This is a genomic window from Sphingobium sp. MI1205 (assembly GCF_001563285.1).
Taxonomy (GTDB): domain Bacteria; phylum Pseudomonadota; class Alphaproteobacteria; order Sphingomonadales; family Sphingomonadaceae; genus Sphingobium.
The window spans coordinates 1-53052 of sequence record NZ_CP005191.1; the positions used below are offsets into that span (position 1 = coordinate 1).

Genomic DNA, 53052 nt, shown 5'->3' on the forward strand with positions numbered 1-53052 from the left:
ATGAAACCCCGAATCGAGCCTGACCGTCAACGAAACCCCGAACTTCCGCTTGCCGTCAACGAAACCCCGAACGGCGCGGAGGGTCGCCCTCCCCTGTTGCCGGTTCGCTATCCCGATCCCGATCTGTTCATTTGCGATGTTCTCGACGCCATCCCCAAGGATGACATGGCCTCGATGGAGCATCCGATTTTCTCGCTCGCGACCAAGCCCGATCGGCGCGTGTTCCGCTACGAGCATAACGGCAACAAGCTCGAAATCGTCCCCAGCGTCAAAGGGCTGGCGACGATCCACGACAAGGATATTCTGATCTACTGCATCTCCCAGCTCATCGGGAAGATGAACCAGGGCGAGCGGCCGAGCCGCACCTTGCACCTCACGGCGCGCGATCTGCTAGTGTGGACCAACCGGCAAACCGATGGCGACGGCTATGACCGACTGCGGAGCGCGTTCGAGCGCCTGTCGGGGACGCGGATCACCACGAACATCAAGGCCGATGGCGAGGAAATCACCGAAGGGTTCGGCCTCATCAACGAATGGCGGATCGTGCGGCAAACCCGCTCCGGCCAAATGTCGGAAATCAAGGTCACGCTCTCCGATTGGCTGTTCAAGATGGTCGAGGGGCGCAGTGTCCTGACGCTGCACCGCGACTATTTCCGTCTCCGCAAGCCGCTCGAACGGCGCATCTACGAGCTGGCGCGCAAGCATTGCGGCGCGCAGGAAAAATGGTCGATCTCGGTCGAAACGCTACAGAAAAAGACTGGCGCGAGTAGCCATCTGCGCGTGTTCCGCTCGATGCTGCGCGATCTCGTCGCGCACGATCATCTGCCCGACTATGCCGTGGAAATGAACGGCGATACGGTCACGTTCCGCAATCGCGAGGCGCTGGATACGGTCGAGGCGATCGAGGCGGAACCCGAACGGCCCTATATCGACCCCGAAGGCTTCCACGACGCCAAGAGCGTTGCGCCTGGCTATGACGTGTATGCGCTCTATGACCAATGGGTGTCATGGTGGATCGACAGCGGACGGCCGGAACTGAAAAGCCCCCGCGCCGCCTTCATCGGCTTCTGCCGCAACAAGCACAAGACCGCCCCCTTGCGCTAGTATAGGCGTATACAGCTATACACCTATACTAGCTGGTGATGCGCCCCCTCCCCTTCTTCACGAACAGGTCGTCCAGCGCCTCGCCTAGCAGGCTTTGAACGGTCGTCCCTTCCTCGGCCGCGATAATACGAAGCTGTGTGCTGACCTCCGGGGGGAAATGCCCGCCAATCAACTTGGTCCCCTGTCGGCCGCTCGGCGGGGCCTTGCGGGACACGTCTACCGGCTCGATCGCCGGCGCTGGTGCCGGGGCCGCGTCTCCGTCCGCCTTGGCGCGGTTCAGCACCGCTTGCAGACTGTTTCCGCCCTTCGCCATCACGCCGCCTCCGCTTCATTGTATAGGCGTATAGTTGTATACTCGTATAGCCGGTGGATTTCGTCGGCCGCTGGTCCGTGCGGCTCGAACTCCTGCACGGCCTGGCCTGCGGCTTGGGCGCGGAAAAAGGCTTTGCGGTTGCCGATCGTCACCGGGCAAACCGTCGCGCCCAGCTCCGCCACGGCCTGAATCGCATCGCCGGTTTCCTGACCTTGTGGGGGCACGAAGGTAAGGACCACGGCAAAGGCGCGGTCGAGCTGGCGCACAACGTCGAGCGTGTGCGTCATGCTCATGGTGTCGAATACGGCCGTCTTGGTCGGGATCAGGATGAAATCGGCTTGGCGCGCTGCCTCATAGGCCACGTCGCGCGCGACCGCCGCCCCGTCGATCACGACAAGATCGGTGCCGGCATCCTCGCAGGCTTTGAGCATGGCGGGCAGGCGCACCGGCTGAATCGACGCCACGGCGGGCGTGTCGAGCTGGCGCACGTCTTTCCAGAACGAGGCCGTCGCCTGCGGGTCCAGGTCGATGATCGCAGCGACCTTGCCGGCCTGCTCGGCCGCGACCGCCAGACAGGTGGCGAGCGTCGTTTTCCCGACGCCCCCTTTCTGTGAGAGAATGGCGAGAACCTTCATGCTACACTCCTACACGTATAGTCCTATACTTGTATACGCGGTGAACCGAGAGGGAAAGCCCTATCGTCGCTGAAATGACGATAGGGCGGCGCTGAATCTGAACTGACGAAAGCGCGGCGCATCATTCCTCCGGCTCGGCCTCGTCATCGTCCAGCGGCTCATGCTGCATCTGGCCGTGATCCTCGATCGGGCAAAGCGGCGCTCCGGCCAGCTCCAACCATTTGCGCGCGGTCCTGACGGTATAGCCGCACGTCGCGCACTCGCATTTGAGCATCCGGGTTTTCTGCTTCTTGGGCGCGGTCGACTCTCCATCCGTATCAAGGCGGGCATGGGGGAGGGGGCCGACGCTCTCCAAGATCGGCGCGATGGCCGCAAGGAACGCCTCGCCGGGGGTGGTGGCGCGCATCGGCCCGACTAGGCCCAGCCCAAGGGCGGCCCGTTTAAACGCCTTCCCATGCCCTGCCGGGATGCCGACTGCGGCATGGACCAGCTCATGCGCGAGGATGGCCGCGATCTGCGCCGGCATGGCGTCGGGCGCGTGCGCCAGGTCGGGCCGGATGAAGATTTCAAAATGGCCGTCCGCGCTCAAGCGATTATCCCAGCACTCGCCGATCGCCTTGGCCTTCGCGCCTCTGCTGGTGAAGCCGATCGCCACGCGCACGCGGTCGGGCAGGGGGGCGTCCAGCGCCTCGAACAGCGGAGCCATGCCCTGCGCCACCGCATTGAGCCAGCTTTCACGGGTTTGGTGGGTCATCGTCCTTACTCCCTTCAAATCGCCTGTCCGGCGATGGCCATGCCATCGGCCGGAACACGGACGCCCAAGAACGCCGGCGGGAGAGGGGGGCAGCGGGATTCGATGGGGGTGGAGCGGCCGCAGCGCAGCGAGGCACGGCCCCGTCTAATCCCGTTGCGGGGGAGAGAAGGCCGGGACCGGCTTTCCCCCACAAGGCAGACGACGCGCCGGCGAACGCCGGCACCTTGGCTAGCGAGATCCGCTTGCGATCTCGCCCCCGCCATGTGGGTCGTCACCTTGGGCCAAGACCGCTTGCGGGCTTGGGGAGCGCAGCGAGTAGGGCCACGGTGCCGCGCAGCGGCAGGCGCAAATCCCAGCCTCCGAACGCCCAAGGCGAAGGAGCTTGAATTAATGTCTCCGTTTTGATACACCCAGCCTCATGAAGCCGGTAGAGTGGTTGGGAAGTAGCAAGGCCGATGTTCGCGCCTTCCCCGAAGATGCGCGAACAGATGCCGGTTGGCAGCTTGAGCTTGTCCAACGCGGCGACGATCCCGACGACTGGAAGCCCATGAAAACCGTGGGGCAAGGCGTTCGGGAAATTCGCATCCGGGAAGCGTCGGGCGCGTTCCGGGTGATCTATCTGGCGACGTTGGAAGACCGGGTTCTGGTGCTTCATGCGTTCCAGAAAAAGACGCAGGCAACGGCAAAGAAAGACCTCGAACTCGCGGCGCAAAGGTTGAAACGATGGAAGGCGGAGCAATGACATCGGAAATCTATGAGAACGTGTGGGACGCGCTCGCTGATACCGAGCAGGAGGCCGCGAACCTGAAACTGCGCTCGTCCTTGCTGTATGAAATCCGCAAGGTGGTGCAGGGCTGGAATGTCTCACAGGACGAAGCGGGCAAGCGGCTTGGGCTGACACGGCCCCGGACCAATGATCTGCTGCGCGGCAAGCTGGCCAAGTTCTCCCTGGATGCGCTCGTCAACATTGCAGCGTCGGCCCATCTGCACGTCGAGTTGACGCTGAAAGAAGCGGCCTGAGCGACGGGCAAAATGGCAGGCCATCGCCCGTTTCGCGATCTTGTGGCTGATCGCATGAAGGATTGGAGTCCAGAGCGCCGCGCCCAGTATGAGGCGCGCAAGGCGCAGTTCGAGGCCGAAATGGCGGCGACGGCCGAGCTGACCGGCCAAGCCGCGACGCGCGCGGCGATCGAGGAACTGGAAGCGGGGAAGGGGGCACGCTTCCCCAGCGTCGATGCGCTTATGACGGATTTGCATGATGGCGATTGATCGGCCGCGCAAAGGGGAAACGGCTGCGGAGTTTTTCAGGCGGCGTTCCAAAGGCTCCACATTGGATGGTCTTGACCGCATCTTGGCCAAGGTGCCCGATCGGCCTCCCGAACCCGGCGACGAATTGCCCGAAGGCTGGACGCCCGATCGGCTCCGGGACAACCGGCTATGAGGGCGATTTTCATCCGCCACGGCCAAAGCACCGGCAACGCCGGCGTGCCCTGCGATGATCTCGGCGCGATCGAGCTGACGGAGCTGGGCCAGGAACAGGCGCGCGAAGTCGCGGCGAGCTGGACGCAAGCGCCCGCGCTCATCGTCACGTCGCCCTATACGCGCACCCGGCAGACGGCCGCGCCGACGATCGCGCGCTTTCCCGGCGTGCCGGTCGAAGTGTGGCCGATCGAAGAGTTCACCTATCTGCAACCGGCGCGCTGGAACGGCACGCGCAGCGCGGAGCGGATGCCGCACCTCGAACGCTATTGGAGCGCGGCCGATCCTGATTATTGCGACGGGGAAGGGGCGGAGAGCTTCGCCACCCTGCTACGGCGCTGCGAGGCCGCGCTGGCGCGGCTCGCCGCCATGCCGGCTGCATCGCTGGTCTATGTGTTCGGGCATGGGCAGTTCATCCAGGCCGCGCGCGCGATCGTCGCTGACGCCCATCTGGACGAACGGGCCAAGATGCGGGCGTTCTGGCGCAAGGGCGAGCCGCCCGCGATCGCCAACGCGCAGCGGGTAGGATTTCATTGGGAAGGTGGCCGCTGGTCCTGTGCGCCGGCGCTGGCCGGCACGGCCTAAAACTGCGCGGAAAGCCGGGGCCACAAAGCCTGAAAATCTGCTTGCAGCGTCGCCCAGCTCGCGGAGTCCAGAAACTCGCCCTGGTCGTTATCTTCAAGCCGGTGATATTGCATGACGGCCGCCTCGGCTTCGGCCTGGTGCGCCGCAAGCCATGCCTCCATCTCGCGCACGATCTCATGCTGTTCCGGCCTCAACAGCTTCGGATTGACGTAGGTTCGCACAACGAAATTCGTCGGGGTGGGGTAAAAGACGGTGTGATTCCGCATACAATATTTGTTGAAGGTCACATGGCCGCCTGAATTGTCGATCTTTGGTTCGGCCTGGAAGCGACCGAGTAGCAGGCCGCCGGCGAACGGTATGGCGAGCGGCGATCCGTTCGCCGGCTCTGTTGCAAAAATCGTGAAGCTTGAGCATGCTTGGCGGAGATTGGACGGACGGAACGATGACGGATTTCAAGTGGCGCCATTTCCAGGGTGATGTGATCCTGTGGGCGGTGCGCTGGTATTGTCGCTATCCGATCAGCTATCGCGACCTTGAGGAAATGCTGGCGGAACGCGGCATTTCGGTCGACCATACGACGATCTATCGCTGGGTCCAGTGCTACGCCCCGGAGATGGAGAAGCGGCTGCGCTGGTTCTGGCGGCGTGGCTTTGATCCGAGCTGGCGCCTGGATGAAACCTACGTCAAGGTGCGGGGCAAGTGGACCTACCTGTACCGGGCAGTCGACAAGCGGGGCGACACGATCGATTTCTACCTGTCGCCGACCCGCAGCGCCAAGGCAGCGAAGCGGTTCCTGGGCAAGGCCCTGCGAGGCCTGAAGCACTGGGAAAAGCCTGCCACGCTCAATACCGACAAAGCGCCGAGCTATGGTGCAGCGATCACCGAATTGAAGCGCGAAGGAAAGCTGGACCGGGAGACGGCCCACCGGCAGGTGAAGTATCTCAATAACGTGATCGAGGCCGATCACGGAAAGCTCAAGATACTGATCAAGCCGGTGCGCGGTTTCAAATCGATCCCCACGGCCTATGCCACGATCAAGGGATTCGAAGTCATGCGAGCCCTGCGCAAAGGACAGGCTCGCCCCTGGTGCCTGCAGCCCGGCATCAGGGGCGAGGTGCGCCTTGTGGAGAGAGCTTTTGGCATTGGGCCCTCGGCGCTGACGGAGGCCATGGGCATGCTCAACCACCATTTCGCAGCAGCCGCCTGATCGGCGCAGAGCGACAGCCTACCTCTGACTGCCGCCAATCTTTGCAACAGAGCCCCCTGCCGGGATGCCGACAGCGGCATGGACCAGTTCATGCGCGAGGATGGCCGCGATCTGTGCCGGCATGGCGTCGGGCGCATGGGCAAGGTCCGGACGGATGAAGATTTCAAAATGGCCGTCCGCGCTCAGCCGGTTATCCCAGCACTCGCCGATCGCCTTGCCCTTGGCTCCCGCGCTGGTGAAGCCGATCGCCACGCGCACCCGGTCGGGCAGGGGAGCTTCCAGCGCCTCAAAGAGCGGGGCCATGCCCGCCGCCACCCGATTGAGCCAGCTTTCCCGGTTGTCGTGGGTCATCGTCTCTATTCCCTTCAGATCGCCTGTCCGGCGATGGCCATGCCATCGGCCGGAACACGGACGCCCAAGAACGCCGGCGAGAGAGGGGGGCAGCGGGAATCGACGGGGTGGAGCGGGCGCAGCGAGGCCCAGCCGAGCGAGCCACGGCCCGTCTATTCCCGTTGCTGGGGAGAGGGGGGGCGGAACGTCCTCTCCCCACTGAACAAACGACATGCCGGCCAGCGCCGGCACCTTGTCCCCGAGATCCGCGCACGCGATCTCGCCCGCCATGTGGATCGTCACCGAATGGCCAAGACCGCGTGCGGGCTTGGGGAGCGCAGCGACTAGAGCCACGGTGCCGCGCAAGCGGCAGGCGCACAATGGTTGTAATTGTAGCTCAGTTGAGCTACATCGAACACGGATCACAGGAGGTTCTTATGGCCGCTACCGCTTTCGTGCGTGCGCGCATCGACGAAACATTGAAGGATGAAGCCGCCGCCGTCCTGGCCGAACTGGGGCTGACCGTATCCGATGTGGTCCGCATGACGCTCACCCGGGTCGCGAAGGATCATGCCTTGCCGTTCGAGCTGAAAGTGCCGAACGCCGAAACACGGGCAGCCATCGAAGCCTCTCGCGCCACGATGAAGGCCCGCCGCGCCCGTTTCACCGATCCTCAGGAAGTCTTTGATGCCCTCGACCAAGAAGCCCGCCAGCAGTAAGCGCGCCTCGCTCCCCCGAGAGGCGTCTTATGAAAAGCGGTTCGCGAAGGATTGGGAGCGGTTGTCGCGCAGCGGGCGCTACAACATGAAGCAGCTCAAGGAAGCGATGATGCTCCTCATCGCCAACGACGCGCCGCTTGGCCCGGAATGGCTGGACCACGCCCTCAAAGGCGATTGGAGCGATCATCGCGAGTGCCATATCGGCGGCGACTTCCTGCTCATCTACACGATCGAGGGAAATCTGGTGAACTTCGTGCGCGCCGGCACGCATTCGGAACTGTTCGAATAGCCTGCCGCTTCCTGGCGAACACAAGAAAAGCAAGCGAAGCGCTACTGTTTGGCTATCTTTTGTATATCGCTTGGATAGCGCTCGCCAGCAATGAAGGGGAAGCCATGAAGGCCATATTCATCCGCCACGGCGAAAGCACCGGCAATGCCGGCATGCCCTGTCACGATCTGGCGACGATCGAGGCCACGAACAGACGCGCCAGGTTACCGCGAGCTTGCCCGAAGCCGACCCCGCAGTATCACGTCACCTATACCCGCACCCGGCAGAGCGCCGCGCTGCTGATCGCGTTTCCCCGCCGTGCGGGTCGAGACGTGGCCCATAGGAGAGAGCTTTAAAACAATCCTGCGATGCAGCGATGGACGCCTCAGTTCACCTGACGCCGGTGCTTGCCACCATACTTCTTGCCGCAATAGTCATCCAGTTCCCGCATCTCGTTCACGGCGGCGGCGACCAGCGCGGTGGCGCAGGACAGACCGCTGTCCGGTGTAGCCATCCGGGCCTCCACGCGATTTCGCAGTTCCTCGATGTCGGCGCGCGACAGGACGTTCTTTTCTCGCAAATAGCAGATCAGGCTTTGCAACAGGATCATTGCCTTGTCGCCGGGGGCCACATTATCGTTGTTCATCATCTTTCCGGTATCCTCTGGAGCGACCGTATTCCTCGGCCTGTAATGAGAAGATGATATGATGCTGAACAATTGTCCAGTGCCCGGGGACCTTCAGCTCACCAAAATGCCAATCGAGCTGCGCCAGCCTTGGTCCGCGCGCACTGAGCAGGTCCTCAATTGCACATTGCGGCGAGTTCCCGGCGGAACAGCGACGCCATGTAGTGGCGCAAGATTTTGTGGTCTCGGTAAGGAAACAGCTCGGCCCCCGCTACCATTCCCCAGGACATGGTGATGATGAAGTCCACCACCGTTGATCTGTCCTGTGGAGATGCGCCCGGCGCCAAAGAGGCCAGCGCCGCTCCCAGGCTGGTGCGCAGCCGGACATCCGCCTTGCGATTGATCTCGGCGATGATCGGGTTACACCCCACTGTGGCCACGAATTCGCACATCATGCGGCGATTTTCATGCGATGGCTCATCGATGGCGATTCGCTCGATCCAGGCGAGGATACCTTCGCGATCCCCCACCGCGACCGCCGTCTCCAGCGTCTCTTCCTCGAGCCATTCAGCAAGGTCGGCTTCGCAGATGGCGGCAATGATCGCCTCCTTGTTGGCAAAGTCCCGATAGATCTGCCCCACCGCGATGCCGGATGAACTGGCGATTTGGGCCATCCCGGTCTGATGGAATCCGCGTTTGACGAAGAGATCGCGGGTCGTGGCCAATATATGCTGCCGCCGCGCCGCAGAGCGGGGTCCCCGCACTCTTGCGACCGAATTGTTTTTTGCCACCATACCTCCCTAGTGGATTGATCGGAACGAATGGGTAGTGTGCGTGAAGTTCTGCAAAATCGCTTGAGGAGCGAGGCGGTCATGGCAGGCTGGTGATGTTCAACGTCACCGAGGAGACCCGCCATGACCAGGACCGAGATTAAGCCTGCTGTATCCGCTGTCAAAGAGTTGCTGGCGCAGGAGCCGGATGCGCTTCGCGAGATTGTGCGCAGCGTGATGCAGGCGATGCTGGAAGCCGAGATGGACGAGGCGCTGGGCGCGGGCAAGAGCGAGCGCAGCGATGCGCGGCTCGGCTACCGTTCGGGGCATTACCCGCGCACGCTGGTGACGCGGGTCGGCAAGCTGGAGCTGCGGGTGCCGCAGGACCGTGCCGGGCGCTTCTCGACCGAGCTGTTCGAGCGCTACCAGCGGTCGGAGCAGGCGCTGGTGGCGACGCTGGCCGAGATGTATGTCCAGGGCGTTTCGACGCGCAAGGTCAAGGCGATCACCGAAGAGCTGTGCGGCCATGCCTTCTCGGCCTCGACGATCTCGGCGATCAACAAGAAGCTCGATGGCAGCCTGGCGGCCTTTGCCCAGCGCCGCCTCGACGAGCCGTTCCCTTATCTGATCCTTGATGCCCGCTACGAGAAAGTGCGCGAAGGCGGCGTGGTTGGAAGCCAGGCGGTGCTGATCGCGATCGGCATCGACTGGGACGGCAGGCGGCAGATACTGGCCGTGGAGATGGCCAATCGCGAGAGCGCCACGTCATGGAAGGACTTCCTGCTGCGCCTGCGTGACCGGGGCCTGCATGGCACCGAGTTCGTCGTCGCCGACGATCATGCCGGCCTGCGCGCGGCGATCCGCGAGGTGCTGACCGGCGCCGCATACCAGCGCTGCTACGTGCACTTCCTGAGGAACGCGCTCGATCACTTGCCAAGGAAGGCCGACGACGACTGCCTGCAGGAACTGCGCTGGCTCTACGACCGGCGCAACCTCGCCGAGGCCCGCGCCGATCTCGCCCAGTGGCTCGCCCGATGGAGCGCCAAATATCCCAGGCTCACCGACTGGGCCGAGGAGACGATCGAGGAGACCTTCTCCTTCTACCGGCTGCCACGCAGGCATCACAAGCACATGAAAAGCACCAACATGCTCGAACGCTTCAATGAGGAAATCCGGCGGCGAACCTATGTCGTGCGGATATTCCCCAACGCCCCCAGCTGCCTGCGCCTGGTCCGCGCACTCGCCGTCGAAACCCACGAAAACTGGCTCGAAGCCAACCGCTACCTCAATATGGACGAACTGCGCGAGCAGAAGAAAACCGAACTACGCAAAGCCGCATGACCAGCACCATGACCGCCAATTTGCAGAACTTGACGCACACAACCAACGAAGGTGCCGTCACGGTTGATCGGGCATCGACTGCGTGTGCGCCTCTACGATGATCGGCTCGATCTGTTCCTGGGCGGCAGTTATCTCATGACCCGGCCACGCGGTCGCCCGAAAAGCGCTACCGAACATGGCTATGTGGTGGATTACCGTCACGTGATCCATAGCCTCAGGCGTAAGCCGATGGCCCTGCTGCAGCTGACCTATCGCGACCAGTTGTTCCCGCGCGAGGCGTACAGGCTCATGTTCGAACGGCTGCTCGAAGCCATGTCCGAGCGTGACGCTTGCCGCAAGATGGTCGAGTTGCTGTCCATGGCCCATGAACGGGCCTGCGAGGCCGAGCTTGCCGATCTTCTCGCCCAGGACCTTGACGAAGGCCGGCTGCCTGACATCGCCGCGTTGCGAACGCGCTTCTCGCCCGATCCGGCCGCGCTGCCCGAGGTGGTGGTCGAGCTTGGCCCCCTGACCGACTACGATGCCCTGCTGCTGGGAGAGGCCGCATGACCAAGGCCCATAACGTCGATGCCCAGCGCCTGAGCTTCATCCTCAACGAGTTGAGGCTTCCTGCCATCAAGGTGATCTGGCCCGAGTTTACCGAACGTGCCGACAAGGAGGGCTGGCCCGCCACCCGACTGCTCGCTGCACTTACCGAGCATGAAATGGCCGAACGTGACCGGCGTAGGATCGAACGTCATCTGAGCGACGCACGATTACCACCGGGCAAAACGCTCGACAGCTTCGCCTTCGACGCCGTGCCGATGGTCTCGCGGGCGCAGGTCACGGCCATGACCTCGGGCGACGGATGGCTGGAAAAGGGCGCCAATCTCATCCTGTTCGGCCCGCCGGGCGGAGGAAAGAGCCACTTGGCGGCAGCCATCGGCCTGCAACTTGTCCAGAATGGTTGGCGCGTGCTGTTCACCCGCACGTCCGAGCTGGTCCAGAAGCTTCAGCTCGCGCGCCGCGAACTGGCGCTCGAATCCGCCATCGCCAAGCTCGACAAATACCACCTGCTCATCCTGGACGACCTCGCCTATGTCGCCAAGGATCAGGCTGAAACCTCCGTGCTCTTCGAGTTGATCAGCGCACGCTATGAGCGCCGATCCATGCTCATCACGGCCAACCAGCCCTTCGGCGAATGGAACCGGGTCTTCCCGGATCCCGCCATGACGCTCGCGGCCGTCGACCGTCTCGTTCATCACGCCACCATCTTCGAGATGAATGTCGAGAGCTATCGTCGCAGGGCCGCCCTCCAGCGACAGACAGGGGCTGGAAGGACCCCAAAATACGCGACAATCAAATCCATCGAGAAAATGTCGATCAGCGACAATCAGAGCGAAGAATCGCCCTTGCCAGCGACAATCTAACCCGGCACCATGAACCCGCCGCGACAATCTGTTCTCATCCTGATAGTCGCTGACCTCTCACCCAGATCGTCGCGCTATAACTACGTCTCAAATTTACCTGCCGACGCCACCCTCAAAATGCTCGCCGCGACGATCAAGGCGAGATGGATCTGCGAGCAAGCACATCAGCAGCTCAAGGAAGAACTGGGCCTCGATCATTTCGAAGGCCGCTCCTGGGTTGGATTACATCGACATGCATTGATGACAATGATCGCATACGCTTTCCTTCAAGCCCGCCGTCTCAAAGCAGCGGGGCGGAAAAAAAAGAGTCGGGGGGCCGCCGCCACAACCGAGCATGCCAGCTATCCGACAGGCGATCTTGAACATCTTCATAAGGCCTCCGCCACTTCGGTGCCCCCATTGTGAAAAGCTCCTCGTAGACAGGCCTGAACAAAAACTGCCAAAGTAGTGCTAGTCACCTGAATCTGAAGTTCGGCTCATTGTTTTTTGGCAGAATCGTTTGACGGCGGCGAGGATTTCGTCGGCGGATTTGACCCATTTGTAGGGCTTGGGGTTTTCGTTGTGCGCCGCGATGAATGCGGTGATGTCGGTCTCAAGTTCAGCGGTTGATCGGTGGACACCGCGCTGCAACTGCTTGCGGGTCAGTTCTGCAAACCATCGTTCGACCTGATTGATCCAGGACGCCGAAGTCGGTGTGAAGTGAGCATGCCAATGCGGGCGGCGTGCGAGCCAGGCCTTGATCTTTGGCGTCTTGTGGGTCGCATAGTTGTCCATCACGAGGTGGACGTCTGGCCCCTTGGGGATCGCGGCGTCGATCCGCTTGAGGAAGTCGAGGAACTCGGTTGCCCGATGGCGCTTGTAGCATTTCCCGATCACGGCGCCGGTGGCAATGTCGAGCGCGGCGAACAGGGATGTCGTGCCATTGCGGACGTAGGTATGGGTGCGCCGCTCAGGAACCCCCGGCGCCATGGGCAAGACCGGCTGCTCGCGATCCAGCGCCTGGATTTGCGATTTTTCATCCACGCACAGCACGATCGCCCGGTTCGGCGGCGACATGTAGAGCCCGACTATGTCCTGCACCTTGTCGACAAATAGCGGATCGGTGGACAGCTTGAATGTCTCGGACCGGTGCGGCTGCAGGCCGAACGCGCCCCAGATCCGGCGGATGGTGGTGTGTGACAGCCCGGACTTGGCGGCCATGGAACGGATCGACCAATGCGTGGCGTCCTTGGGGGTCGTGTTCAGCGTACGCTCGATCACCTGAGCTACTTGCGTGTCAGATACTGTTCGTGGCCGACCCGCACGATATTCGTCAGTCAGTCCTTCAATGCCAGCCTGCACGAACCGGCGGCGCCATTTGCCAACCGTGTGCTCGTGAACGCCCAGGCGTTCGGCGACTTCCTTGCTCTGCAGCCCTTCTGCACAAAGCAGGACCATCCGGCATCGATCAGAGAGTGAACGCGGCGCTTTGTGGCGGCGGACCTGAGCTTCGAGAAAACGCCGGTCATCTCCGCTCAAGACAACCAAATCCGCCCGTCTGCCCGCCATCACATTAACCTCCGTCTGATCTACAAGGGCTTATACAATGAAGCTTACTTCAGTTCCAGGTGACTAGATCAACACCCGTTCCACCTCATCGAGCGTCACGTCATCGGGCCTCCGATCGTAGAGCTGGGTCGTGCGCGTGGAGCTATGGTTCGCCATCGTCGCGGCCGTCTCCAGCGTGCCGCCGTTCTTCAGGTAAGTGGTAATCCCGGTCGCGCGGAACGAATGGTTGCCGATCGCCGTGCCGATCTCGGCCGCCACCGCGCGTCGGCGCACCATCGCGAACGCATTGGCCTGGGGCAGGGGAGTGTCGCTTAGCCGCTTGGTCCCGCGCGCGATCGTGCGGAACAACGGCCCCTTGGCTTGCGCGCGCAGCTCACACCCGTCGATATAGGCGGTCAGATAGTCCTCAAGATTATGGTGGCAGGGCATTTCGTGCTGCTTGCCGCCCTTTTCGTGCAGCCGCACCCAGAGACGGCGGTTCTGCATGAAAACGTCCTCGACACGCATGGAGAGCGCCGCGCCGATCCGCGCGAACGAATAGACCATCAGCCCGATTAGCGCGCGGTCGCGCAGACCCGCCGGCCCACCCACGTCGATCGTATCAAGCAGCCGCCGCGCCTCGTCGGGGGCCAGCACCGGCGTCTTGCCGCGCCGCTGACTATGCGCCGGCCCGCGCACCGATGCGGCGGGGTTCACCGGCATGACCTGGCCTATCACCAGCCAGTCGAACAGCCGACGCACGCCGGCGAGCTGCTGCTTGACGCTGGGCGCGCTCATCTCGCCTCCCAGCGCCTCGATCCACGCGCCGACGTGGAGCGGCTGCACGGCCCCAAGGGACGTGACCCCGCGCGCCGCTACCCAGGTCAGGAAGTCGCCAGCCGCGCGCGCATAGGCGCGGCGCGTATGCGCGTTGCGGATGGTGACGGCGAAAAACTCCAGGAACCGCAACCGCGCGCGGTCGTCGGCCGACGCGATCAGCGCCGGCAAGGCCAGCGTGGGCGAGGGAAGGGGGGCGAGCTGAGCCATTACCCCTCTCTCCGCCAGCGTGCGGGCGCGGCGCGCGGTTCGACGCGACGGCGCGCCATCTCCGCTTGCACCTGTTCATGGGGAGTGCCCGGCCTCGGATCATCGACCGCCGCCTGCAACAACCGGCGCAGCAACGCGTCGCGCAGATCACGATGCGGCTCCAGATCGCGGAAGTTGCCGACGATCGCGAACACCGCCTCCGAAGGATCGGCGAACATGCCGCGCTCGATCGGTTCCAACAGCCAGTCGGCCAGCGCCGGGGGCAGATAGGCCTCAAACCGCAACCCGCCCGCGCGGGCCTGCTCCCGCAAGCTCTCGGCCTGGGCGCGGGACACGGGATTGTCATACGGGTAATCATCCTCGTCGTGCATGTCGGGGACACCGCCGATCTGGGTCATGGCCGGCCCCGGACATGGGCGGCGGGATCGATGATCGTGATGGCGTCGCGCGAGCCGTTGGCGACGGCATCGGCGATCCCGAAGATCTCGACGCGACCGCCTTCGTTGTAGATGCGTCCCGCCACCGTGCCATGGATGATTGCGCGCGCGCCGGTCTCGATCGTCAGGTTGCCCGTAATTGTGCCGTGGAGGATGAAACGGATGCCCCGATGCAGCGTCGCATCGCCAGCGACCATGCCATAGAGGGCGATATTCTCCTCGATGGCGAAGGGGCCTTCGATCTTGTCGTGCACCGCGCGCATTATGCCGCCGCCTCTATGTCCGTCAGGGCAAAATCATTGCCCTTGAACAACAGCGGCTCGTCGGTCGCCTTGGCCAGCGCATAGGAAAAGCAGTCGCCAAAGTTCAGGCCCGCTTTGTGGCGGCCCTTGCCGAAATCGAGAAACGCCTGTCGCGCCAGTTCGCCATGATCGAGCGTCACCGGTTCGATCGTGATGCCGGCGCGGCGAAAGAAGGCTTCGGTCTGGCGCATCCCTTCGGGACCGAGCTGGCGTTCGATGACCATCGACAGCTCGACATAGCTGGCGACGCTGATGCGGCAGGCATCGGCATCATGGATGGCTTGTGCGAAGGTCGCCGCTTCGGGTTCGCGATAGAGGATCGCGACCAGGGCCGAGGTGTCGAGGATCATTTCGGCAGGCCATTATCGTCATAAAACAGTTCGGCATGATCGACATAGGGGCGCTTCACATGCGTGGCGGCGCGATCGGCGATCGTTAGCAGTTCCGCGACGCTCGCCTTGCTTTTCTGACGCTCGATCCTGGCGAAGCGCTCGCGCAGCGCCTCCGTCACCACGCGGGTCATGCTCTGGCCGGTCGCTTGGGCGATGGCCTGCGCAAGCCGATGGGCTTCAGGGTCTTTAACATTGAGGCTCATGGTCCGCCTTTCTAGAAAATTAGCCACCTTTCTACCATGCAGCGCGCCTAAGGGGAAGAGTGTATGATAAAGGACATTATCATATATAGGTCAGGGAATTTATCGGCGGACCGATCTGTAGGTTGTCATGATCAATAGCCAAGGCCCGTCGGTGGAACATTACCACCATTACCCTTGCTGGCCGCCGCCCAGAGCGACATACAGAGAGACGAGAGCATCCAGCTCGGCGCGACGCAGCTGTATCAGTGTCTGTTCCGCGATGAACAGATTCCGTTCGGCATCGAGCACTTCAAGGTAATTTGCGACGCCCTCGCGGTAGCGAGTGCGGGCAAGATCGGCGATCGCTCGCTGTGCCGCAGTGGCACGAACCTGCGCGGCGACCTGTTCAGCAAGCCAGCGGCGCCCGGCAAGGGCGTCCGCAACTTCGCGGAAAGCTCCCTGAATGGTGCGTTCGTATTCGGCGATGGCAATATCCTCACGTGCCTCAGCCACGCTCAGATTGCCCTTCCTCGCACCCCAATCGAAGATGGGTAGGCTGATCGAAGGTCCAAAGCTCCAGCTCAGTCCTTCGTTTCCGATCAAATTCCCAAGATCAGTTGAAGCGAAACCGATACTACCGGTTAGTGAGATGGATGGAAAGAAGGCTGCCCGAGCAGCACCGATATTGGCACGCGCTGCCCGCAGTTTCTCTTCTGCCGCCAATATGTCCGGTCGAGTCACCATCAGCTCGGAGGGTAATCCGGCGGCAATCACCGTTCCGTTTTTCTGGTCAGCCAGCGTCAGCGGCACCGTGAGCCCGACAGGAACGGGTCCGCCCAAGAGTACGGCCAGGAAGTTCTCACTCTGCGCCTCGGCCAAGCGCAGGCTGGCCAACTCCGTTTCGGCTTGAGTCAGTAGCGACTCCGCCTGTCGAAAATCAAGAGCTGAAGTCACCCCGGCTTCAAGGCGACGCTCGGCTATGCGGAGGCCTTCCTGCCGGCTGCGTACCGTAGCTTCGGCAAGGGCGATCCGCTCGTCGGCTTCCCGGGAAGCAAAATAGGTCGAGGCCACATCCCGGATCAACGCGAGGCGGAACGCCCGTTCAGCCTGCACGGTTGCTAGATATTGCGAGCGCGCTGCGTCAGAAAGGTTGCGCACCCGGCCCCAGAAATCGAGCTCGAATCCTGTGACGCCAACGCCGATCGAGTAGCGGGTATCGGTGATCGCACCCACTTCGGGAATGCCAATCGCCGAACCTGGCGTGCGGCTGCGAGTCACATCGCCGTTGGCGCCGAGCGCAGGCAGCCGTTCGGCACCCTGGATTCGATAAAGACCACGCGCCTCCTGTATCTGCGCTACGGCAACGGCGAGATCGCGGTTCCGCTCGAGAGCGGTGGCAATGAGGGTCTCCAGTTGAGGATCAGCGAAGAACTCCCGCCAGCTGATTTCCACCGCCCGCCGACCGAGCACCCCGTCGCCCGCGTAGGAGGTGGGGTAATCCCGAGTGGTCGGCAGCGCTGGCCGCGCGTGAGGCGGGGCTAACTGGCACGCGCCCAGAAACGATGTCAGAGTGAGCACAAAGACTCTACGCATGATTGGGCTCCGGTTGCGCCTGACCGGGAGCAGCAGGCCGCTTCTTACTGAGCCAGCGGCGTATCGACAGATAGAAGAGCGGAATGAAGAAAATTCCGAGCACAGTGGCAGCCAGCATTCCGCCGACAACACCGGTCCCAACCGCGATTCGGCTCGCCGCACCGGCACCGGAAGCAATGAAGAGCGGTATCATGCCACCGATGAAGGCGAGCGACGTCATGATAATGGGGCGCAGGCGCAGTTTCACAGCTTCGAGTGTCGCCTCAAGCGGGGTCTTGCCCTCCGCTTCTTGCTCGATCGCAAACTCGACGATCAGGATCGCGTTCTTGGCGGCCAAGCCGATGATCGTGATGATGCCAACGTTGAAATAGACGTCGGCGGACAGTCCCCTCATCACCGTAAAGAGGACGGAGCCAAGTACGCCGAGCGGTACAACCAAAAGCACGGAAACAGGGATGGACCAGCTCTCGTAGAGAGCGGCCAGCAGCAAGAATACAACAAGTATAGACAAGCCTAGCAGCATACCGACCTGTCCGCCGGCCTGCTGCTCCTCATAGGACATTCCCGTCCATTCATATGCGAAGCCCTCCGGCAGTGCATTGGCGAGCCGTTCCATCTCCGCCATGGCCTCGCCAGTCGACTGGCCCGGGGCAGCGTTCCCGGAAATGGTCATCGAAGGATAGCCGTTATAGCGCTGGAGCTGCTGCGCGCCCGATGTCCATTCAACCTGTGTAAACGAGCCGAAGGGCACCATTTCGCCGGCTGCATTTCGAACCTTGAGGTCGAGCACGTCCTGTGGCGTCATTCGGTGAGATGCTTCGGCTTGCAGGAGCACCCGCAGGATCCGCCCTTCACGGTTGAAGTCATTGGCATATGCGCTGCCGAAAGCGATCGCGAGCGTTCCGTTAACGTCGCCAATCGAGAGGCCGAGGGCGCGAGCCTGTATCCTGTCGATCATGACCCGCAGCTGAGGTGCATCTTCCTGGCCCTCCGGTCGAACACCGGCAAGGATCGGGCTCTGGCTCGCGGCGGCAAGCAGCTGATTGCGCGCGTTGAAGAGCGCTTCAGCACCGTTGCCGCCGACATCCTCCAATTTGAAGGTAAAGCCGCCGGCGATGCCAAGTTCGGCGATCGCGGGGGGATTGAGGGCAAAGACCATGGCTTCCTTGATCGATGTGAAGAAGCCCATCGCCTTTCCGACCAAGGCTAGCGAGCTATTCTCCTCGCCGGAGCGCTCCTCCCACGGCTTGAGCATCGTGAACATCATTCCATTCGCTTGGCCTTGGCCGAAGAAGCTAAAGCCTCGCACCACAAACACGCTCGTCACAATGTCTTGCTGATTGTAAAATTCCTTCACCTGACGCACCGCTTCTTCAGTCCGCTCACGGGTCGCGCCGGGGGGAGCTTGTACAACAGTGATGACAGTCCCCTGGTCCTCCTGCGGGAGGAATCCACCGGGAAGGCGCGAGAACAAGATAACCGTCAGGCCGACCAACGCGATGAATATGGCGAGCCAGCGCAGAGGCCGCGACAATATCCGAGCGACGCCGCCTTGATAACGATCAGTCGTACGTCCAAACCAGTTGTTGAATCCAGTAAAAAAGCGACCGGTTCGCCGCGTGAGCCAATTCTCCTTGCGATGGTTTTCGGGTACGTGCGGCTTGAGAAAAGTCGCACACAGCGCGGGAGTGAGCGTCAGCGCCAATAGCGCCGAGAACCCGATCGAGACGATCAGCGTGACGGAAAACTGTCGGTAGATACCGCCCGTCGACCCGGGGAAGAAGGCCATCGGCACGAAGGCTCTGTTGCAAAAATCGTGAAGCTTGAGCATGCTTGGCGGAGATTGGACGGACGGAACGATGACGGATTTCAAGTGGCGCCATTTCCAGGGTGATGTGATCCTGTGGGCGGTGCGCTGGTATTGTCGCTATCCGATCAGCTATCGCGACCTTGAGGAAATGCTGGCGGAACGCGGCATTTCGGTCGACCATACGACGATCTATCGCTGGGTCCAGTGCTACGCCCCGGAGATGGAGAAGCGGCTGCGCTGGTTCTGGCGGCGTGGCTTTGATCCGAGCTGGCGCCTGGATGAAACCTACGTCAAGGTGCGGGGCAAGTGGACCTACCTGTACCGGGCAGTCGACAAGCGGGGCGACACGATCGATTTCTACCTGTCGCCGACCCGCAGCGCCAAGGCAGCGAAGCGGTTCCTGGGCAAGGCCCTGCGAGGCCTGAAGCACTGGGAAAAGCCTGCCACGCTCAATACCGACAAAGCGCCGAGCTATGGTGCAGCGATCACCGAATTGAAGCGCGAAGGAAAGCTGGACCGGGAGACGGCCCACCGGCAGGTGAAGTATCTCAATAACGTGATCGAGGCCGATCACGGAAAGCTCAAGATACTGATCAAGCCGGTGCGCGGTTTCAAATCGATCCCCACGGCCTATGCCACGATCAAGGGATTCGAAGTCATGCGAGCCCTGCGCAAAGGACAGGCTCGCCCCTGGTGCCTGCAGCCCGGCATCAGGGGCGAGGTGCGCCTTGTGGAGAGAGCTTTTGGCATTGGGCCCTCGGCGCTGACGGAGGCCATGGGCATGCTCAACCACCATTTCGCAGCAGCCGCCTGATCGGCGCAGAGCGACAGCCTACCTCTGACTGCCGCCAATCTTTGCAACAGAGCCCTCCTGAGTCTTGAGGAAAAGATCGACACATCGTCGGCCGCCGGCGAACTCATCTTCCATGTGTTCGGGGCCATCGCCCATTTCGAGCGGAGACTGATCTCCGAGCGAACCAGGGATGGGATCGCCGCCGCGCGCGCCAAAGGCAAGTTGCCCGGCCGTCAGCCGCTCGACATGTCCAAGGTACATGCCGCCATCAAACTGGTCGAAGCGAGCATCTCGCCGACAGAAGCAGCACGACAACTCGGCATCGGCCGATCGACCATCTATCGAGAAATGCGCCGCCTCGGCGTGGAAAGGCCCATCTGAATGTCCAGATCGAAATCGGCTCACGATCTTTCCGGCCTGATGAAATATGCGGATCGCGCGCCATGGGATGAGGCATTGGCCGAAATGCTGTCCGCGCATCTCGATCCGGCGAGCGAAGCGACCGGACTCGAGCCTGACGCCATATTCGAGATAATTGGCGATCACTGGCAAGGGCCGCTATGGGGCTGCGCCTTTGAAGATCTGCTTACGCAGGAACTGGAACCCGACGGTCGCAATCTGGTCGATGACTATCTCAAGCGCCGGGGCTGGAACGAAAAGGCGCCGAACAAGGCCTATATGCGCGCGTTACGCGATACGGTCATGTCGCTCTATGAGGTCAGCGAAGTCGTGCCTGGTCAGTCGATGACCTTGCGCGATCTGCTGCGCGACGTTGCTCCGGTGACGGTGCGCGAACACGGTGCAACCCAGACCCTGGTCAACTGGGACAAGATCGCCGCAAGGGTTGTCGACGTGAACGGGCGCCATGGCATTTCCGGAGCGCTGTTGCCGTTCAGCGCTGAGGGCGCCGTGCGAGTGGTCGAGGCATTTTCCCGACTTGCCGACGAAACTCAGGACACTGCGGAATTGGACCCGTCCGATCGGGACGCGCTTCTGGGAGCATCGGGACCGATGTTCACGAACATGTGGCTGCTCGACTGTCTGGGCAAGGCCATGCCCGGCAGCGCGCCGGATATGGTCAACGCCGACGGCGATGACCTGGTGTTCCACCGTATCGTTTTTCCGCTGGCGAAAGGCGTGGTCGGCAAGAGCCTGATCCGAAGGCTGAACGCGGCACAATGGCTGGAACCTGCCAGCGACAGTTTCTGGAACTGGCTGGCACCAGCGACGAAGAACAAGAAGCCGCAAGCGACCAAAGGCAAGCGGGCCTTCGTCACGACCATGGATGACGGCACGCCGGTTTTTGCCAATGTGGAACTGGCAGGGCGCAAGCTGATCGTCGAGGTAAACAGTGCCGCCCGCGCGGAGCGAGCAATTACCCAGATGGGCGAATGGCTTGGTGATTGCGTGAGCGCGCCTATGGCCGAAATCCGGACGCTCGATCAGGTTATGGCCGACGATGCCGCCCGCACGCCACAGGACGAGGCGCTGGATATTCCACCGCATGAAATGGAGCGCATCGTTCACGATATGCTGACCCGTGAATATACGAAAACGCTCGATGAGCCGGTCCCAGCCCTCAGCCACAAGACGCCACGCGTTCTGGCCTGTACAAAGGCGGGGCGGGTAAAGGTAGCCGACTGGCTCAAATATATCGAAAATGGCGCGGCAAAATCGGGCACCGCCGATCCGATGGGCACCTATGACTTTACATGGATGTGGGAAGAACTGGGGCTTAGCGACCTCCGGCGGTAACGGCCATCATGCGGTTCTTGAAATGTTCTCGCTTAGCGTTGTCTGGCGTACCTTCCACGCGATGCCCTCAGTAAAGGAATTCATACTCGCGAGAACAAGACTCTTGATCCTTTCGACCCCCCGGGGCTGTTGGAAACAAACCGACACTTTATTCCAGAATTTATTACTCCACCGGTAGGTACATATCCGGCCACGATGTAAATATTGCTCAGGAGATCTGGCGTTGTCAGGGCCGGCAACGCTGGTCGGAACGCCAGTAGCGCTCCCAGCGCGCGACGGTGCCGGTCGCAAGCATCGCGCAGCTGAGGTTGCGGCCATCGGCAAGAGTGCAGAAGGCACCGGTTCTGGCGCCGCCCGCCGGACCGGTCGAGAGACAGCGCATTGGCGCTGCGCGGACGCGGATATGGCTGATGCCTGCGTTGGCGATCCGAACCTCACCGCGCGAGCCGCCAAGCAGCTCCACCAATGCATTGCGCGCCGCGATCGGTCCAGCGCGGGGACAGGGATGGCCGCGACGGCAAGTACCATCCAGTTCGCGCGCGGCGATGCCCGCGATGCGGATGCGTGGACCCTCGGCACACCAGACCGGGCCATCGCCATCGGCGACAAGGGTGGGCGTGCAGAGGAATATCAGCCCTGCGGCCACGATACTCATGTAGCGATGGAGAGCTTCTTGCGCTTGCCGCGGCCGCGGCGGACGGTCGGTTGCCGGCCGAGGCCGATCTTCTTCGCGAGCTCGCGGCGCTGCTCGGCATAATTTGGCGCGACCATGGGATAGTCGGCAGGCAGCCCCCACTTCGCCCGGTACTGGTCAGGGGTCATCTGATAGTGGGTCATCAGGTGGCGTTTCAGCATTTTGAGCTTCTTGCCGTCCTCCAGACAGACGATGTAATCCGGCTTTATCGAAGCGCGGATCGAAACCGCGGGGACTGGGGCCTGTTGCTCAGGCTTGCCGGGCTGGCCGACGCTGGCGAGAGCGTCGTAAACCGATCCGATCAGCCGAGGAATATCGCCGACTTCGACCTTGTTGTTCGTCACATGCGCCGCAACGATGTCAGCCGTCAAAGTAATGAGATTCTCGTTGCGCCCCGCTTCCTCGCTCACAGCCCTGCTCCTGCTTACCGCCGCATCCGTAATGATCGCGGCGGGACCTGTTATCTGCTCGAATTAAGCGCGTCCATCGGTGAAAATGATACGGCGAACAGTCCAATAATCGATTGCAACCGAGGCCAGGTCGCTTTGAAGCGGCGCTTTATCCTGTCCGCCGGCTAATGCTGGTTCGTAGCGCCATTCGCCATTTGCCTGCCGACCGCTCGCCCGGACCTGGTTTGGCGATCGGTGCGCCGCGCGAGATGATTCAGCCCGGTGCGGTAGGCCCGAAGTGCGCCCGGCGCTTCGAATGATCAGTCCCTGATGTCATTGCCTGATTGGCAGGTCGCGTTACCCCCACACCGCGACCTGCCGCTGGCCCCCTTGCCTCGAAATAGGACAGGATGGTTAACAGCAATTTAACGTCGCGAGCCGGCGGCAATGCGATCGTGAACCTCTCCGGGATTCTCCTCCCCCCAACGCTGCGCCCGTCCAATCCATTTCCAGACGGCGCCTCAACCCTCCTGCATCCCTCCCTCATCCGCGCCAAAATAGTTTTCGAGACGCGCGGCCGTGTCGGGCGTCAGTTCGACAAACTGGCGCCTGCCATCGTCGGGATCGTCTATCTTCACGAGCAGCTTTGCCTCGCAAAGCTTGTTGACCAGCCGCAGCGCAGTGCTGGGAGGCGCGGTCGAAGCGAGGCAAAGGGCGCTCGTTGCCACCTTCTTGCCCTCGCTTTCGTGAATGAAGAGGTCGATCAGCATGTCCCAGGCCGGTTCGCCGAAGAGCTTTGGCGACCCGATCAGCTCTCGGCGGAACTGGCGGCGCTTATAGGCTCGGCGCGCATTTGCGAGCGCGGTTGACGCACTTTGCTGTTGTCCGCCGCCTCCCGACCCGGGATTGTCGCGCAGAACATGGGCGCAGGCGGGCGCACGATCAGATCCTATGCGCCCGCTCGCTGCGACGCGCTGGGCGTGGGTCGCCGTGACGACAATATGATCGACGATCTCGATATCGAGCGATCGACCAAGGTCGGAAAGCCTGCGCGTCGCGACGATGTCGTTTTCGCTCGGGGTCGCGTCGCCGCTCGGGTGATTGTGGACGAGAATGAGTCCGGTGGCGCCGTGCTCGATCGCGCGCCGAAAGATCGTTCTGGGATAAAGCTCGAGCTGCCGGACGGACCCATGGTGCAATTGCTCGTCCGCGATCAGGCGGTAGGAAGCGTCCAGGAAAAGGATGCGCAGCACCTCGTCCGGCAGCGATCCCATCGAGGCCATGAGATATTGGCCGAGCTTGGGGCAGGCAGGGTCGACCGGCTGCGTTGTCAGGTCGGCCTGCAGACCCTCAAGGAACATGTCCCGGGCGCCGAGCAGGATATCCGCGATCGAAGGGTGGTGACCCAGAACCCGCTCGAGCGCTTCTGGCGTTTGGGCCAGGATCCGTCCGATGCTGCGGAATTCCTGCAGCAGCGCGGCGGCTAGCCGCTCACCGTCATTCGGCTCGATGGACGCCAGAAAACGTGCCAGGACGGATCGCTGCCGCTGCGCCGCAAGCGCTGCTGGTGCCGCCAGGTTGCGAGGATGAGAAGGGGCGGGAGCAGCCAGGACGAAGCGACCTGCATCGTGAGATAGGCAATCGGGTTCATCGAGACGTCGAGCGCCCGGCTGATGTGCGCCAGCAGCGGCAGGACATGGAGGACGGCAACGATCATGGGCCAGAAGCGATGCGCCAGAAGCGCCAAGGCGATGGTCGCCGCCGAACCAATCAGGTCGATCACCAGGTAACCCAGGTCGACCGAATGATATTCCACCTGACCTGTCGAGACCAGCAGGCGATCGAGCAGGACCATCAGGATGGCAATCCCCACCATGACCCGCTCCGGAGCACCGCCCCGCCAGGCGGCGTAGCCGAGAGCCACCAACAGAAGGGCGATGAAGATTGCTATGCGCATCGTTCCCGCTTTTCATGCCAGTCGCTCCCGGTCAATCGCCGTCAGGCTACGGCCGCGAGATGCGGGGTCGTTTCCGCCGAGCCGGAGGGGCAATCGCGCAGATCGTAACTGCCCATTTCCTTGCCGATTTCGAGCAGGTCGCCATGGATCCGCAGGACGTCGCTGCTCACATCGACAAGCGACATCTGCGCCTTGGCGAGGCGCAGGATGGTCGCCTGGCCGGTCTTCGCGGGCGCACCGCTTTCGCGCCGCGCGGTCACCATGCTCGTCATCAGCGACGACAGGGCGATGATGGCGTCGTCGACCTTGGATTCAGCAGTCGGCACGTCGCGCTGCAGGCGGGCGGCCATCAGAGGTATGGATTGAGGCATAAGTTCTCCTTTGCCGGGCGCGCACCCGCGCGCCGGCGAACCGTGGGTCAAGTTGAACAGGTTCAGTTGGAGACGAGCCGCGTCAGCGCTTCCGCGATGCCGAGCCCCAGGAAAACGACGATGACCAAGGCGACGAGAATTCCCACCATGATCATGACGCGCGCCTGAATGCTGTGATCGTGTCTCCATCCGTCCCGGAACGGCAGGAAGAAGTCCCTCGATCCCTGGCCGGCGCCGAAGGTGGGCGCCGCACTGTCGCTCAGCTTCAGGACCGGTTCGGGATCGCCGTCCGGAAAGTCGGATGGCACCAGCGTCGGCGGCGAGGGAACCTGCACCGAGTCATATGTGATCCGGTCATATAGCTGTTTGAGACGCGCGTAGATGAGAGCTGCCTCGTCGCGATTGGCCGCGCCGAGGATGATCCGGGCAGCGGTGATGCGCTGGTCCACGGTCGGCTTGGAAATTCCGAGGATCCGAGCGATCTCTTTCGAGGTCTTACGCTCGATGAGCAGGTCGAGACAGGCGCGCTGCTTTTCGGTCAGGCGCAGCCAGCGTGCCAGGTCGTCATCTTCGTGCATCGTCATCGACATCACCGTCTTCGTTCTCGCCGAGGAGCGATCATAGGGGTGGCGCGAGGCTGCGCGGTCCCGCTGACGGCTTCGGGCAGGCCCGTCCGGAAGGATGCGTTCGACAAGACATGGCGGCGACGTAATCCGATTTTGCTCCTGATCGCCACCCCTTGGCATGTGAGCAAAGCCATGATGGCTCGTGCGGGTGCGCAAGAGACCGAGAACGCGCCATCGGCGGTGAGGCCTGACAAGCGGCTCCCCCGATGCACAGGCGGAAAGACCTTTTGTCGGCCATTCATCGGCTATTTCTTCCCGCCGCAAAGGCTATGGGTCGACTATTCAAGATTCCCCCCTTCGAATTCTCGGGCAATGCGACCGTCCCGGTTCGCATCATTGACGATAGTCAAGTTGCGAACAAGATTTGCTGTAGCCTCTCCAGCTACGCTCCCCAAAGCGGGTCTGGTCTCGCCGTCACCGCAAAAAGTCACGGATTGCACGGGCTGAAACACAGGTCGCGCGGGCAATCGCCGAACCTTTCATCAATCCTGTTGCAAGCGGGCGACGCCTTTATCTACTGGCGAAGGATTTGCTTTGGGGGGCCATCGTGGTGCGTTGTTTGTTGTGGGGAGTGGTGGGTCTGGCCGCTCTGTCTTGGAGTGGCTTTGCGCGTGCGCAGGAGCGCCATGTCGGCACCTACTCCGAAATCATCGTGACAGGGGAGAAAGCACGGAGATCCCTGCAGGACACGCCCAGCAGCGTGGCCGTGACCACCGCTCGGCGCATCGAGGAGGAGAATCTGTTATCACTCCAGGAGGTGTACGCGCGCACGGCGAATGTGACGGAGACGTTCAGCGCCGGCGGGTTCACTATCCGAGGCATCGCCGACCGCGGGATCATGGGCGGCGAGGGGGCAGCTCTCGCCACGATATTTGTCGATGGAGCTGCCGTGCCGGCCGCCATGGTTCATGCGTCGCCGGCGGATATGTGGGACGTCCGCCAGGTCGAGATTATGCGAGGCCCACAGTCGACCTTGCTAGGGCTGAACGCCCTGGCCGGGGCGGTCATCATGCGGACAGCCGAACCGACAATGGAATGGGAGCTGCGCGCTCGCGCCATGATAACGGACGCCGATGAGACGCAGTTCGCCGCCGCGCTGGGCGGTCCGATCGTATCCGGAGAGCTCGCATTCCGCGTCAGCGTGGAAAAGCGAGACGCCGACGGATTTACCTGGAATCCGACACGGCGCGCGCACGAGAATCCTCTTGATACGACCCAGGTCCGAGCAAAGCTCTTGTGGACGCCGACGGCCGTTCCGGGCTTCGAGGCGCGGTTCGGCTACACGCGCTATGACCGCTACAGCGGCTATTCGTTCAGCTTCACCGATACGTCTGTGCCCGACTTTTTCGACCGTCGGTGGAACTTCTCCGACAGTCCTAACGACAGTGAGGCGAGCACCGATATCGCGACCGCGGATCTGCGCTTCGATTTGGGCGCAGGTCTCTCCCTGACGGCGATCACGGCCTTCAATGAGATTAGCGAGTTCAATCGCTCCGACAACGACATGACGGCCGCCGATGGGGGCGCCTACGACCAGCAGAATCGCTATCGGACGTTCTCCCAGGAACTCCGGCTGAACTATGAGGGGGATCGCCTCAGCGGATTGATGGGGGCATTCTTCTACGATCGAAGGAACCGAAGCGCGACGGCGAGCGATGACAGCGTTCCGACGCCGGTCGACACGATAAGCGCATTGCTGCGAAGCAGTGGCATCGACGCGCCGACTGCGCAGTTGGTTGCCGGACTCTACAGCCGGGCGCTGGCAGCGATTCCGGTCGATTTCTCAGCGGATGCCTCTGGTCACGTGCGATCTTATGCCCTGTTCGGCGATGTTCAATTCAGGCTGACCGAGAGGCTCATGTTCACCGTGGGGTTTCGCTACGACCACGAAACGAACAGCTTGGGCATCGATCAGACCGCGCGGTTCGCGGGGGCCTATCCTGATCCGAGGGCTTTCGGCTCCACCGGGTCGCCGCTGTACCGCGCGGTGGTTGCAATCAACCAGGGCGTTGCCGGCATCGTAGCCCAAGCGAGCGGTTCGGCCGCCGCTACCGATCGGACCTTCGATGCGTTCTTGCCGAAGGCGGGGATCCAAATGGCCTGGACGCCGAACCTCAAGACTGGTTTCACGGTCCAACGAGGCTATCGGTCAGGCGGCTCGAGCGGCAATATCGCGCGTTCGGCGACCTTTTCCTACGATCCTGAATTCACCTGGAACTACGAGCTGTCGCTGCGTTCCGCGTGGCTCGATGGGCGGCTGACATTGAATGCCAACGCCTTCTATGTCGACTGGAAGGATCAGCAGGTTTCAGCGAACTTCGGCATGAGCATATACGACACGCATATCGTCAATGCCGGCTCGTCCCATCTCTATGGGTTCGAGATCGAGGCGACGCACAGCCCCAGCGGCGCTTTCGACTGGTACGCCTCGGTGGGCTACTCGCGCACGAGGTTCGATGAATTTGCCACGACGGTCGGCAGCGTGACGGACTATGACGGCCTTGAATTCGCTCATGCTCCGCGCTGGACGCTCGCCGGCGGCGTCAACATTCGTCCCGTCGATCGAGTGGCCATTAACTTGAACGCCAGCCATCGTTCAGCGGTTTTTACCGAGGTTCGCCTACCACAAAGCGCATCGCGGGCCAGCGGACGCACGCTGGTGAACGCGCGGGTCGCCTATGAGACAGGGCACTGGACGATGTCCGCTTTTGCCAGCAACCTTTTCGACGATCGATATTATCACTATCGCCTCGACGGGCTACCGCGTGCGGTCCTTGGAAACCCGCGCGTGCTGGGGATCGCGCTCGAGGCGCGGTGGTGATTTTGCGGCATGAGTAATGCCATAGATCGACAACCGGTCGTGGTACACGGCAGACGTACCGTTTGCTCTAGGCCGAACATCTGGATCCCCGCGCGCTGCCTCATCATCCCCTGCGCTCTGACGGCGGAATCGACGTTCAGCGCCTCGATGCTGACGGGGCCGGACATGTGCAGATAAGGCTTTACGCGAGCGGCGCGGGCAGCGTTGATCTGCTGCGCCGCCAGTTCCGGCTTCCAAACGGTCTTATTGCCAACGGAGTGGCCGAAATACGTCCCCTTGCCATCAAGGAGGTTTTCATAGCTCTGCGCGTGGCGAAGCTGTCTGACGTCGCGCGCCTCAAGCCTTGCGGTAACTTCCTCAGCGGTGAAGCGTCCATTTGATGCCTTGACCGATAATTCAATCTGGGCGGCGCGATTTTATATAGGGCATCGCGCTGGTAGCTGCACCGATCGTCGTCACTTCAAGGCCCCCGGCGAAAATAGTCTACCCGTGAACAATGCGACCGCGCGGGGCGATACTTAAGGTCCGGTCTCTCGCCGGCTCAAATCCCACGCCGTTTCACCTGAAATTAACCATGTCCTGCAATCGTCCGCGATTGGCTTGGCGGAAAGGGCGTTCTCGTGCGAATTGAAACAGCGAACAACTATCTGGCCGCGAGTCAGCGTCCATCATCGGCCGATCGCACCAGCTCGTCCTCATTCTCGGCGGCTCTCTCCACCGCGCCGGCAAGCACCGCTCAAACCGGGCCAGGCAGCGCCGCGCCGCCTGATTTCACCAGCATGACGCGCCAGGAGCTGTTCGACTGGATGAACGGCAAGATCAAAAGAGGCGAAATGTCGCTGGATGACAGCTCGGCGTTTCTCGGAATGACGGTGAAGATACCCGTTGGGACAGGGCAGGGCGCACCGATCGCGCTCGATGATTGGGAACGGGTCAACTTCGTGCAGCTCGCGCGGGACGGCATTGCAGGCGCCCAATCCCGAAACGACGCCATGACCCTGGCGATGCTACAGAGCGCCATGCAGATGATGCAAGGCGACCACGGCGCGAATATCAGCCGCCACGCCTGATCCTGCCGGCTCAAATCAACACCCGCTCCACTTCGTCCAGCGTCACGTCATCGGATCGCCGGTGGTAGAGCTGCGTCGTGCGGGTGGAGCTGTGGTTCGCCATAGTCGCGGCCGTCTCCAAGGTGCCGCCGTTCTTCAAATAGGTCGTGATGCCGGTCGCGCGGAACGAGTGGTTGCCGATCGCGGTGCCGATGCCCGCCGCGGTCGCGCGGCGGCGCACCATCAAGAAAGCATTGGCTTGGGCGAGGGGGGCATCGCTTAGGCGCTTAGTGCCGCGCGCGATCGTGCGGAACAGCGGCCCCCTGGCGCGCTCGCGCAAGCCGCAGCCGTCGATATAGGCGAGCAGATATTCCTCAAGGTTGTGGTGGCACGGCATTTCGTGCCGCTTGCCGCCCTTTTCGTGCAGGCGGACCCATAGGCGGCGGTTCTGGACGAAAGCATCGTCAACGGTCATGGCGACGGCCGCGCCGATCCGCGCGAAGCTATAGACCATGAGGCCGATAAGCGCGCGGTCGCGCAAGCCGGCATGGGTGGCAACGTCTATGGTGTCGAGTATCTGGCGCGCCTCGTCGGGGGCGAGAACGGGCGTCTTGCCGCGCCGCGCGCTGTGCGCCGGCCCGCGCACCGACGCGGCGGGGTTCACCGGCACGGCCTGGCCTGTCACCAGCCAGTCGAACAGGCGGCGCACGCCGGCGAGCTGCTGCTTGACGCTGGGCGGGGCCAGCTCGCCGCCTAGCGCCTCGATCCAGTCCGCGAAGTGGAGCGGCTGCACCTGGGCGAGCGAGGCGACACCGCGCGCCTCACACCAGGCCAGGAACTCGCCCGCCGCGCGCATATAGGCGCGGCGCGTGTGGGGATTGCGGATCGCAACGGCGAAGAACTCAAGGAATCGAAGCTGCGCGCGCTCGTCGGCCGCCGCGATCAACGCCGGCAGCGCCAGCGCAGCGACGATGCAGGCGAGGCCAGGGGGGCGAGCTGATTCATCGCGCGCGCTCCTGGCGGGCCGCGTCGATCGCCCGCTCGATCGCGCCGCGCGCCATCGGACTGTTCGACCAGCAGCTTGCGCCCAGCATCGCCGCGATGCGCCGGCACACCTCGTCCGCGCCCTGGCACGCCAGGGCTTCCATGCTGGCGATGCCAAGCGTTTCCAGGCGCTCAAGAACCGTGGGGCCGACGCCTTTCACGGCCAGCAGCACGGCGCGGTCCTCGGCGCTGAACCGGGCAGGGGAGGGCGCGGTCATTGCGCCGCCCTCTGCCACCGCGCCGGTTCGGGACGCGGCTTGGCGATCCATTGCTCTATTTTGGCGCAGACTTCTTCGTGCGGAATCCCCGGCCGCGGATCATCTATCGCGGCCTGAATACGACGCCGCAGCAACTCGTCGCGTAGATCGCCGTGCGGCTCCATTTCGATGAAGTTCTGGACGGTCAGGAACACCGCCTCGGAAGGATCGGCAAACCTGCCCCGTTCGATCTGCTCCAACAGCCAGTCGGCCTGATCTTTGGTAAGATACGCCTCGAAGCGCAAGCCCCCGGCGCGGGCCTGGTCGCGCAGCGCCGCCGCTTGGGCGCGCTCGGCCGCGTTGTCGTCCAGAAGCTCGTCGTCGGTCATATCGCCTCCCATTGATGGCGGTGGATCTCCGGCACGTTTAAACGGCCTCGGCCGGGTCGCCACGATAGCGCACCCAAAGGTCGCCCATCGCGTCGCGGTAGCCCCAGGCATCGGCGTAGGTCGTCGACTCCTGCGCCAGATAGGCCATGATCGTAAGCATATCCTCGGCAATAACGGCATCGACGTTGCACAAGTGGATGATCGGGAAATGCCCGCACTCGTCGCCGTTCCACCAGGCCAGGAGAAAATCCGCGACCTTCCATGATGCGCCGGTCTCGGCCGCGCGCGTCGGCGGCATGGCGATGGCGAGCAAGCGGCCGATCGCCGCGCCGGCCTCATCGAAGCTGACGTGCAGAATGACTGGGCGGCGCTGCGGGGGTGTCGTGGCCGAAGTGCCGGGGATCATTTCGGTAACCCGTTTTCGTCGTAGAGCAATTCGGCATGGTCAACATAGGGACGCTTCACATGCGCCGCGGCGCGGTCGGCGATAGTCAGCAGCTCGGCGCTGCGCCCACGCCGGGATGGCCTCATGCCAGCCATGAACGCTTCGTCCATCGGCGGATTGTCGGGTAGTTCATCGGTCATAGGGCCTCCATATCGGCGGCAAGCCATCTGCCTACAGATCGAGCTGCGAATGGGAGCCGAGACGGGCGAGGATCAGCCGGTCATCGTCAATGAGCCGGTAGATCAACACCAGGTCGGGCTTTACATGGCAGTCCCGATAGTCCTTCCAGTTGCCGGTCAAGGCATGATCCCGGTGCCGCGCTTCCAGCGGCGCATCCGTAGCCAGCGCCTCGATAATCCGCCGCAAATCGGTATCCAGCACATTGCGGCGCGGCCCTTTCGCCTCGCGCTTGAAGTCCCGGCGAAACGCCGTGGTGCGCTCAATCGTCCGCATGAAGATCGGCGAACAGCGCATCCACGGACGCAAACCGCTCGAGGCCGCCGCGCTCGACCTCGGCGAAGGCGGCCAGCGTTTCCGCGTTGGGCTGGAACAGCGCCGCCGGAATCTCCTTGTCCTGCGCGATCCGGGTCATCAACACGCGCACCACGTCGCTGACCGTCAGGCCCGAAGCCCGAATAACCTGACTGGCCGCATCCTGAATGTCGCCAGGAACGCGAGCCTGCACCATACGGCTTGCCGCCATGATAAACTCCTGCATCTGAAATCTGTATTTCAGTGTAATACACTTTGGGTGAAATTGCTAGAGGTGAATCCGGTTGCTGCATCGCACCCTGACATTGAGAGGCGTCCTCGCCGGCTTCGAGCTTCGCCAACCAGGCATCGGCTTCCTCAAGCGTCAGATGCAGGCCCGTCTGCTGATATTCGTCCCACACCCGTATGGCGTCCTGGCGGAATGCCTCGCGCTTTTCCTCACGTTCGACATACTGTGCGATGGCTTCGCGCATGATCCAATGCGAGCTGCGTCGACGCACTTCGGCCAGGTGCTGGACGCGCCCCTTAAGGGCGTCATCGAGTATGATTGATGTTGGCGCCACCATAGCGCGACCTCCGTAGCACCAGGCATACCTTGCGCTAAGCTACCTTATCTGGGCTGCGCCGACCAATTCTAGCGTCGACCGCGACGGCGAGTTCGATGTGTCCGCGTCAGTCTGGCTATGTCCGCTGTCAGGCTTCGTCAGGATGTTAGGGCCGGGGATTTCGGATGCTTTTCGGACCACATTCCCAGAAGGCGAGCACGTTTGCGGAATTCGTGCCCACCGAGGGTGATAGCTTTGCGCCACTCTCCGCGCCCCTTCCCTAAGCTGCCGACGCCCGCCAACCCTCAAGGTGCAGCTCGCAAGGGCAGAGGCGTTCTGCGCCAGATCACATAGCCGAATATTTCGCGCCGGTGGGCGCGCAGCTTGGGCCAAGGCCATCTCGTCTCGTGCCACCAGGCAATTCCGTGGCGATGGTCGTGCGCCTCGAGCCAGTCGCGGATCGCGGCGGGCGGCTCCGGCAGCTCCTGACCAGATTTCTCTTCGATGCGGTAGGACAGGAAAAAGGCGAGCCAGATGGCTATGGCCGCAACAGGAGCCGCGGTCCAAAGCGGAACCTCTAGGATGAAGCCCAAATAGGGCGCGAGCGCGGTCGGCTCGAGCCATAGCATCCCATGAAACACGGCGATCGTTTCAGCGATCAGCATGAGCAGCATGCCGAGGTGCCGCACGAGCTGTCCGTGGTTGCCGGGCCGGCATCGGGCACGCTGATAGGCGATGATGGTGGCATCGATCTGGCGGGCGCCGTCGCCAGGATCGTCGGGATTGAGGTGAGCGGCGAGCGCCGCATAATCGGCGGACCGGTCCTGCACAGCGTTATCCTCCAGACAGAATGCCATGAACGGGCGATGAGAAAGCGGCAGGCGCCATCGGTCCGAGGCCGCTCTCTCGAAACGGAACGAGAGGGGCCGGTCACAAGCCGAACGCCTTCCGCACGAGCGGCGCGATCCGCGCCTCTTCCACGTCGTCCGGAGAGACGCACAGAACCGGGGCGATCTGCTGCATGCGGGGGTGGGTCACGGCTTTCGCGGCGAGATAGGTTTCATCGGTGGATCCCATTGCCTCGACGATGATCTCCCGCGTTTCGCCGGTGCTGCGCGAGCGCGCTTCCAACAGAAAATCCGGGCGGCATGATCCGATTGGCGTGAGCGTGTCGAACACGGGCTTTTCGAGGAGAAGGTCGAGCCCTGCGCGATCGAAGGACCAGCGCAGCCGCAGCAGGTCACGCAGCACCGCGCGCTCGAACTCGGAATCGACAGGGATGAAGCGCTTTCCCGAGTAGATCGGCTGGGCATAGCCGCGAAGCGGCGCATAGCCATGCGCTTCGGGATATTGGCCCGCCACGACGATCGTCAGATAGGGGCCCTTGATCGTGTTCCCGCGGATCGAGGGGGACTGGACGCGGTTCGCCAGCACGACAGGATCGCTCCCGGCGACATGGATCGTCGAACCTTCGAACTTCTGCGTGAAGAGCGCGAGGAAGCCCTGGGGCGCATGCCCGGGCGGCCAGACTCGGGAGAGCTCGCGCAAGCGGGCATAGATGCGCTTGCTGTGGAGCGCCTGTGCATGCGTCCAGAGGGCACGGCCGAGCTCGATGCCCGGTGCGATTTCGACGCGCTGCGCCGCGATGGCCAGCGTCTTGAACTCGTCGCTGATCGAATGTTCCGGGTTCTCGTCGGAGAGGCAGAGCGTACGATTGAGACCGGAGAGGTTGATAAGACGCCAGAGCAATCGGGCGAGCCTTGGCACCGAGGCCTGGCGCGTTCTGTCGTCGCTGCTTTCCTCTTCGGGACGCTGCGCCAGCTTCTCGGGCGCCGGGCGCAGCACCTCGAAATAGCCGGTCGGCGGATCGGCCGGGCTCTCCTGCGTTCGCACTTCGCTCAGCCGGTTGGTGGCCTGATCGCGGAAGAACGGGCAGTCCGCCCTGTGTTCGGGACGGTTAACGCTGGTGAGACGGCGCAGATAGTAGGTTTCTGCTTCCGACAGGAACGCCGGCGTCAGGATCGGGGGCGGAGCGTCGGCCGACAAACAGTCGCAGGCGATCCACCTCTCGCCGATGCGCGCCTGCTGGACAAGCATGATCCCCGCTTCCTCGTCGGCGCGCGAACCCTGTCCGACATACCAGCGGACGAGAGCCTCTCGGACGGGCGCGGGAAGCGCAATTCTCCCTGCGCGGGTCCCGTCCGTATTGCGCGGGATCAGCCACATCGGCGCCTCCTGATCTTGATTTTTGAGGCTGACACTGCTCGGGCACGCGGATTGACAACCCGGCGGCCGCTGATCTTCCCTTGGCCTGTTTCGGTAGCAGGGAGGGTGCAATGAGGGCGTTGGGGATCGGTTTCGGCATTGTGGCGCTGGTCGTGTCGGGGGGCGCGGCAGCCCAGGGGAAAGAGGCCAAGCCCGCGCGCAGAGTGCAGCTCATCACGATGACCGCGCCCGGGCCGGAGAGCCGGCCGGATGCAGCCGCCGAACCCCCGAGCGTGCCCAACCCGGTGTCGACCGGTGCCCGTCCGCCGGACTTTCGGGTGCATGACCTCAGCCGCCGGTGGGTGGAATTCCAGATGGCGAACAGCTTCACGAACAGCGGCGTTGCGCTCGAGCAGGCAGCAAGCGGAAGCGCCGGGAGTGAAGGCTCGGCCGCCTCCGCCGAATGGTTGCCGCCGGCGCCTGCCATCCCCGTTCCTGCGTGGATGCGCGGCGGCGCGAGCTTCGATTTCGCGGCCAATCGCTTCGAGCCAGGCTGCGGCGTCCTTCCCTATCGGCCGACAGGATTCTTGAGGGCGGACGCTGAGAGCAGGCGCGCCAGCTATTATCAGCTGATGAGCGGGATCGCGTGCGAATACGGCATTCCGGTCGGGTTGTTCGATGCGATGATCATTCGCGAAAGCCGCTATCGCACCGATGCGCTGTCGCCCAAGAACGCCTTCGGCCTGACCCAGCTGATGCCCGGGACGGCTGCCTCGCTGGGAGTGAACCGCTATAGCGTCGAGGATAATCTGCGCGGCGGAGCGAGATATCTTCGCCAGCAACTCGACAGGTTCGGCCATTATCATCTGGCGCTTGCCGCATACAATGCCGGGCCTGGCCGCGTCCGTGGCGGGCTCGTGCCGCGCATCGCCGAGACGCAGGCCTATGTCGACAATGTCCTCATGAACTGGGCGCGCTTGAGCGGCGTCTACCGGCAAGCAACCGTGCTGCCGCGCCAGACCGCAAGCGTCTTCCCGCCTCGGTCGGTGCCGCCCGCGCGCGTCGCGAGCGTCTCGCTCTTCTAGGAGCGCGGCGGGGAAGGGCCCGGCGCCGAATCCGGTCGGGCTAGATCCGGAAGTCATCGCTCTCGGCCAGGCGTGCACGGCGGGCCAGCTTGGCGCTCACCTCGTCCAGCAGTTTCCGGACGACGGCTCGCCTGACCGGCACCGCCCATTCCGGGCGGACTTCCGAGCCATCGATGCCTTCGAGTTCTTCGAGCAGAACGATCAGGCCTTCCGGCATGTCGACGAATGCGTCGCAGATCATTGTGAAGAGCACGTCATGGCGCTCGATCAGGGGCTGCGGGATCGTCCCGCTTGCCTTGATGCGCACATAGGCCGCGACGATGTCGGTTCCGAGCGCGTGCAGGATGATCTGAAGCTCGTCCACAGTCATGGGCGACCGCTTCGTGGGGTCGCTGTGCAGCAGCAGTCCCAGGCGCGTCTTGCTGATGCCGGTGAGGGCGGCGAGCTTGCGTTGCGGGATGTCCTTTCGGTCCATCATGCACCGAATGAGCGGTACGAAATCGCGCAGGATCGTTTCGTCATCCGGCTCGAGCACGAACTATGATCCAGCTGTGGCGCGAGACGACATTAGCCCCCGAACCTCCCCGTTAGGGGACAAGGCAAACACGGTGAATCCCGCTTTGCAAGCGTCGTTGGAGCCAGAGTGAGCGCAATATTCCAGCGCAGATACCGCGATATAGCTCGCGAAGATCGGGCGATTTCCTAGTTTAGCCGCGTGCTCGTGCGCCCCGGTTCGCCCCCGTCAAGGCGCTGCTCAAGCGACAACCGGTCCAGTATCTGCGAGGTCTTGAGCTCGACGACATAGTCGAACAGCAGCGCCGAAAGCGCGTCGCCGATCGTCAGTGTGGTGTCGAGGCGGCGGCCGAGAGCCTGCCGCATTTCCTCAAGCGCCTGGGCATTCGCATCAGAGAGCGGAAGCCGGATTTTCACGTCGCCATGGGTCGGAATCGCCGCGAAATGCTCGCGCATCGTGCGCACTTCATGCCTGCCCGCGGCACCCGGTTCGGCGAGCCGCGCCGCGACCAGCGATACGAGCGTCTGATGCTCGTTCGTCTCATTGGAGAATAGGCGCAGGCACTCGGTGGTCAGCCGAAAGAGATATCCGGAGACATCGAGCACAAAGCCTTCGTGTTCGGCGGCCGTCGTCCCCACGTCGAGATGAATCCTTCTTCCTGAAAGGCAGCATGGCGCTGACTACTGCGACGGAGCCTGGAGTCTCGATGGTTAATATCTGCTGAGTCGTAGCCCCGAGTCTACCGGGACGCCACCAGCGCCGCAATTTCCGGGGCAAGTTGTCCCGCATTCCGGGCCAGTCTGCCCCGTAATCCGGGGCGCCATGCCCCGAATGAGCGGGCAGGCCGCCCGGCGTTCGGGGGCAGGGCCTCGATCGGCGAAAGATTCTTCCCCCGTCACCCCGGCTGCCCGTGACGACCCGGCCGCGGGTTGGTCAGCTTTCCCTGGGCGCGGTTCTCGTCGCGTCTCCAATTGAAGGGAACCCAACATGCAGTCAGTCCTGAAAGAGACCGGGCGCGCAGAGTTGGCGATCGTCGTGATCGCCGCCCTCCTGTTCGCCTCCTTCTGGTTCGCCGGTCCGGCATTCGCCGGCGCCGACACGACCTTCGACACGGCGCTCAACAAGTTCACCGATTTCCTCGAGGGCTCGGGCGGCAAGATCATCACGGTGCTTTCGCTCGCGGGCGGCATCGTCGCGCTCGCCTCCGGTCGCTTCTCCATGGGCCAGATCGCCATCCCGGTCGGTGTCGGCGTCGGCGCCGGCACGGGCATTCCCATCGTCACGTCGACGGTCACCGCGACGATCTGATCATTCCTGCGGTCGGGCGAAGTAGCAGCTTTGACCGACCCAAGGAGAGGGTGGTGCAATGGCGGCGGATAAGTACGTCATCCCGACTCATCTGGATGATCCCGAGCTGATCGGGCTGTGGACCCTGGATGAGTTCCTGGCGATGGTCATCCCCTTCGTCTGGGGGATTCTGTCTCAGCACATCCTCATCGGCATGTTGCTTTCGGGTGCGGGCTGGTGGGGTCTCAGAAAAGCGAAGGCAGGCCGGGCGACGTCATGGCTTCTCCATCTGGCCTACTGGTTTCTTCCGGCCGGCTTCACCGGTCTGAGAGCCACGCCACCCTCGTACCTTCGATTGATGGCGGGGTGATATGGAACTTTCCTACAGCCATTCGCACAGCCAGCGGGTCTTGCGGCAGCGGAATCTGCTCGCGATCGTCGCCGTCGGCCTCTGCGCACTGACGATCCTGCTGCTTATCTTCACGGTGTCGCGGGACCGCGAAATCGTGCTGCAGCCGATCCTGCGATCGCCGGTCACGGTAAGCTCCGCCGGGGTCAGCCGCGAATATCTCGAGATGATCACGCGCGACACGGTGGTGCTCACCCTCAATCGCAGCCCGCAGAACCTCGAATACTGGATGAACGCGGTGCTCGATATCACGGCGCCGGCCTCCCAGGGCAAGGTCAAGGCGGACCTGCTCAAGATCGTGAACGAACAGCGTGGATCTTCGATTTCGCAGTTCTTCACGATCGAAAAGATGGAGCTCGACACGAAGGGGCTGCGCTCGGAGGTGACGGGCAGTCTGCATACGATCGTCGGCAATCGGGTCATCTCGAACGAGCGGCGGACCTTTCGGTACGACTGGGAATATTCCGGCCTGTCCCTGAAGCTGATCGGCTTCGGCATGGTGACGGCCGAGCAGGGGAAGGATCAATGATGTCCGTCTATGTCGTCGGCAGTGCCGCTGCGGGCACCGCCTTCCTCTCGCGCGTCAACTGTCATCTGAGCCGTTGCACGGGCGCTGCGCTGATAGGCATTGCCGTTCTGCTGAGCGCGCAGCCCGCCTGGGCCGATCAGACCATCATGGCGGCGGACAGCAGCCAGGTCGACTGCCAGGCGTCCGCCAAGGACCTGACGCGTATCAGCCTGGTCGAAGACGAGTTCGCGTCGGTCTCCAAGATCTCCACCGGCAATCCGACCGATGACTTCTCGGTCGTCAACGAGCCGGTCCGCGGCGACATCTACCTGTCCGTTCCCGACGGATTTGCCCGCCCGGCGCTCTCCTTCTTCGCCACGAGCAAGCGCGGCTATGTCTACAAGTTCGTCTGCCGGATCGGCGGCGACCAGGCCGCCCAGGTCTTCGTCTCCAATCCGGCGATCGCAAACGAACGCGCAGCGGAGAACGGTCCGGCCGAGAGGCTCGGGACCCACGATGCCGCGGTCGAGCTGGTGCAGGCGATGTATTCGAATGCGGTCGCCGACGGCTACGAGATGCGCCAGCGCGCCTTGCGGCCGGTCTATGTTGGCACCCTCAAGGTGCAGATGATCGCGGAATATCGCGGTTCGGAGCTCAGCGGCAAGGTCCTGCGCATCGAGAACAAGGGTCCGTCAGAGGTCGAGCTGACCGAAGCGATGGTCGCTCCAGCGAGCGCCCTGGCCGTGTCGATCGCCGAGAGCAAGCTCGCTCCGGGCAAGGTCACCACCGCCTACCTCGTGTCCCAGAACGGAAGGTGAGGACATGGCATTATTCGATTTCCTGAATCGCAAGCGTCCCGCTCTTGATGGGGCTTCGGACGAGGGCGTATCTCCTGTCGCCAGCGATCTCACCGCGAACGAAGCCGTTCGCCGCAAGCAGCGCCTGCTGCTGGCCGGGGTGGCGGGCGCCGGCCTGATCCTCTCCTCGTTCTGGATCTTCAGCGGCGATGAGAAGGGCGACAAGCTCGCCGACGACGGCACGAGCGAGGTCACCGTTTCGACCAAGGACCTGGTGAACCGCAATCTCTCGCAGCAGGAGTGGATGGCGCTCTCGGAGAACCGCTTCCAGTCCACCGAAAATCAGTTGAAGTCGATCGACGGCCAGAACCGCCGGCTGGAGATGCTGACCGCCCAGGTGGAGGCGCTCAAGGGCCAGAACCAGGCAATGCAGGCCGACGGCCAGCGCGTGCTGTCGGCCTATCAAGCCGAGAACGAGCAGCTGCGGCGGCAGATCAATGCGCGCCCGGCCGCCACGCCGCCCGCGCCCGGCCCGGCGGCGCTCTACGGCCCGAACGGACCGCAGGCTTACCAGCGTCCCGACGGTGCCCCAGGCGCCGCGGCGCGCGGACCGGTGGGCACCGCAAGCGAGGTGAAGCTTGTCAGCTTCAACACGGCGGAGACGGGGAACGCCACGCGGGTCGCCAAAGGCAACACCACCTACACGGACAGCGTCAATTATTTGCCGCCGAACAGCTTCGCGAGGGCGAAGGTGATCGTCGGCGTCGACGCGAGCGCCGGCGTGAACAGCCAGACCGACCCGCTTCCGGTGGTGCTCCGCGTTACGGGGCCCGCGCGTTCGGTCTATCAGAACGGCCGGCTGCTTACGACCAAGATCGAAGGCTGTCTCATCAACGGCGCGGCGCGCGGCGATCTTTCGAGCGAGAAAGTCTACGTCAAGCTGCAAAAGATGACCTGCCCGCAGCCGGGCGGCCGCTACGCCGTGTCGGAGGTGAAGGGATTCATTGCCTTCGGCGGCAAGACCGGCGTGCGGGGAAGGGTGGTGTCCCGCGAGGGCTCGCTCGTCACCCAGGCGTTCCTGGCCGGGCTCGCCGGCGGCTTCGGCCGCGGCTTCTCCGCGAATGCCAACAGCGTGTTCCAGGGAACGAACATCACCACGAACGGGCAGCGCGACAAGCTTTCGACGGGCGAAATCCTCGAAGGCGGCTTTGGCGAAGGCGTCGCGCAGTCGGGCGACATGGTGTCGAAATATCTGATCGAGCGCGCCGAGCAATATCAGCCGGTGATCGAAATGCCGACCGGGATCGATGTCGAAATTGTTTTCTTGGAGGGTGTCTATGTCCGCAATTGATCGTGTCCGCTCGCTCACTCGGCGATCGCGCCTTCTGGTTGCGACCGGCGCGGCCCTGAGCGTCGCGGGCATCGCGCTGGCCGCAGATGTGGGCAGCGCCGAAAGCCAGGTGCAGGCGCTCCTGAAGGCGCGGTTACCCAAGACTGCCGTGAGTGCGATCGACTGCGGCAAAATTGCGGGCCTGTGCGAGATCACCGCGGGCGAGAACCTATTCTATGTCGACACCAGCGCCCGCTATCTGGTGATCGGGCGCGTCTATGACATGCAGACCCGTCAGGACATAACGGCGGCGCGCCTGCTCGAGATGAACCCCGACATGCTGGTCGGCTCCTCCGCGCGGGCAAACGCGCTTGCCGCCGGCGGCGAGGAGGAGGCGGGCCAGCAGCTGGCGGCAGCACCTGCACGGCTCGAGCGGCCGGCAAGTCCCGCCAAGGCGCGAACGCTTTCGCTCTCGAGCCTGCCGAAGGATGGCGCGATCGTCTGGGGGAATCCGGCGGGCCCGACCGTCACGGTCTTTTCGGATTTTCGCTGCGGCTATTGCCGGGCGCTGACTGGCGTTCTCAAGGACATGAACGTGCGCGTGGTCGAGCGGCCGATCTCGGTGCTGGGAAGCCGGGATCTCGCCGACCGGGTTTACTGCGCCAAGAACCGCGAGGCTGCGCTCCATGCCGCCTATGCCGGGCAGCCGATAAAGGGCGAGGCTTCGTGCAACACGGCCGGCCTCGATGCGAACGAGGCCTTCGCGCAGCGGAACGGCCTCAATGGCACTCCCGTCATCGTGCGTAGCGATGGCGCGATGATCGAAGGATATCGCCCCCGGGCTTTCCTTGAAGCATGGCTTCGGGAGGCGCGGTCATGAGAAACGCTGCGTTGCATAGCCCCTGGCGCCGTCTCGGCGCGCCGCTGCTGCTTTCGACCGCTCTTGCGCTTGGAGGTTGCGCAGCGCTCGGCGGAAATGTGCGCGGCGACTTTTCCTGCGCTGCTCCTGATGGCGTCTGCGCGCCGAGCGCAACGATCGATGACCGCGCGCTTGCCATGATTACGGCAGATGCAGCTGAAGGGGTCGCGCTTCCGGCTGACGCTGCCCCGCGTTCCACCAGGGATCGGAGCCGTCTTGGCTCATCGAGGCGGACCGCCGCCACTGTCCCCGCCGATCCAGCCCGGACGCGCGAGAAGGTGCTCAGGATCGTCTTCCAGCCCTACATCGACGAGCGCGGCCGCCTGCATGAGAAAAGCGCCATACATGCGGTCGTCGCGAGCGGTGAATGGCAGCAGAGCCTTGCGCAGACCGTCCCATCCAATGCGCGTCTGGACTACGCGCTAGGGGTCCCGGAGAGTCTGGCCGATGCCGTCGACCGCGTCGACCCGCCGGGTGGGTCGCCTGGTGTTGGGGATCCTGCTGCGCCGGATCCCGATGCCGTCGCTGCCGCGCGTGCGAGGAGAGGCGACCCGCTCGAGACAATCAAGGCGGATGTCGCCGCGCGGCTCGCGCAAAAGCAAAAAAGCCCAGCAGCCGCAGCCCCCGCGGATGGTGTTGCCCACGCACCATCCGTAACCGCCTCGCCGGCGCCCTTGTCCCCCTCTGGGGCGCCGGCGGGCGGCCATGCGAGGGAGCCGGCGGCTTCTGCGGCGCCGCCGACGACGATCTCTGCGGCGGGCGAAAAGGCCGTCGAACGGGTGAAAAGCGATCCCGCCTATCGGCAGATTGCCGGGTCCGCTGCGAAGGATGCGCGTGATGCCGCCGCTGATGGCACTCCCGTCGCCTCGAAGCCGAACCTATCTGCGCCGACCGTTCGCGCCGCGGACTTCCCCGCCTCAGTGCCGGAGGATCATTGAGATGGCGGGGAAGGGCGGCTTCTTCGAGAGCCTTCTTTCAGGGATCCTCGGCGACAGCCAGCGTCCCGATGCGGATCGGCCGGAGCTTGGCGTGCCCATGCTGGCCGACTGGCTCCCTTATCGCAGCTTCGACGCAAAGACGGGCGTGTTCTACAACAGCGCGTCGCGGGGCTTTGTGATCGAGGCAGCTCCCTTGATCGGTGCAGACGAACGGACAGGGGAGATCCTCACCCAGTTCCTTTCCGAAGCGATCCCCGCGCCGGGATGCCTGCAATTCCACCAGTGGATGAGTCCGCGCGTGTCCGAGCGTCTCTCGCGCTGGTATCTTCCGCGCTACTCGGCTCGCGGCGTCTACGAGCGCATGGCGAAGCACCGCATCGACTTCCTGACCGACGGGGTGTGGCGCTCGCTCTCCGCGGATGCGCCATTCTCGCTGCGGAACCACCGTGTGGCGATCTCCTACTCGACCCCGGAATCCTCGAGCGTGTCTGTCGAGGAAATCGTGGCGGTGATGGACGGTCTGATCTCGGCCCTCGCATCGATCAATGTGCCGGCCCGCAAGATGGATCCGACCGACCTCATCGGGTGGATCGACGACATAACCTCGCCGACCACTGCGGCGGGGGAGGACGTCGTCAACTACAATCCGCTCGATCCGATTGCGGACCAGGCGGTGCGCCGGGATGTGGAGCTTCACATCGAGCCCGATCGCATGCTGCTCAGAACCGAGCGATTTCGGCCAACCGGGGCGACGGTGGACGAGGCGCCCGAGATCGGTGAGATTCTGCCGGACGTCTTCGACGTTCGCTCATTCTCGGTCCGGAACCTGCCGAGCCGCTGGGCGCCGTGGGATGTCGCCCGGCTCATTGGCGACATGTTCACCGACAAGCTCAGGATGCCATGTCCGGTCGCGACAAATCTGTGCGTCGAGTTCCCCGATCCGCTGGCATCGTCGAACAAGGCGAGCTTCAAGTTCATGCGCACCACGAGCCTTGCGGACTCCAAGTCGGCGCGCTTCCTGCCGCAGCTGCGCGAGCAAAGCCAGGAATGGCGTTACGTCAACGACGAGCTGCGCCAGGGGCGCAAGCTGGTGCGTGTCTTCTTCAGCGTGACCTCCTTCTCGCCGAAGGGCAGGGGGGACGCCAACGAACGCGTGCTCAAATCGGTTTATCGCGCAGCGGGCTGGGACCTGCTCGACGATCGGTACCTGCAGGTGATGGGCCTTTTGTGCGCCATGCCCATGACAATGGCGAACGGGCTTGCACGCGACCTCGAGCGCATGAAGCGGATGCGCACATTGCTCACGACAACGGCGGCGAACCTGGCCCCGATCCAGGGCGAGTATCTCGGCGGCCAGGTGCCGCATCTCATGCTCATCGGTCGGCGTGGACAACCCTTCTTCTGGAGTCCGTTCGAGAATGCGGCGGGCAACCACAATGTCGCCGTCTTCGGCAAATCGGGGTCGGGCAAATCCGTGACGCTGCAGGAGCTCTGTGCCTCCCTTTGCGGTGCCGGCGCGCGCGTCGTCGTGATCGACGACGGTCGCTCCTTCGAGCACTCCGCCAAGCTCCAGGGCGGCGCGTTCGTCGAATTTACGATGTCGTCCGGCTTCTGCCTCAACCCCTTCAGCATGATCGATGAGGAGCTGGCCCGCAGCGACGAGGATTACCTGCTCGACTGCATGGCGATGCTCAAAGCCATCGTGAACCAGATGTCGCGCCACATCGACCGGCTGAACGATACCGAGCGTGGCCTCATCGACGGGGCCGTTAACAGCGTCTGGAGCGAAAAGGGACGCCAGGGCTCGATCGACGACGTGATCGCTGCGCTCGAAGCCACCGGAAATGGCCTTGCCATGGATCTTGGCATCGCCATGCGCCCCTTTTCGTCGGCAGGGACGTACGGGCGATTTTTCCAGGGCGAGGTATCGTTCGAACTGTCGGCGCAGCTCACGGTGTTCGAGCTCTCCGACCTTTCATCCCGCGAGGAACTGCGCAGCGTCGTGCTGACCGCGATCATGTTCATGTCGCAGCAGATGATGCGCAAAGTCGATCGTTCGGTCCCGAAGGCGCTGCTTCTGGATGAAGCGTGGCAGATGCTGCGCGGCGGTGCGATGGCCGATTTCATCGAGACCTATGCTCGCACCTGCCGGAAATATGGCGCGGCGCTGGTGACGGCGACGCAGTCCCTGAACGATTACTATAAGTCGGCCGGGTCCGTCGCGGCGCTGGAGAACTCCGACTGGTTCGTCATTCTCCAGCAGAAGCCCGAGACAATCGCGGACTTCAAGAAGCACGACCGCTTTGAGATGGACGACTATACCGACGCGCTGCTGCGGTCCTTGAAGATCAACGGCCGCGAATATTCCGACATCCTTATCAAGGGCCCCGAGACCCTGGCCGTCGGCAGGCTGGTGCTCGATCCGTTCTCGGCCACCGTCTATTCGTCGAGCCCGGCTATCTACGCGGCGATCGAGGCGCTGGTCGCGCGAGGGCTAAGCATGGATGAGGCGATCGAACGGGTCGCCTTCCCCGGCAATCCGGAAAAGTGGGCGTCGCACGAGCAAGTCGACGTTGCCGAGGCGGCGGAGTAGGCCATGGATGCCGCAGCGCACAGGAGGAATGGCGCGGACATCGCGGTCGGGCGACAGCCCGCCCTGCGGAGCTTGCTCCATTTCTATCTGCACTTGATCGGCTTCACGGCATCGACGCTCTTGCTGACCTGGGGGCTGTTCGCGCTCTTCTTCGTGGCGCTCGGGGGTTTCTCGCTCGATGGGCTCATGCACCAGCTCAACAATTTGACGGCCCGCTACGTCGCCGCGTCTCCTGACCGCATCGCGTCATTCAAGAACATCTTCATCGCCGCACATCTCCTGATTGCCGCCGGACTGATCGTTCTGCGCCGCGAGAAGATCGTGCCTGCGGCCCTGCCCGAAGGAAAAGCTGATCATGGCTGAACAGACCGAGCTCGACCTGCCGTCCCCTGCGCCCCAACCGGCGGCCGCAGCGAAGCGCGCAATTTTCGCGGGCTTCTCGTCCGTTCAGATCGTCGCGGGCCTTCTGGTCATTGGTGTCCTGATATGGGGGATGTGGGTCACAAAGGCGCTGATCACGCCCAAGCAGGAGCGGATCGTTTCCGCGCGGCTGTCCTCGATCGTCGGCGAGTATGTCCAGGCACAAGCGCGCTCCACCTCTCCGCCGGCGCAAGTCGAGGCGGAGATGCGCAAGTTCATGGCATCGCTGGACAAGGAGCTCGAGCGGCGAAGCTCGGGCGGTGAGATCGTGCTCGTCGGGGAAGCCGTTCTCACGAAGAATGTCCCCGACATCACCGACAAGCTGAAGGAGGCGGTCTATGCATCCGGCGTTGCTCGGCCGAAGCAAGCATCGGCTCTGGAGCTTCAGCAGCTCGAGCAGCAGGCCATGCTCGCGGCACAGCCGCAGCAGCCCATGACGGCGCAGCCCGCGGCGCCGGTCGGATACCCGGATCCCATGGCACCGGCGCCTATGATGCCCGGGGCGCCGGCCGCGTCAGCGCCCCAGTACGAGCCGCCGGCTGCCACCGTTTCAACCTTTGGAGGTCCCGATGGCAGCGGCGGTCAATGACGCGGCGAAGCGGGGCTGGCGACCGAACCCGAAGCTTTGGCTTCTGCTTGGCGCCTTCGTCGGCGGAAGCGTTGCCCTGACAGGGCTGGCAGATTGGAGCGACGACCACCTTTTCCTCGTCAATACGACGGACTCCCTGCCGAACTGGGCCTTCCTCATCGAGCGGGGCCGCCTGCCTGCCAAGGGAGAGTTCATATTTTTCGATCCGCCGGCGAGCGCGCTGTTGCGCCGCCATTTTGGCGCCAGGCCAAGGATGTTTGGAAAGAAGGTCTATGCTGTCGCGGGAGACGTGATCGCGCATGACGGCATGACGGTAACGATCAACGGCGTTCCGACTGTTCGCATGAAGCCCTTCACCAAGGCGGGCGAACGCCTTGTGCCCGGTGCGACGGGGGTCGTGCCCCCAGGCTGCTATTTCGCGGCGACGCCGCACAAGGACGGCTTCGACAGTCGCTATGCCGAGATCGGCTTTGTTTGCGGCCGGCAAGTCATCGGAACCGGGGAGCCGATCCTGTGAAAGCTGTTCTGACAAGCGGTGCCGGCATCGCTTCATTCGCGGCGGCCATGCTCCTCATCGGCCCTATCCCTGGCGAAGCCAGGGATTATGGCCATGTCGGCCAGGTCTTTCCCATCATCGAGCCGGATCTGCTGGCGACGATCGAGGCGCGGCTGCGGCGGGCGGAGGGCAGCGGCGAGCTTGCCCGCATGAACGAGCAGTTTGCCAGAAGGGTCGAACAGAGAGTTCGCCGGCCCAAGCCTGTCGACGGGATCACTCCGGCGCGCATGGCGCGAAGCTGGGATTATGATCCGACCATCGCGATCGAGCGCGACATTCGGGACCAGAAGGGTAATCTGATTGCGGGTGCCGGTCATCGCATCAATCCGCTCGATTTCGTCGAGATAAAGCAGGACCTCGTCTTCGTCGACGGCGACGATGCGACGCAACTCGCGTGGGCGACCTCGCGCTATACGGATCTCAAGGCCAAGATCATCTTCGTCAACGGTTCGCCGATCGATGCGATGACGGCGAAGAAGCGGCGCTTCTATTTCGACCAGGAAGGCAAGCTCACTGCAACGTTCGGGATCGAGCATACGCCTGCGGTGGTCAGCCAAAACGGCAGGACGATGCGCGTTTCCGAGATCGTGCTGAAGCCAGGGAAGTCCGGCTGATGGCGCTGTGGCTCGACATGCTCCGAACGCCGATGGCGGCGCCCGAGACGGCGAGGCTAAGGACCATGCGCCTGTCCTGGCTCGCTCTCTGCGTCACCCTGGCCGGCGCAGTGACTCTTCTCGACCAGCTGCGCGGTCGCATCGGCCGAGCCGCGCCCTGTTTGATCGCCGTGCTGCTCGCCACAGCGCTCGTGGTCACGGTCCTTTACCTTCGGGCGAAGCGGCGCGCCGACGCGGCGTATCTCGATCAACTGGCGGAGAGAGAATGATGCGCGGACTTCGACCGATTTTCGGCACGTTTCTCGTCGTCCTGTTCGCCATCATGCTGGCGCCACGCGCCGAGGCTGCCGGTCCCACCTGCAATGGGAAGTTCGTCAACCCGATTACCGACGTCTGCTGGTCATGCCTGTTTCCGCTGTCGGTGGGCGGATTGAAGATCTGGCCGAGCGGCCGACCCGACACGAAGAACCCGGCGTCTCCCATATGCGCCTGTGCAGATCCTCTACCGCGCATCGGCATTTCCGTGGGCTTCTGGGAGCCTGCCCGCCTGGCGGACGTCACCATGAAGCCCTGGTGTTTTCCCAATCTTGGCGGAGTGCGCATCGCTCCGGGCTTCGATATCGGTCAGGGCTATCTGGCCGGCCCTTCGATGGTCGGCGGCAGGTCGCAGAGCACGGCCAAATGGCATGTGCATTGGTATGTCTATCCGCTGCTCTACTGGATGGAGATCCTTACGGATTTCGTCTGCTTCGAGCAGGCGAGCTTCGACATCGCCTATATGACCGAGGTCGATCCGCTCTGGCAGGATGACTCGCTTGCGGCGCTCATCAACCCCGAAGCGATCATTTTCGCAAATCCGCTCGCCAAGGCAGCCTGTGCGGGCGACTGCGTCGCCGGCACGGTGAACCTGCCGCTCGACCAGCTATTCTGGTGCGCAGGTTGTCAGGGGTCCATGTATCCCCTGAACGGGAACATCCCGGCGTCGATCGGCCATGTCCAGTCCTCGCGGCTCGCATTGTCGCGCTTTGCCTACAAGATGCACCGGCAGGCGCTCGCCTGGGGCACGATGGGCTCGGAAGGGCTGTGCAAGAAGTACCTCATGCCAGTCATGCGCAAACAGCAGTACCGGTTTCAGATGACCAATCCGATTCCGACGGTGAGCGGGCGCTTCGCCTGCTCGGCGATCGGAGCTTCGACAATGCCGCCGGATGCCGGTCGTGCCTATCCCGCGGGGGGCGAGGACATGGGCTATCTGGTCTGGCGCAAGCGCAACTGCTGCGTGCTGTGAAGGAGGGAGCGATGCGACTTCTCATCTTGGGCGCCGTTGGCCTCGTCGCAGCCGCCAGCATGACCGCTCTCCTGGCCCAGACCGTCGATGGCATCGATGTTCAGGCCATCAAGAAGCGATCGGCGGACCTTCAGGCGGATGCCGAGGCGTTCGTCGATCAGATCAAGGACCGCGGTGACGCGTTTCGGGAAGAGGCGGTTACCGTTCGTGACAGCGGCATGGAAAACATGCGGCGCGTCGCGGCGACGGATCTGCCGAAAGGACCTGCAGGGGCTGTCGACTTCGATGAAATCGTGCAGGGTGCTGCGACGAACGCCAAAGTCGGCGGCGGGGAGGCGCCGCAGCTCATCGCGTTCGCCAGCCTCTCGATGCCCCCCAAGGCGCTTCGCCAGCTTATCGAGGACACGGCGAGGGCAGGGGGCGTCGTCGTTTTCCGCGGCTTTCCGAACAATTCGATGAAGGAGTTCTCGCAGGCTCTGGGCAAGATCGTCGACCGGGAGGACGATTTCGCCAACATCGGCATCGACCCGAGACTGTTCCGCGCCTTCGACGTACAGGCGGTGCCGACCTACGTCGCGGTCTCATCGGATTTCGACCTTTGCGCCGGCTTTTCATGCCGAACCAAGGTCCCGCCTCACGACCGGATGATCGGCAATGTGACCGTCGAATATGCGCTGTCGTCGTTCGCCGAGGGCAACGGTCCGGGCGCGCGCGTGGCGGCGGTGGGTCTCTCCAATCTAAGGAGAGCGTTGCCGTGAGCGTCCGCTTCTCGCTGATGCTGCTTATCGCGGGTCTTGCCGCCGCCTCCCCCGCTTCTGCCCAGATGTCGGTCGAGGAGGCCCGCCAGGAAGGGCGCTCGCTCGCCAATGAGAAACGGCAGGATACGACGCTGGTGCCGACCGACAATGCCCGCGCGGAAGCGGTGCCGGGCTATGGCGGCACGGCGCTGCCGCAAGGCGCCTATTTCGACGATCCGGAAAGAATGGAAGCGGAAGCCGCGGCGACAAAGGCGTCGAACGAGCAGTATCGCATCACCACGGACGCGGACCGGACACGGCCGACGTTCAGCAATTCCGAGATCCTCGAGACAACCGCTCGCGCCACGACCGTCGAGAATGATCCATCGGCCTACCTCGCCGGGGAGAGCATGGGGGGCAGCTCCGGCTCGTGCGTCCCGCTCCCGCCGGGCTCAGGATCTGAGGGCTATTACGAGGCGACCTGCAACAGCGGCACCAAGGTCGAGGACAGGCCCGAGACCTGCACCATCCGCATGGTGCCCGAGGTGCAAACCGTCGATAGCTACAAATACTATGTGGTGCCCGACAGCGCATATGGAACCCCGTTCGCGCGCTATGCCGCCATTGCCCCTCATATTTCCTCAGGAGTCTGCAAGCCGACAGGCGTTCGGAAACAGGCCTGCGCTGCCCATCGCGACTATGGCTGGCCCTGGCCTGACAACAAATATTGCGATGATTATTATGCGACGGAATATGAATGCACGGCGGATTTGCCGGTCGCGCTCAGCGTCAGCCCGCTCACCGGGGCGTCGTGGCATGCAAAGGGCAGCACGAGCACTGTCGTAACAAGAAGGGTCGACAGCTGCGGCAGTCTTGCCGGCGATGAGATGTGTTCGTTGCAGCCTGGCGGGGATGTTTGCACGGAAGGACCTGAAACGCGGATCATCGACGGCGTTCCGGTGACGCAAGCCTGCTGGGCGTGGAAACGCGACTATGTGTGTCATCGCTTCACGCCGGCAAACGATTGCGGCGATCTAGAAGCGAACGGAAGCTGCTCCTTTCTGCGCACCGAATGCCTCGACGAGGAGCGGGATGGCGCCTGCAAGGTTGAGGAGCGGGTCTACCGCTGCCCGACACCCGGCAGCGCGGTGACCGATGCACCGCAATATATCTGCGGAGACGACGTCTATTGCATCAATGGCGACTGCGAGCCGATCGTGCGCGAGGCGTCGACCGAGTTCAAGGATGCGCTGGTCGCTCTTCACTCCATCGACCAGGCCGGCAAGGAGTTCGACGAGAACAACTTCACGGTTTTCCAGGGCACGCGAGAGACCTGCCACAAGCCGGTATTCGGGCTGATCAACTGCTGTGCCGGCAAGGTGTCCGGCTTGTTGAGCGTGGGCGCGGGCGCAGCCGCGCTTGCCGGCGGCCCAGGCGCGATCGCGGCCCTCGCCACGCCGTTCCTCGCGCTCTTCGCATGCTCTCAGGACGAGATGAAGCTCGACATCAAGGATCGTATGGGCTTCTGCCACAAGGTCGGCACTTACTGTTCGTCGAGCTTTCTCGGAATCTGCAAGACCCGGCGAACGGCCTATTGCTGCTTTGAAAGCAAGCTCAGCCGCATCCTGCAGGAGCAGGGACGAATTCAGCTCAGCAAGCCCTGGGGCGCTCCCAAGAAGGAGCAGTGCCTTGGCTTTACGATCGAGGAATTCGCCAGGCTCGACCTTTCCCTCATGGATTTCACCGAGGTCTATGCCGAGTTCGTCGATGCCGCGCGGCTTCCGGACGAAGTCGAGACGATGACCCAGATCCAGCTGAAAATTCAGGGGTACTATGACCTGCACGGCAAATAGCATGGTCAAGGACGCGATGCGCAGCGTTTCGGTGGAATCGACCGGCGCGGCGCCTACGGACGTCTCCGCCGCGGCCGACCTTTCCCGTTCCCTCCCGCGCATGAGGCTCGTGGGTGAGAGCATCTATCAGAAAGGAAGTTTGTCCATGCATCCAATCATGGCGGCGCCGCTTCTGGCGCTTTCGCTCGCTGGCCTGGCTGTTCCCGCGGCGGCCCAGCCGCGCGATGGAGCGTCGGATGGCGTCGAGCGGGCCGATGCCGGCGATGACTTTTACTGTGCAGAACGCAGGCTCGGTCAATGGTTCTATTGCAGCAAGCCGCGAGCGACGGAGCCGGAGAAGCAAGCCGTCCCGGTCCCGTCGAGCGCGGTCGAGCGCATGTCCGCCATCACCCGCCAGCTCGACGAGCTCAAGGCACGGGCGATCCTCGATCCGACCGAGGAAAATGTCATCGCTTACGTCCGATTTCAGCGCGAGCAGCTCGACCGTGCTTCGACCTTCTCAGACACCTGGCAGCGCGCGCTGTGGCAGAACCCCGATCTCGACTACACGCTGCAGCGGCCTGTTTCGACGGTGGGCAAGCGAGCCTGGCTCGATAACCGGCGCGCCGATCGCGATGCGGTTATGGCGAACCTTAGCCAACGCTACGGGCTCTTCTACTTTTATGCGCAGAGCTGCGGCGCATGCGACCTGTTTTCACCGATCCTGCGATCGGTGGCCGACAGTCACGGCATGGCGGTGATGGCGGTTTCGATGGACGGCGGGCCGAGCCGCGATTTTCCAAATTATGTCGTCGATGCGGGCCAGCGCGCGCGCATGGGCGTCCCGGGTAACGAGACGCCGGCGCTCGTACTGTTCGACACCGTCACCAAACGCACGATTCCGGTGGGATATGGGATTCTCAGCGCCGACGAGATCATGGATCGCATTTTCGCGCTGACGAACACCAAGGTGGGGAGCGACTTCTGATGGAACAGGTTCGCCGTCGCGGCTTGATCGGCCGTGTGCTTCGCTCGTCCGCTGCCTGGGCGGGAATATTGGCTATGGCCAATCTCGCGTGCACCGGGACCGCCCGGGCCGACGTCGCCTCCGAGATGAACAGCTTCTTTTCGGACGTGGGCGGCGCGGCGAACGTCACCGGCCCATCGGCGTTTCAGGGTCAATCGGCGGGCTATTACTCGCTGGGTAATGTCTGGACCCGCTTCCCGCAGAAAAGCGTCCAGCCGTTCAATCTTCAGCTTCCGAGCGCGCGTGCGGGATGTGGAGGTATCGACCTCTTCAGTGGGAGCTTCTCCTTCATCAATGCCAGCGAGATCATCGCGATGCTGAAGGCGACCGCCAACAATGCGCTCGGCTTTGCCTTCAAGCTCGCCATCGATTCTGTTTCGCCGGAGATCGGCAAGGTGATGGACGAGTTCAGCCAGAAGGCGCAGCTCCTCAATCAGATGAACATCTCGAGCTGCGAGACGGCGCAGGCGCTGGTCGGCGGAATCTGGCCGCAGATGGAGACCACGCGCGCGACGATCTGCGAAGCCGTCGGCAACAGCCAGGGCGTATTCTCGGACTGGGCGGCAGCCCGCCAGGGTTGCAACAACGGCAACAGGCGGGATTCGACCATCGCGGGAAACACAGACGCGTCGATGAAAGACCAGCTGGTCGGAGAACCGCATAACTACACATGGGAGGCCCTTAAGAAATCGGCGAAGTTCGGCGCATTCGACAAGACATTCTCCGAATATATCATGACGCTGGTGGGAACGGTCGTGACCACGCCGTCGACCGATCCGAGCGTGGGCGGGAAGGTCGTGATGTTCGGACCTGCCGAAGAAGCGGTCGTCACTGCGTTGCTCGATGGCACGGCCGACGCGCCGCCCGTCAAGATACTGAAGTGCAACGACGAGAATTGCTACGATGTGGGGGAGCAGACGCTCTCCGTCCCCGCTTCGTCCGCGCTGCGGCCGCGGATCGCCACGATGATCAGGTCGATGAGCGACAAGATCCGCTCCGATACTCCGC

65 protein-coding genes and 7 pseudogenes (1 of these 72 only partly in view) are annotated in these 53052 nt (G+C 63.2%); 39 read left to right on the forward strand and 33 right to left on the reverse strand.

Annotation, left to right across the window (positions count from 1 at the left end):
* A complete protein-coding gene (locus tag K663_RS20645) occupies window positions 1–1104 on the forward strand; it encodes a replication initiator protein A (protein ID WP_004213366.1) in 1104 nt (367 codons plus the stop codon).
* A gap of 28 nt (window positions 1105–1132) precedes the next feature.
* On the opposite strand, the gene K663_RS20650 is transcribed toward K663_RS20645, so the two are convergent.
* From K663_RS20650 to K663_RS20660, 3 genes are all read right to left on the reverse strand, one after another.
* Window positions 1133–1417: a ribbon-helix-helix domain-containing protein gene (locus tag K663_RS20650; RefSeq protein WP_013038654.1), complete on the reverse strand. Its 285-nt coding sequence runs from the start codon at window positions 1415–1417 to the stop codon at window positions 1133–1135.
* Window positions 1417–2052, reverse strand: a complete 636-nt coding sequence (locus K663_RS20655) for a nucleotide-binding protein (RefSeq protein ID WP_004213364.1) — start codon at window positions 2050–2052, stop codon at window positions 1417–1419. The genes K663_RS20650 and K663_RS20655 overlap by 1 nt, the downstream gene beginning before the upstream one ends.
* Window positions 2053–2173: 121 nt before the next feature.
* Window positions 2174–2806, reverse strand: a complete 633-nt coding sequence (locus K663_RS20660) for a transcription elongation protein SprT (RefSeq protein WP_013038655.1) — start codon at window positions 2804–2806, stop codon at window positions 2174–2176.
* A 418-nt stretch (window positions 2807–3224) separates the two neighbouring features.
* On the opposite strand from K663_RS20660, the gene K663_RS20665 reads away from it, so the two are divergent.
* Genes K663_RS20665 through K663_RS20685 form a run of 5 tightly spaced genes read left to right on the forward strand, consistent with a single transcriptional unit; the run spans window position 3225 to window position 4870 of the window.
* Window positions 3225–3548 carry a type II toxin-antitoxin system RelE/ParE family toxin gene (locus K663_RS20665; RefSeq protein ID WP_013038657.1) on the forward strand — a complete coding sequence of 108 codons (324 nt, stop codon included), beginning with the start codon at window positions 3225–3227 and terminating at the stop codon, window positions 3546–3548.
* A complete protein-coding gene (locus tag K663_RS20670) occupies window positions 3545–3826 on the forward strand; it encodes a helix-turn-helix domain-containing protein (protein WP_013038658.1) in 282 nt (93 codons plus the stop codon). The genes K663_RS20665 and K663_RS20670 overlap by 4 nt, the downstream gene beginning before the upstream one ends.
* A gap of 12 nt (window positions 3827–3838) precedes the next feature.
* Window positions 3839–4075 (forward strand): hypothetical protein, encoded by a 237-nt coding sequence (locus tag K663_RS20675; RefSeq protein WP_013038659.1) that lies wholly within the window; start codon window positions 3839–3841, stop codon window positions 4073–4075.
* Entirely contained in the window at window positions 4062–4247 is a 186-nt protein-coding gene (locus K663_RS20680) for a hypothetical protein (protein WP_020818094.1), read from the forward strand. The genes K663_RS20675 and K663_RS20680 overlap by 14 nt, the downstream gene beginning before the upstream one ends.
* Window positions 4244–4870 carry a histidine phosphatase family protein gene (locus tag K663_RS20685; RefSeq protein WP_013038661.1) on the forward strand — a complete coding sequence of 209 codons (627 nt, stop codon included), beginning with the start codon at window positions 4244–4246 and terminating at the stop codon, window positions 4868–4870. The genes K663_RS20680 and K663_RS20685 overlap by 4 nt, the downstream gene beginning before the upstream one ends.
* Here K663_RS20685 and K663_RS20690 read toward each other — a convergent pair.
* On the reverse strand, window positions 4867–5136 hold the full coding sequence (locus tag K663_RS20690) for a hypothetical protein (RefSeq protein ID WP_020818093.1): 270 nt from the start codon (window positions 5134–5136) through the stop codon (window positions 4867–4869). The two genes, K663_RS20685 and K663_RS20690, sit on opposite strands and share 4 nt — an antisense overlap.
* A gap of 176 nt (window positions 5137–5312) precedes the next feature.
* On the opposite strand from K663_RS20690, the gene K663_RS20695 reads away from it, so the two are divergent.
* Window positions 5313–6077, forward strand: coding sequence for an IS6-like element IS6100 family transposase (locus K663_RS20695; protein ID WP_001389365.1), 765 nt, complete (start codon window positions 5313–5315; stop codon window positions 6075–6077).
* Between the two features lie 54 nt (window positions 6078–6131).
* On the opposite strand, the pseudogene K663_RS20700 reads toward K663_RS20695, so the two are convergent.
* Window positions 6132–6428, reverse strand: a pseudogene (locus tag K663_RS20700) (transcription elongation protein SprT); the annotation flags it as partial.
* 416 nt (window positions 6429–6844) lie between these two features.
* On the opposite strand from K663_RS20700, the gene K663_RS20705 reads away from it, so the two are divergent.
* The 3 genes and pseudogenes from K663_RS20705 to K663_RS23570 all read left to right on the forward strand — a co-directional run.
* Complete coding sequence (locus K663_RS20705; protein ID WP_007684554.1) at window positions 6845–7126, forward strand: type II toxin-antitoxin system RelB/DinJ family antitoxin; 282 nt, start codon at window positions 6845–6847, stop codon at window positions 7124–7126.
* Window positions 7095–7415: a type II toxin-antitoxin system YafQ family toxin gene (locus K663_RS20710; protein ID WP_021246202.1), complete on the forward strand. Its 321-nt coding sequence runs from the start codon at window positions 7095–7097 to the stop codon at window positions 7413–7415. The genes K663_RS20705 and K663_RS20710 overlap by 32 nt, the downstream gene beginning before the upstream one ends.
* 104 nt (window positions 7416–7519) lie before the next feature.
* Window positions 7520–7742 (forward strand): annotated as a pseudogene (locus K663_RS23570) (histidine phosphatase family protein); the annotation flags it as partial.
* Between the two features lie 37 nt (window positions 7743–7779).
* Here K663_RS23570 and K663_RS20715 read toward each other — a convergent pair.
* Window positions 7780–8043, reverse strand: a complete 264-nt coding sequence (locus K663_RS20715) for a hypothetical protein (RefSeq protein ID WP_007684562.1) — start codon at window positions 8041–8043, stop codon at window positions 7780–7782.
* A gap of 152 nt (window positions 8044–8195) precedes the next feature.
* Entirely contained in the window at window positions 8196–8744 is a 549-nt protein-coding gene (locus tag K663_RS20720; protein WP_007684564.1) for a TetR/AcrR family transcriptional regulator, read from the reverse strand.
* A 189-nt stretch (window positions 8745–8933) separates the two neighbouring features.
* Between K663_RS20720 and K663_RS20725 the strand changes: the two genes are divergently transcribed.
* The 4 genes and pseudogenes from K663_RS20725 to K663_RS20740 all read left to right on the forward strand — a co-directional run.
* Window positions 8934–10130: an IS256 family transposase gene (locus K663_RS20725; RefSeq protein ID WP_007684572.1), complete on the forward strand. Its 1197-nt coding sequence runs from the start codon at window positions 8934–8936 to the stop codon at window positions 10128–10130.
* A gap of 51 nt (window positions 10131–10181) precedes the next feature.
* Window positions 10182–10679, forward strand: a pseudogene (locus tag K663_RS20730) (IS21 family transposase); the annotation flags it as partial.
* A complete protein-coding gene (gene istB / locus K663_RS20735; protein WP_004211466.1) occupies window positions 10676–11539 on the forward strand; it encodes an IS21-like element helper ATPase IstB in 864 nt (287 codons plus the stop codon). The pseudogene K663_RS20730 and the gene istB, both read left to right, overlap by 4 nt.
* Before the next feature lie 81 nt (window positions 11540–11620).
* Window positions 11621–11944 (forward strand): annotated as a pseudogene (locus tag K663_RS20740) (transposase); the annotation flags it as partial.
* A 45-nt stretch (window positions 11945–11989) separates the two neighbouring features.
* Here K663_RS20740 and K663_RS20745 read toward each other — a convergent pair.
* The 8 genes from K663_RS20745 to K663_RS20780 all read right to left on the reverse strand — a co-directional run bounded on the left by K663_RS20745 (window position 11990) and on the right by K663_RS20780 (window position 18892).
* The gene (locus K663_RS20745; RefSeq protein ID WP_007683624.1) at window positions 11990–13087 is read right to left on the reverse strand and encodes an IS630 family transposase; all 1098 of its coding nucleotides are present in this window, start codon (window positions 13085–13087) and stop codon (window positions 11990–11992) included.
* Between the two features lie 63 nt (window positions 13088–13150).
* The gene (locus K663_RS20750) at window positions 13151–14113 is read right to left on the reverse strand and encodes a tyrosine-type recombinase/integrase (protein WP_007682488.1); all 963 of its coding nucleotides are present in this window, start codon (window positions 14111–14113) and stop codon (window positions 13151–13153) included.
* A complete protein-coding gene (locus K663_RS20755; RefSeq protein ID WP_007682491.1) occupies window positions 14113–14511 on the reverse strand; it encodes a hypothetical protein in 399 nt (132 codons plus the stop codon). The genes K663_RS20750 and K663_RS20755 overlap by 1 nt, the downstream gene beginning before the upstream one ends.
* Window positions 14508–14813, reverse strand: a complete 306-nt coding sequence (locus tag K663_RS20760) for a hypothetical protein (RefSeq protein WP_007682492.1) — start codon at window positions 14811–14813, stop codon at window positions 14508–14510. Before K663_RS20760 ends, K663_RS20755 begins: the two co-directional genes overlap by 4 nt.
* Window positions 14813–15202, reverse strand: coding sequence for a type II toxin-antitoxin system VapC family toxin (locus K663_RS20765; protein WP_007682494.1), 390 nt, complete (start codon window positions 15200–15202; stop codon window positions 14813–14815). The genes K663_RS20760 and K663_RS20765 overlap by 1 nt, the downstream gene beginning before the upstream one ends.
* Window positions 15199–15447, reverse strand: coding sequence for a type II toxin-antitoxin system VapB family antitoxin (locus K663_RS20770; protein ID WP_007682496.1), 249 nt, complete (start codon window positions 15445–15447; stop codon window positions 15199–15201). Before K663_RS20770 ends, K663_RS20765 begins: the two co-directional genes overlap by 4 nt.
* Window positions 15448–15615: 168 nt before the next feature.
* Window positions 15616–17019 (reverse strand): efflux transporter outer membrane subunit, encoded by a 1404-nt coding sequence (locus tag K663_RS20775; RefSeq protein ID WP_013038665.1) that lies wholly within the window; start codon window positions 17017–17019, stop codon window positions 15616–15618.
* Entirely contained in the window at window positions 17012–18892 is a 1881-nt protein-coding gene (locus tag K663_RS20780) for an efflux RND transporter permease subunit (protein WP_328514180.1), read from the reverse strand. The genes K663_RS20775 and K663_RS20780 overlap by 8 nt, the downstream gene beginning before the upstream one ends.
* On the opposite strand from K663_RS20780, the gene K663_RS20785 reads away from it, so the two are divergent.
* The 3 genes and pseudogenes from K663_RS20785 (at window position 18879) to K663_RS20795 (ending at window position 21377) form a co-directional block, all read left to right on the forward strand.
* A complete protein-coding gene (locus K663_RS20785) occupies window positions 18879–19643 on the forward strand; it encodes an IS6-like element IS6100 family transposase (RefSeq protein ID WP_001389365.1) in 765 nt (254 codons plus the stop codon). The two genes, K663_RS20780 and K663_RS20785, sit on opposite strands and share 14 nt — an antisense overlap.
* Window positions 19644–19694: 51 nt before the next feature.
* Window positions 19695–20003: pseudogene (locus K663_RS20790) on the forward strand (recombinase family protein); the annotation flags it as partial.
* Window positions 20004–21377, forward strand: coding sequence for a hypothetical protein (locus tag K663_RS20795; protein WP_031293519.1), 1374 nt, complete (start codon window positions 20004–20006; stop codon window positions 21375–21377).
* Window positions 21378–21603: 226 nt separating this feature from the next.
* Here K663_RS20795 and K663_RS20800 read toward each other — a convergent pair whose 3' ends face one another.
* The 6 genes from K663_RS20800 to K663_RS20830 all read right to left on the reverse strand — a co-directional run bounded on the left by K663_RS20800 (window position 21604) and on the right by K663_RS20830 (window position 25372).
* Window positions 21604–22032: a hypothetical protein gene (locus K663_RS20800; RefSeq protein WP_020818599.1), complete on the reverse strand. Its 429-nt coding sequence runs from the start codon at window positions 22030–22032 to the stop codon at window positions 21604–21606.
* Entirely contained in the window at window positions 22029–22481 is a 453-nt protein-coding gene (locus K663_RS20805) for a MucR family transcriptional regulator (RefSeq protein ID WP_020818598.1), read from the reverse strand. The genes K663_RS20800 and K663_RS20805 overlap by 4 nt, the downstream gene beginning before the upstream one ends.
* Before the next feature lie 500 nt (window positions 22482–22981).
* Window positions 22982–23821 carry a JAB domain-containing protein gene (locus K663_RS24490; RefSeq protein ID WP_158500939.1) on the reverse strand — a complete coding sequence of 280 codons (840 nt, stop codon included), beginning with the start codon at window positions 23819–23821 and terminating at the stop codon, window positions 22982–22984.
* 122 nt (window positions 23822–23943) lie between these two features.
* Window positions 23944–24417 (reverse strand): hypothetical protein, encoded by a 474-nt coding sequence (locus tag K663_RS24495; RefSeq protein ID WP_020818528.1) that lies wholly within the window; start codon window positions 24415–24417, stop codon window positions 23944–23946.
* 41 nt (window positions 24418–24458) lie between these two features.
* Window positions 24459–24767, reverse strand: a complete 309-nt coding sequence (locus K663_RS20825; RefSeq protein ID WP_020818527.1) for a hypothetical protein — start codon at window positions 24765–24767, stop codon at window positions 24459–24461.
* An 83-nt stretch (window positions 24768–24850) separates the two neighbouring features.
* Complete coding sequence (locus K663_RS20830) at window positions 24851–25372, reverse strand: helix-turn-helix transcriptional regulator (RefSeq protein ID WP_235589628.1); 522 nt, start codon at window positions 25370–25372, stop codon at window positions 24851–24853.
* A 589-nt stretch (window positions 25373–25961) separates the two neighbouring features.
* On the opposite strand from K663_RS20830, the gene K663_RS20835 reads away from it, so the two are divergent.
* The 3 genes from K663_RS20835 to K663_RS20845 all read left to right on the forward strand — a co-directional run bounded on the left by K663_RS20835 (window position 25962) and on the right by K663_RS20845 (window position 29305).
* Window positions 25962–28235: a TonB-dependent receptor gene (locus K663_RS20835; protein ID WP_235589629.1), complete on the forward strand. Its 2274-nt coding sequence runs from the start codon at window positions 25962–25964 to the stop codon at window positions 28233–28235.
* A gap of 167 nt (window positions 28236–28402) precedes the next feature.
* On the forward strand, window positions 28403–28615 hold the full coding sequence (locus K663_RS20840; protein WP_020818524.1) for a hypothetical protein: 213 nt from the start codon (window positions 28403–28405) through the stop codon (window positions 28613–28615).
* 240 nt (window positions 28616–28855) lie between these two features.
* Window positions 28856–29305: a hypothetical protein gene (locus K663_RS20845; protein ID WP_021224259.1), complete on the forward strand. Its 450-nt coding sequence runs from the start codon at window positions 28856–28858 to the stop codon at window positions 29303–29305.
* Window positions 29306–29315: 10 nt separating this feature from the next.
* Here K663_RS20845 and K663_RS20850 read toward each other — a convergent pair.
* From K663_RS20850 to K663_RS20895, 10 genes and pseudogenes are all read right to left on the reverse strand, one after another.
* Window positions 29316–30289, reverse strand: a pseudogene (locus K663_RS20850) (tyrosine-type recombinase/integrase).
* On the reverse strand, window positions 30286–30546 hold the full coding sequence (locus K663_RS20855; protein WP_020818521.1) for a hypothetical protein: 261 nt from the start codon (window positions 30544–30546) through the stop codon (window positions 30286–30288). Before K663_RS20855 ends, K663_RS20850 begins: the two are co-directional and overlap by 4 nt.
* Window positions 30543–30914: an antitoxin PaaA2 family protein gene (locus tag K663_RS20860; protein ID WP_020818520.1), complete on the reverse strand. Its 372-nt coding sequence runs from the start codon at window positions 30912–30914 to the stop codon at window positions 30543–30545. Before K663_RS20860 ends, K663_RS20855 begins: the two co-directional genes overlap by 4 nt.
* A gap of 37 nt (window positions 30915–30951) precedes the next feature.
* Window positions 30952–31320, reverse strand: coding sequence for a DUF7673 family protein (locus tag K663_RS20865; protein WP_020818519.1), 369 nt, complete (start codon window positions 31318–31320; stop codon window positions 30952–30954).
* Window positions 31317–31499: a hypothetical protein gene (locus tag K663_RS25330; RefSeq protein ID WP_020818518.1), complete on the reverse strand. Its 183-nt coding sequence runs from the start codon at window positions 31497–31499 to the stop codon at window positions 31317–31319. The genes K663_RS20865 and K663_RS25330 overlap by 4 nt, the downstream gene beginning before the upstream one ends.
* A gap of 31 nt (window positions 31500–31530) precedes the next feature.
* Window positions 31531–31812, reverse strand: a complete 282-nt coding sequence (locus K663_RS20875) for a type II toxin-antitoxin system YafQ family toxin (RefSeq protein WP_020818517.1) — start codon at window positions 31810–31812, stop codon at window positions 31531–31533.
* Window positions 31799–32062, reverse strand: a complete 264-nt coding sequence (locus tag K663_RS20880) for a type II toxin-antitoxin system RelB/DinJ family antitoxin (protein ID WP_021224639.1) — start codon at window positions 32060–32062, stop codon at window positions 31799–31801. Before K663_RS20880 ends, K663_RS20875 begins: the two co-directional genes overlap by 14 nt.
* Before the next feature lie 124 nt (window positions 32063–32186).
* Window positions 32187–32417: pseudogene (locus K663_RS23585) on the reverse strand (CopG family ribbon-helix-helix protein); the annotation flags it as partial.
* A gap of 284 nt (window positions 32418–32701) precedes the next feature.
* Entirely contained in the window at window positions 32702–33226 is a 525-nt protein-coding gene (locus K663_RS20890; protein WP_037485683.1) for a hypothetical protein, read from the reverse strand.
* Between the two features lie 100 nt (window positions 33227–33326).
* Entirely contained in the window at window positions 33327–34622 is a 1296-nt protein-coding gene (locus K663_RS20895) for a hypothetical protein (RefSeq protein WP_020818513.1), read from the reverse strand.
* A gap of 110 nt (window positions 34623–34732) precedes the next feature.
* Between K663_RS20895 and K663_RS20900 the strand changes: the two genes are divergently transcribed.
* Window positions 34733–35686 (forward strand): lytic transglycosylase domain-containing protein, encoded by a 954-nt coding sequence (locus K663_RS20900; RefSeq protein WP_021223069.1) that lies wholly within the window; start codon window positions 34733–34735, stop codon window positions 35684–35686.
* Window positions 35687–35726: 40 nt separating this feature from the next.
* On the opposite strand, the gene K663_RS20905 is transcribed toward K663_RS20900, so the two are convergent.
* Both K663_RS20905 and K663_RS20910 read right to left on the reverse strand, forming a co-directional pair.
* A complete protein-coding gene (locus tag K663_RS20905; RefSeq protein WP_020818511.1) occupies window positions 35727–36221 on the reverse strand; it encodes a helix-turn-helix domain-containing protein in 495 nt (164 codons plus the stop codon).
* 167 nt (window positions 36222–36388) lie between these two features.
* Window positions 36389–36838 (reverse strand): hypothetical protein, encoded by a 450-nt coding sequence (locus K663_RS20910; protein WP_020818510.1) that lies wholly within the window; start codon window positions 36836–36838, stop codon window positions 36389–36391.
* A gap of 349 nt (window positions 36839–37187) precedes the next feature.
* Between K663_RS20910 and K663_RS20915 the strand changes: the two genes are divergently transcribed.
* The 18 genes from K663_RS20915 to K663_RS21000 form a co-directional block, all read left to right on the forward strand.
* Entirely contained in the window at window positions 37188–37508 is a 321-nt protein-coding gene (locus K663_RS20915; RefSeq protein ID WP_020818509.1) for a hypothetical protein, read from the forward strand.
* Window positions 37509–37566: 58 nt separating this feature from the next.
* Window positions 37567–37857, forward strand: coding sequence for a type IV conjugative transfer system protein TraL (gene traL / locus K663_RS20920; RefSeq protein WP_020818508.1), 291 nt, complete (start codon window positions 37567–37569; stop codon window positions 37855–37857).
* 1 nt (window position 37858) lies between these two features.
* The gene (locus K663_RS20925; RefSeq protein WP_020818507.1) at window positions 37859–38425 is read left to right on the forward strand and encodes a type IV conjugative transfer system protein TraE; all 567 of its coding nucleotides are present in this window, start codon (window positions 37859–37861) and stop codon (window positions 38423–38425) included.
* Window positions 38422–39222, forward strand: a complete 801-nt coding sequence (locus K663_RS20930; RefSeq protein ID WP_021223067.1) for a type-F conjugative transfer system secretin TraK — start codon at window positions 38422–38424, stop codon at window positions 39220–39222. The genes K663_RS20925 and K663_RS20930 overlap by 4 nt, the downstream gene beginning before the upstream one ends.
* A gap of 4 nt (window positions 39223–39226) precedes the next feature.
* A complete protein-coding gene (locus K663_RS20935; RefSeq protein ID WP_020818505.1) occupies window positions 39227–40552 on the forward strand; it encodes a TraB/VirB10 family protein in 1326 nt (441 codons plus the stop codon).
* Window positions 40539–41411 (forward strand): DsbC family protein, encoded by an 873-nt coding sequence (locus tag K663_RS20940; RefSeq protein WP_020818504.1) that lies wholly within the window; start codon window positions 40539–40541, stop codon window positions 41409–41411. Before K663_RS20935 ends, K663_RS20940 begins: the two co-directional genes overlap by 14 nt.
* Complete coding sequence (locus tag K663_RS20945; RefSeq protein ID WP_048574957.1) at window positions 41408–42388, forward strand: TraV family lipoprotein; 981 nt, start codon at window positions 41408–41410, stop codon at window positions 42386–42388. The genes K663_RS20940 and K663_RS20945 overlap by 4 nt, the downstream gene beginning before the upstream one ends.
* Window position 42389: 1 nt before the next feature.
* Window positions 42390–44981 carry a type IV secretion system protein TraC gene (gene traC / locus K663_RS20950; RefSeq protein ID WP_020818502.1) on the forward strand — a complete coding sequence of 864 codons (2592 nt, stop codon included), beginning with the start codon at window positions 42390–42392 and terminating at the stop codon, window positions 44979–44981.
* Window positions 44982–44984: 3 nt separating this feature from the next.
* The gene (locus K663_RS20955) at window positions 44985–45344 is read left to right on the forward strand and encodes a hypothetical protein (protein ID WP_020818501.1); all 360 of its coding nucleotides are present in this window, start codon (window positions 44985–44987) and stop codon (window positions 45342–45344) included.
* Complete coding sequence (locus K663_RS20960; protein ID WP_020818500.1) at window positions 45337–45990, forward strand: type-F conjugative transfer system protein TrbI; 654 nt, start codon at window positions 45337–45339, stop codon at window positions 45988–45990. The genes K663_RS20955 and K663_RS20960 overlap by 8 nt, the downstream gene beginning before the upstream one ends.
* The gene (locus K663_RS20965; protein WP_020818499.1) at window positions 45971–46507 is read left to right on the forward strand and encodes a S26 family signal peptidase; all 537 of its coding nucleotides are present in this window, start codon (window positions 45971–45973) and stop codon (window positions 46505–46507) included. The genes K663_RS20960 and K663_RS20965 overlap by 20 nt, the downstream gene beginning before the upstream one ends.
* A gap of 47 nt (window positions 46508–46554) precedes the next feature.
* Window positions 46555–47160 carry a type-F conjugative transfer system protein TraW gene (gene traW, locus K663_RS20970; protein ID WP_021223066.1) on the forward strand — a complete coding sequence of 202 codons (606 nt, stop codon included), beginning with the start codon at window positions 46555–46557 and terminating at the stop codon, window positions 47158–47160.
* Complete coding sequence (locus K663_RS20975) at window positions 47160–47429, forward strand: hypothetical protein (RefSeq protein ID WP_020818497.1); 270 nt, start codon at window positions 47160–47162, stop codon at window positions 47427–47429. Before traW ends, K663_RS20975 begins: the two co-directional genes overlap by 1 nt.
* Entirely contained in the window at window positions 47426–48448 is a 1023-nt protein-coding gene (gene traU / locus K663_RS20980; protein ID WP_020818496.1) for a conjugal transfer pilus assembly protein TraU, read from the forward strand. Before K663_RS20975 ends, traU begins: the two co-directional genes overlap by 4 nt.
* An 11-nt stretch (window positions 48449–48459) precedes the next feature.
* Window positions 48460–49206, forward strand: coding sequence for a type-F conjugative transfer system pilin assembly protein TrbC (trbC, locus tag K663_RS20985; RefSeq protein ID WP_020818495.1), 747 nt, complete (start codon window positions 48460–48462; stop codon window positions 49204–49206).
* Window positions 49207–49223: 17 nt separating this feature from the next.
* Window positions 49224–51038, forward strand: coding sequence for a conjugal transfer protein TraN (locus tag K663_RS20990; RefSeq protein WP_029986356.1), 1815 nt, complete (start codon window positions 49224–49226; stop codon window positions 51036–51038).
* 145 nt (window positions 51039–51183) lie between these two features.
* On the forward strand, window positions 51184–52005 hold the full coding sequence (locus K663_RS20995) for a conjugal transfer protein TraF (protein WP_025160430.1): 822 nt from the start codon (window positions 51184–51186) through the stop codon (window positions 52003–52005).
* Window positions 52005–53052 carry the 5' portion of a conjugal transfer protein TraH gene (locus tag K663_RS21000; RefSeq protein ID WP_020818492.1) on the forward strand. It continues 419 nt past the right edge of the window, so only the first 1048 of its 1467 coding nucleotides appear in the window; the start codon lies at window positions 52005–52007; its stop codon lies off the right edge, out of view. Before K663_RS20995 ends, K663_RS21000 begins: the two co-directional genes overlap by 1 nt.

Coding starts and splice junctions, on each gene's coding strand:
- K663_RS20865 (WP_020818519.1), bottom strand. CDS start 31,320: ATGATCCCCGGCACTTCGGCCACGACACCCCCGCAGCGCCGCCCAGTC.
- K663_RS20895 (WP_020818513.1), bottom strand. CDS start 34,622: ATGTGGCTGATCCCGCGCAATACGGACGGGACCCGCGCAGGGAGAATT.
- K663_RS20645 (WP_004213366.1), top strand. CDS start 1: ATGAAACCCCGAATCGAGCCTGACCGTCAACGAAACCCCGAACTTCCG.
- K663_RS20685 (WP_013038661.1), top strand. CDS start 4,244: ATGAGGGCGATTTTCATCCGCCACGGCCAAAGCACCGGCAACGCCGGC.
- K663_RS20675 (WP_013038659.1), top strand. CDS start 3,839: ATGGCAGGCCATCGCCCGTTTCGCGATCTTGTGGCTGATCGCATGAAG.
- K663_RS20715 (WP_007684562.1), bottom strand. CDS start 8,043: ATGATGAACAACGATAATGTGGCCCCCGGCGACAAGGCAATGATCCTG.
- K663_RS20665 (WP_013038657.1), top strand. CDS start 3,225: ATGAAGCCGGTAGAGTGGTTGGGAAGTAGCAAGGCCGATGTTCGCGCC.
- K663_RS20725 (WP_007684572.1), top strand. CDS start 8,934: ATGACCAGGACCGAGATTAAGCCTGCTGTATCCGCTGTCAAAGAGTTG.
- istB (WP_004211466.1), top strand. CDS start 10,676: ATGACCAAGGCCCATAACGTCGATGCCCAGCGCCTGAGCTTCATCCTC.
- traU (WP_020818496.1), top strand. CDS start 47,426: ATGATGCGCGGACTTCGACCGATTTTCGGCACGTTTCTCGTCGTCCTG.
- K663_RS20900 (WP_021223069.1), top strand. CDS start 34,733: ATGAGGGCGTTGGGGATCGGTTTCGGCATTGTGGCGCTGGTCGTGTCG.
- K663_RS20770 (WP_007682496.1), bottom strand. CDS start 15,447: ATGAGCCTCAATGTTAAAGACCCTGAAGCCCATCGGCTTGCGCAGGCC.
- K663_RS20710 (WP_021246202.1), top strand. CDS start 7,095: ATGCCCTCGACCAAGAAGCCCGCCAGCAGTAAGCGCGCCTCGCTCCCC.
- K663_RS24495 (WP_020818528.1), bottom strand. CDS start 24,417: ATGCGCATAGCAATCTTCATCGCCCTTCTGTTGGTGGCTCTCGGCTAC.
- traW (WP_021223066.1), top strand. CDS start 46,555: ATGCTCCTCATCGGCCCTATCCCTGGCGAAGCCAGGGATTATGGCCAT.
- K663_RS20745 (WP_007683624.1), bottom strand. CDS start 13,087: ATGGCGGGCAGACGGGCGGATTTGGTTGTCTTGAGCGGAGATGACCGG.
- K663_RS20965 (WP_020818499.1), top strand. CDS start 45,971: ATGGCAGCGGCGGTCAATGACGCGGCGAAGCGGGGCTGGCGACCGAAC.
- K663_RS20695 (WP_001389365.1), top strand. CDS start 5,313: ATGACGGATTTCAAGTGGCGCCATTTCCAGGGTGATGTGATCCTGTGG.
- K663_RS20785 (WP_001389365.1), top strand. CDS start 18,879: ATGACGGATTTCAAGTGGCGCCATTTCCAGGGTGATGTGATCCTGTGG.
- traL (WP_020818508.1), top strand. CDS start 37,567: ATGGCGGCGGATAAGTACGTCATCCCGACTCATCTGGATGATCCCGAG.
- K663_RS20760 (WP_007682492.1), bottom strand. CDS start 14,813: ATGCGCGCGGTGCACGACAAGATCGAAGGCCCCTTCGCCATCGAGGAG.
- K663_RS20945 (WP_048574957.1), top strand. CDS start 41,408: ATGAGAAACGCTGCGTTGCATAGCCCCTGGCGCCGTCTCGGCGCGCCG.
- K663_RS20670 (WP_013038658.1), top strand. CDS start 3,545: ATGACATCGGAAATCTATGAGAACGTGTGGGACGCGCTCGCTGATACC.
- K663_RS20875 (WP_020818517.1), bottom strand. CDS start 31,812: ATGCGGACGATTGAGCGCACCACGGCGTTTCGCCGGGACTTCAAGCGC.
- K663_RS20995 (WP_025160430.1), top strand. CDS start 51,184: ATGCATCCAATCATGGCGGCGCCGCTTCTGGCGCTTTCGCTCGCTGGC.
- trbC (WP_020818495.1), top strand. CDS start 48,460: ATGCGACTTCTCATCTTGGGCGCCGTTGGCCTCGTCGCAGCCGCCAGC.
- K663_RS20795 (WP_031293519.1), top strand. CDS start 20,004: ATGTCCAGATCGAAATCGGCTCACGATCTTTCCGGCCTGATGAAATAT.
- K663_RS25330 (WP_020818518.1), bottom strand. CDS start 31,499: ATGACCGATGAACTACCCGACAATCCGCCGATGGACGAAGCGTTCATG.
- K663_RS20975 (WP_020818497.1), top strand. CDS start 47,160: ATGGCGCTGTGGCTCGACATGCTCCGAACGCCGATGGCGGCGCCCGAG.
- K663_RS20930 (WP_021223067.1), top strand. CDS start 38,422: ATGATGTCCGTCTATGTCGTCGGCAGTGCCGCTGCGGGCACCGCCTTC.
- K663_RS24490 (WP_158500939.1), bottom strand. CDS start 23,821: ATGTTCCTTGAGGGTCTGCAGGCCGACCTGACAACGCAGCCGGTCGAC.
- K663_RS20680 (WP_020818094.1), top strand. CDS start 4,062: ATGATGGCGATTGATCGGCCGCGCAAAGGGGAAACGGCTGCGGAGTTT.
- K663_RS20775 (WP_013038665.1), bottom strand. CDS start 17,019: ATGCGTAGAGTCTTTGTGCTCACTCTGACATCGTTTCTGGGCGCGTGC.
- K663_RS20755 (WP_007682491.1), bottom strand. CDS start 14,511: ATGACCCAGATCGGCGGTGTCCCCGACATGCACGACGAGGATGATTAC.
- K663_RS20960 (WP_020818500.1), top strand. CDS start 45,337: ATGGCTGAACAGACCGAGCTCGACCTGCCGTCCCCTGCGCCCCAACCG.
- K663_RS20750 (WP_007682488.1), bottom strand. CDS start 14,113: ATGGCTCAGCTCGCCCCCCTTCCCTCGCCCACGCTGGCCTTGCCGGCG.
- K663_RS20855 (WP_020818521.1), bottom strand. CDS start 30,546: ATGACCGCGCCCTCCCCTGCCCGGTTCAGCGCCGAGGACCGCGCCGTG.
- traC (WP_020818502.1), top strand. CDS start 42,390: ATGGCGGGGAAGGGCGGCTTCTTCGAGAGCCTTCTTTCAGGGATCCTC.
- K663_RS20860 (WP_020818520.1), bottom strand. CDS start 30,914: ATGACCGACGACGAGCTTCTGGACGACAACGCGGCCGAGCGCGCCCAA.
- K663_RS20655 (WP_004213364.1), bottom strand. CDS start 2,052: ATGAAGGTTCTCGCCATTCTCTCACAGAAAGGGGGCGTCGGGAAAACG.
- K663_RS20825 (WP_020818527.1), bottom strand. CDS start 24,767: ATGGCCGCCCGCCTGCAGCGCGACGTGCCGACTGCTGAATCCAAGGTC.
- K663_RS20765 (WP_007682494.1), bottom strand. CDS start 15,202: ATGATCCTCGACACCTCGGCCCTGGTCGCGATCCTCTATCGCGAACCC.
- K663_RS20650 (WP_013038654.1), bottom strand. CDS start 1,417: ATGGCGAAGGGCGGAAACAGTCTGCAAGCGGTGCTGAACCGCGCCAAG.
- K663_RS20925 (WP_020818507.1), top strand. CDS start 37,859: ATGGAACTTTCCTACAGCCATTCGCACAGCCAGCGGGTCTTGCGGCAG.
- K663_RS20990 (WP_029986356.1), top strand. CDS start 49,224: ATGCTGCTTATCGCGGGTCTTGCCGCCGCCTCCCCCGCTTCTGCCCAG.
- K663_RS20660 (WP_013038655.1), bottom strand. CDS start 2,806: ATGACCCACCAAACCCGTGAAAGCTGGCTCAATGCGGTGGCGCAGGGC.
- K663_RS20690 (WP_020818093.1), bottom strand. CDS start 5,136: ATGCGGAATCACACCGTCTTTTACCCCACCCCGACGAATTTCGTTGTG.
- K663_RS20915 (WP_020818509.1), top strand. CDS start 37,188: ATGCAGTCAGTCCTGAAAGAGACCGGGCGCGCAGAGTTGGCGATCGTC.
- K663_RS20830 (WP_235589628.1), bottom strand. CDS start 25,372: ATGACGATGCACGAAGATGACGACCTGGCACGCTGGCTGCGCCTGACC.
- K663_RS20880 (WP_021224639.1), bottom strand. CDS start 32,062: ATGGCGGCAAGCCGTATGGTGCAGGCTCGCGTTCCTGGCGACATTCAG.
- K663_RS20955 (WP_020818501.1), top strand. CDS start 44,985: ATGGATGCCGCAGCGCACAGGAGGAATGGCGCGGACATCGCGGTCGGG.
- K663_RS20940 (WP_020818504.1), top strand. CDS start 40,539: ATGTCCGCAATTGATCGTGTCCGCTCGCTCACTCGGCGATCGCGCCTT.
- K663_RS20935 (WP_020818505.1), top strand. CDS start 39,227: ATGGCATTATTCGATTTCCTGAATCGCAAGCGTCCCGCTCTTGATGGG.
- K663_RS20800 (WP_020818599.1), bottom strand. CDS start 22,032: ATGAGTATCGTGGCCGCAGGGCTGATATTCCTCTGCACGCCCACCCTT.
- K663_RS20705 (WP_007684554.1), top strand. CDS start 6,845: ATGGCCGCTACCGCTTTCGTGCGTGCGCGCATCGACGAAACATTGAAG.